The 57,671-nt window shown below is 30.6% G+C and carries 44 protein-coding genes (1 of these 44 running past the window's edge); 5 read left to right on the forward strand and 39 right to left on the reverse strand.

Annotated features, from left to right (window positions below; all coding sequences use genetic code 11):
* The 3 genes from KQI38_RS13435 to KQI38_RS13445 form a co-directional block, all read right to left on the reverse strand.
* The coding region (locus KQI38_RS13435; RefSeq protein WP_216560208.1) for a S8 family serine peptidase at window positions 1-3,947 on the reverse strand (3,947 nt) is incomplete at its 3' end.
* Between the two features lie 324 nt (window positions 3,948-4,271).
* Window positions 4,272-8,537, reverse strand: coding sequence for a S8 family serine peptidase (locus tag KQI38_RS13440; protein WP_246565858.1), 4,266 nt, complete (start codon window positions 8,535-8,537; stop codon window positions 4,272-4,274).
* 90 nt (window positions 8,538-8,627) lie between these two features.
* Window positions 8,628-11,624: an S-layer homology domain-containing protein gene (locus tag KQI38_RS13445; protein WP_216560214.1), complete on the reverse strand. Its 2,997-nt coding sequence runs from the start codon at window positions 11,622-11,624 to the stop codon at window positions 8,628-8,630.
* Between the two features lie 777 nt (window positions 11,625-12,401).
* Between KQI38_RS13445 and KQI38_RS13450 the strand changes: the two genes are divergently transcribed.
* From KQI38_RS13450 to KQI38_RS13460, 3 genes are all read left to right on the forward strand, one after another.
* Entirely contained in the window at window positions 12,402-12,623 is a 222-nt protein-coding gene (locus tag KQI38_RS13450) for a DUF1659 domain-containing protein (RefSeq protein WP_216560217.1), read from the forward strand.
* A gap of 47 nt (window positions 12,624-12,670) precedes the next feature.
* Window positions 12,671-12,889, forward strand: a complete 219-nt coding sequence (locus KQI38_RS13455; protein WP_094901172.1) for a DUF2922 domain-containing protein — start codon at window positions 12,671-12,673, stop codon at window positions 12,887-12,889.
* A gap of 98 nt (window positions 12,890-12,987) precedes the next feature.
* Entirely contained in the window at window positions 12,988-13,131 is a 144-nt protein-coding gene (locus tag KQI38_RS13460; protein ID WP_094901170.1) for a YvrJ family protein, read from the forward strand.
* 46 nt (window positions 13,132-13,177) lie between these two features.
* On the opposite strand, the gene KQI38_RS13465 is transcribed toward KQI38_RS13460, so the two are convergent.
* The gene (locus KQI38_RS13465; RefSeq protein WP_216560220.1) at window positions 13,178-14,932 is read right to left on the reverse strand and encodes a methyl-accepting chemotaxis protein; all 1,755 of its coding nucleotides are present in this window, start codon (window positions 14,930-14,932) and stop codon (window positions 13,178-13,180) included.
* A gap of 171 nt (window positions 14,933-15,103) precedes the next feature.
* On the opposite strand from KQI38_RS13465, the gene KQI38_RS13470 reads away from it, so the two are divergent.
* Entirely contained in the window at window positions 15,104-16,285 is a 1,182-nt protein-coding gene (locus tag KQI38_RS13470) for an alginate O-acetyltransferase AlgX-related protein (protein ID WP_216560222.1), read from the forward strand.
* A gap of 279 nt (window positions 16,286-16,564) precedes the next feature.
* Here KQI38_RS13470 and KQI38_RS13475 read toward each other — a convergent pair whose 3' ends face one another.
* From KQI38_RS13475 to KQI38_RS13630, 31 genes are all read right to left on the reverse strand, one after another.
* Window positions 16,565-17,512, reverse strand: coding sequence for an ROK family protein (locus KQI38_RS13475; RefSeq protein ID WP_216560224.1), 948 nt, complete (start codon window positions 17,510-17,512; stop codon window positions 16,565-16,567).
* A 199-nt stretch (window positions 17,513-17,711) separates the two neighbouring features.
* Complete coding sequence (locus KQI38_RS13480; RefSeq protein ID WP_201259814.1) at window positions 17,712-17,858, reverse strand: hypothetical protein; 147 nt, start codon at window positions 17,856-17,858, stop codon at window positions 17,712-17,714.
* Window positions 17,859-17,958: 100 nt separating this feature from the next.
* Complete coding sequence (locus tag KQI38_RS13485) at window positions 17,959-18,300, reverse strand: zinc ribbon domain-containing protein YjdM (RefSeq protein ID WP_216560226.1); 342 nt, start codon at window positions 18,298-18,300, stop codon at window positions 17,959-17,961.
* Between the two features lie 161 nt (window positions 18,301-18,461).
* Complete coding sequence (locus KQI38_RS13490) at window positions 18,462-18,641, reverse strand: hypothetical protein (protein WP_216560228.1); 180 nt, start codon at window positions 18,639-18,641, stop codon at window positions 18,462-18,464.
* A 149-nt stretch (window positions 18,642-18,790) separates the two neighbouring features.
* On the reverse strand, window positions 18,791-20,263 hold the full coding sequence (xylB, locus tag KQI38_RS13495; RefSeq protein ID WP_216560232.1) for a xylulokinase: 1,473 nt from the start codon (window positions 20,261-20,263) through the stop codon (window positions 18,791-18,793).
* 34 nt (window positions 20,264-20,297) lie between these two features.
* Window positions 20,298-20,855 carry a 6-phospho-3-hexuloisomerase gene (gene hxlB / locus KQI38_RS13500; RefSeq protein WP_216560235.1) on the reverse strand — a complete coding sequence of 186 codons (558 nt, stop codon included), beginning with the start codon at window positions 20,853-20,855 and terminating at the stop codon, window positions 20,298-20,300.
* 16 nt (window positions 20,856-20,871) lie between these two features.
* Window positions 20,872-21,906, reverse strand: a complete 1,035-nt coding sequence (locus KQI38_RS13505) for an ABC transporter permease (RefSeq protein ID WP_216560238.1) — start codon at window positions 21,904-21,906, stop codon at window positions 20,872-20,874.
* Between the two features lie 20 nt (window positions 21,907-21,926).
* Window positions 21,927-22,934, reverse strand: a complete 1,008-nt coding sequence (locus KQI38_RS13510) for an ABC transporter permease (protein ID WP_216560241.1) — start codon at window positions 22,932-22,934, stop codon at window positions 21,927-21,929.
* Entirely contained in the window at window positions 22,927-24,447 is a 1,521-nt protein-coding gene (locus tag KQI38_RS13515) for a sugar ABC transporter ATP-binding protein (RefSeq protein ID WP_216560245.1), read from the reverse strand. Before KQI38_RS13515 ends, KQI38_RS13510 begins: the two co-directional genes overlap by 8 nt.
* Before the next feature lie 73 nt (window positions 24,448-24,520).
* Entirely contained in the window at window positions 24,521-25,555 is a 1,035-nt protein-coding gene (locus tag KQI38_RS13520) for an autoinducer 2 ABC transporter substrate-binding protein (RefSeq protein ID WP_216560247.1), read from the reverse strand.
* Between the two features lie 67 nt (window positions 25,556-25,622).
* A complete protein-coding gene (locus KQI38_RS13525) occupies window positions 25,623-26,630 on the reverse strand; it encodes a LacI family DNA-binding transcriptional regulator (RefSeq protein WP_216560250.1) in 1,008 nt (335 codons plus the stop codon).
* Between the two features lie 250 nt (window positions 26,631-26,880).
* Complete coding sequence (locus tag KQI38_RS13530) at window positions 26,881-27,906, reverse strand: lysylphosphatidylglycerol synthase transmembrane domain-containing protein (protein WP_216560253.1); 1,026 nt, start codon at window positions 27,904-27,906, stop codon at window positions 26,881-26,883.
* Entirely contained in the window at window positions 27,903-28,445 is a 543-nt protein-coding gene (locus tag KQI38_RS13535; protein ID WP_216560256.1) for a YkoP family protein, read from the reverse strand. The genes KQI38_RS13530 and KQI38_RS13535 overlap by 4 nt, the downstream gene beginning before the upstream one ends.
* Entirely contained in the window at window positions 28,417-29,154 is a 738-nt protein-coding gene (locus tag KQI38_RS13540) for a polysaccharide deacetylase family protein (RefSeq protein WP_216560259.1), read from the reverse strand. Before KQI38_RS13540 ends, KQI38_RS13535 begins: the two co-directional genes overlap by 29 nt.
* A 22-nt stretch (window positions 29,155-29,176) precedes the next feature.
* Entirely contained in the window at window positions 29,177-30,283 is a 1,107-nt protein-coding gene (locus KQI38_RS13545) for an MGDG synthase family glycosyltransferase (protein ID WP_216560262.1), read from the reverse strand.
* The gene (locus tag KQI38_RS13550; protein WP_216560265.1) at window positions 30,273-31,403 is read right to left on the reverse strand and encodes an MGDG synthase family glycosyltransferase; all 1,131 of its coding nucleotides are present in this window, start codon (window positions 31,401-31,403) and stop codon (window positions 30,273-30,275) included. The genes KQI38_RS13545 and KQI38_RS13550 overlap by 11 nt, the downstream gene beginning before the upstream one ends.
* A 299-nt stretch (window positions 31,404-31,702) precedes the next feature.
* Window positions 31,703-32,308, reverse strand: coding sequence for a pyroglutamyl-peptidase I (gene pcp, locus KQI38_RS13555; protein WP_216560268.1), 606 nt, complete (start codon window positions 32,306-32,308; stop codon window positions 31,703-31,705).
* A gap of 15 nt (window positions 32,309-32,323) precedes the next feature.
* A complete protein-coding gene (locus tag KQI38_RS13560; protein ID WP_216560271.1) occupies window positions 32,324-33,352 on the reverse strand; it encodes a 5-oxoprolinase subunit C family protein in 1,029 nt (342 codons plus the stop codon).
* Window positions 33,339-34,088 carry a 5-oxoprolinase subunit PxpB gene (gene pxpB / locus KQI38_RS13565; RefSeq protein ID WP_216560274.1) on the reverse strand — a complete coding sequence of 250 codons (750 nt, stop codon included), beginning with the start codon at window positions 34,086-34,088 and terminating at the stop codon, window positions 33,339-33,341. The genes KQI38_RS13560 and pxpB overlap by 14 nt, the downstream gene beginning before the upstream one ends.
* Before the next feature lie 15 nt (window positions 34,089-34,103).
* Window positions 34,104-34,874, reverse strand: a complete 771-nt coding sequence (locus KQI38_RS13570) for a LamB/YcsF family protein (RefSeq protein WP_216560277.1) — start codon at window positions 34,872-34,874, stop codon at window positions 34,104-34,106.
* Between the two features lie 169 nt (window positions 34,875-35,043).
* Window positions 35,044-35,970: a DUF4179 domain-containing protein gene (locus KQI38_RS13575; protein ID WP_216560280.1), complete on the reverse strand. Its 927-nt coding sequence runs from the start codon at window positions 35,968-35,970 to the stop codon at window positions 35,044-35,046.
* Complete coding sequence (locus tag KQI38_RS13580; RefSeq protein WP_216560283.1) at window positions 35,960-36,517, reverse strand: sigma-70 family RNA polymerase sigma factor; 558 nt, start codon at window positions 36,515-36,517, stop codon at window positions 35,960-35,962. Before KQI38_RS13580 ends, KQI38_RS13575 begins: the two co-directional genes overlap by 11 nt.
* Window positions 36,518-36,652: 135 nt before the next feature.
* On the reverse strand, window positions 36,653-37,624 hold the full coding sequence (locus tag KQI38_RS13585) for a dipeptidase (protein WP_216560286.1): 972 nt from the start codon (window positions 37,622-37,624) through the stop codon (window positions 36,653-36,655).
* 1,184 nt (window positions 37,625-38,808) lie between these two features.
* Window positions 38,809-39,066, reverse strand: a complete 258-nt coding sequence (locus KQI38_RS13595) for a hypothetical protein (protein ID WP_216560288.1) — start codon at window positions 39,064-39,066, stop codon at window positions 38,809-38,811.
* A gap of 937 nt (window positions 39,067-40,003) precedes the next feature.
* Complete coding sequence (locus KQI38_RS13600; protein WP_216560290.1) at window positions 40,004-41,281, reverse strand: radical SAM/SPASM domain-containing protein; 1,278 nt, start codon at window positions 41,279-41,281, stop codon at window positions 40,004-40,006.
* 328 nt (window positions 41,282-41,609) lie between these two features.
* Window positions 41,610-43,379: an ABC transporter ATP-binding protein gene (locus KQI38_RS13605; RefSeq protein WP_216560293.1), complete on the reverse strand. Its 1,770-nt coding sequence runs from the start codon at window positions 43,377-43,379 to the stop codon at window positions 41,610-41,612.
* A 1,492-nt stretch (window positions 43,380-44,871) separates the two neighbouring features.
* On the reverse strand, window positions 44,872-45,912 hold the full coding sequence (locus KQI38_RS13610; protein WP_216560296.1) for a copper amine oxidase N-terminal domain-containing protein: 1,041 nt from the start codon (window positions 45,910-45,912) through the stop codon (window positions 44,872-44,874).
* Window positions 45,913-46,126: 214 nt separating this feature from the next.
* The gene (locus KQI38_RS13615; RefSeq protein ID WP_216560299.1) at window positions 46,127-46,948 is read right to left on the reverse strand and encodes a phosphoenolpyruvate hydrolase family protein; all 822 of its coding nucleotides are present in this window, start codon (window positions 46,946-46,948) and stop codon (window positions 46,127-46,129) included.
* A gap of 26 nt (window positions 46,949-46,974) precedes the next feature.
* Complete coding sequence (locus KQI38_RS13620) at window positions 46,975-48,189, reverse strand: Tm-1-like ATP-binding domain-containing protein (RefSeq protein WP_216560303.1); 1,215 nt, start codon at window positions 48,187-48,189, stop codon at window positions 46,975-46,977.
* A gap of 345 nt (window positions 48,190-48,534) precedes the next feature.
* Window positions 48,535-49,818, reverse strand: a complete 1,284-nt coding sequence (locus tag KQI38_RS13625; RefSeq protein WP_216560306.1) for a purine-cytosine permease family protein — start codon at window positions 49,816-49,818, stop codon at window positions 48,535-48,537.
* Between the two features lie 98 nt (window positions 49,819-49,916).
* The gene (locus KQI38_RS13630) at window positions 49,917-51,047 is read right to left on the reverse strand and encodes a DUF917 domain-containing protein (protein ID WP_216560309.1); all 1,131 of its coding nucleotides are present in this window, start codon (window positions 51,045-51,047) and stop codon (window positions 49,917-49,919) included.
* 270 nt (window positions 51,048-51,317) lie between these two features.
* Here KQI38_RS13630 and KQI38_RS13635 point away from each other — a divergent pair, with 270 nt between their 5' ends.
* Window positions 51,318-52,961, forward strand: coding sequence for a PucR family transcriptional regulator (locus KQI38_RS13635; RefSeq protein WP_216560312.1), 1,644 nt, complete (start codon window positions 51,318-51,320; stop codon window positions 52,959-52,961).
* A 268-nt stretch (window positions 52,962-53,229) separates the two neighbouring features.
* Here the strand turns inward: KQI38_RS13635 and KQI38_RS13640 are convergent, their stop codons facing one another.
* From KQI38_RS13640 to KQI38_RS13655, 4 genes are all read right to left on the reverse strand, one after another.
* The gene (locus KQI38_RS13640; RefSeq protein WP_216560315.1) at window positions 53,230-54,519 is read right to left on the reverse strand and encodes an ABC transporter permease; all 1,290 of its coding nucleotides are present in this window, start codon (window positions 54,517-54,519) and stop codon (window positions 53,230-53,232) included.
* Window positions 54,516-55,226: an ABC transporter ATP-binding protein gene (locus tag KQI38_RS13645; RefSeq protein ID WP_216560318.1), complete on the reverse strand. Its 711-nt coding sequence runs from the start codon at window positions 55,224-55,226 to the stop codon at window positions 54,516-54,518. The genes KQI38_RS13640 and KQI38_RS13645 overlap by 4 nt, the downstream gene beginning before the upstream one ends.
* On the reverse strand, window positions 55,227-57,308 hold the full coding sequence (locus KQI38_RS13650) for an efflux RND transporter periplasmic adaptor subunit (protein ID WP_216560321.1): 2,082 nt from the start codon (window positions 57,306-57,308) through the stop codon (window positions 55,227-55,229).
* A 166-nt stretch (window positions 57,309-57,474) separates the two neighbouring features.
* Window positions 57,475-57,671 carry the final stretch of a response regulator gene (locus KQI38_RS13655; RefSeq protein WP_338114478.1) on the reverse strand. Its footprint extends 487 nt past the window's final position, so only the last 197 of its 684 coding nucleotides appear in the window; its start codon lies beyond the right edge, outside the window — the gene reads right to left on this strand; the stop codon is at window positions 57,475-57,477.

Here is a 57,671-nt window from a genome sequence, read left to right on the forward strand (position 1 = left end):
CTGTTTCCTCCCGGACTTGGCCATGAAGTATCCCAGAAGTAAATATTTGTACCTTTTACTTTACCAAATTGATCTGGTGTAAATCTTACTGCCAATCCATTAGGTGCTGCATTTAGTACCAATGCATTTTCAGCTGTTCCATCATCATAGATTATATTATCTTCATAACCTACAAATCTCTTTAATCCTATATTTACATCTACTGTTTCATTTCCAGCTACATCTACTGTAGTTTCTCCTGGCTCAAATCCATCTGCTACTACCTTAAGTGTATATGTTCCCTCTAGAACATTAGGAATTACGAAATATCCCTCTGCATCAGCTGTAACTGGTCCTACTCTTGGATCTTCTACTACTCTTACTACAGCATAAGCTGCCGGAGTTTCATAATATCTGTCAAATACTCTGCCTGTAATAGTTCCTTGTGGTTTAGGTTCTAATATGAAGTTTGATTTTGCAGTTTGGTCTTCAACTACATTTACTCTGGCTTCCTTAGAATAATATCCATAAGCTTCTGCTACTAGAGTATATTCACCAATTGAAGACCTCATAAAGAATTTACCTGTAACAGGGTCAACTTTAACACTTCTTCCCGTTTCCAATACTGTTACTACAGCATCAGATATTGGGATTCCTGCAAATACCATTGGCATATTTTGAACTTCTATATCTTCTATTGTTTCAAAGTTATTTGTTCCTGTTCTATTTAATTTATAATTAGGTGCTGATGGTTCTATATAATCTGCTTTCTTAGAATCTCTTCTTATCAACTCTGTTTCTTGTACTGGTCCTGGTTTTGATGCTGATTCTGTAGTACCTACCATAACAAATACATCATCTATATACCAGCCCGTATATGCAACTGAGCCATCTGAATGGAAGAAGAATCTAATCTTTACTGTATTCCCAGCGTAAGCAGCTAAGGATATCTCTTCATTAGCCCATGCTTGAACTCTTCTACCATATTTTCCACCTTCTGCAGGAGTTATATTGGTCCAAGTAGCTCCATCATCTGTAGAGATTTGTACTTGCCCATAATCATATAAAGTAGTTGTTCCTTCCATATCAACCCAATGATTGAATGTCAATACCGAATTGCTTCCTTCTGGAAGTACTATAACTGGACTAACTATATAGCTGTCACTGCTCATAGGATAGTTGCCCCCTAAGTTCGTTGCCCATAGTTTTGTTCCTGAAGCAGCTCCATCAGGTCCTGATGTTGGTACTCCCCACGCCCATGGGTTAGCAGTTCCCCCAGTAGTAAATCCTCCATCATTATTTTCAAAATCCGTACCAAATATAGTAGTAAATGCTAAAGCTGTAGCAAATACTTCCTCTGTATTTTCACTGATATTACCTGATAAATCTTCTGCATTTATTACATAGTAGTACATTGTGTTAGGATTTGTTTCTGAATCTATAAAGCTATTATTATTGATTTCTCCTATCTTAACATATCCTTCACCTGATGTTTCTGAGCGATAAATATTATAATGTGATAAATCAGCATCTGGCGAATGATTCCAGCTTAATTTAATTCCTCTCATATTAGCTTCTGCTGTTAGATTAGTAGGTATTGCTGGTGCATCATTATCTTGAGCCATTAGTCTTACATTGTCTATATACCATCCTGCTCTCTGACCTGATGAATCAGATGTAAATCTAAATGCTACAAATACTGGTTCTTGAGATCCTATATAATTTCCAAGATTCACAAGTGATTCCTTCCAATTCATGGCATTGCCTGTTATGATTCCCCTTGCTTCAGTCCAAGTTTCACCATAATCATTTGTGATTAGAACATATCCTTTATCATAATTATTTTCCATCTCATACCACTCATAGAATCTTAGTGAAGCAGTTTCTAAATTTCCATCTCTTAAATCTATTGGAGGGGTAATCATCCAGCTATCAGCACTATTTGGATAGTTTCCATCTAATGTAGTTGCTGCTAATTTTTCTCCTTCAAATGGATTCGGACCAACATTTGATGGTACTCCCCATTCCCATGCTCCATCGAATATCCAGCCATTAGCATTATTCTCGAAGCCTTGAGTATATTCTCCTGGAATTACACCAAATTCTATATCTATTTTATAATCTGATGTAACTACTACATCTCCTGCATAGTCTCTTACTTTTATCTTATATACAATACTGTCTCCCATTAACATATCATGGGTTATAGTTCCTTTATACATTCCATTCTTGTGATCTCCTGAAATCCTATTCATTGGAGCTACCATCCAATAGGATTTTCCTTGTTGTTTAACTAGAAGCTCTGCTTCTGTTATTGCAACATCATCTGATATTTCTGCAAGGATTTCTATGTCTGAACCCATATAGGTTTCAAATATTTCTTGTTCATGAGTTATAGTTGCTTCTGATGTATCTTCTCCAGGAACCAATACTCTACCTGAAATATATCCTGTTCCTGTGGCTATGGATGATACTGCTTCAAATGCATCTACCATACCATATCCATAACCCATATTTGGTGCTGTTGGGTATGTGGAGTCAGTTAGTGGTGTAGCTGTATTTTGAAGAATTTCTTCAACATCTGCTACTGATAGAGAAGCATTAGCTGATAATACCAGTGCAACTACTCCTGCTACTGCTGGAGTTGCCATTGATGTACCTGAATTATTTCCATATCCATTATTAGGTATAGATGATCTTACATTTACACCTGGTGCTGATATATTTGGTTTAATTAAGGATTCATCATATGGTGATGGTCCAAGTTTTGAGAAATATGCTCTTATATCATTTCTATCAGTTGCAGCTACTGCAAAGGATTCGGGATAGTTAGCTGGGCATGATATAGATCCTGGCCAAGGCGCCGGTTCCCCTAATCTTTGGTTTCCTGCTGCAAATGCTGGAAATATCTCTGCTGCTCTCCAGTTTCTAACAGCCTCTCTGTACCAATCATCTATTCCAGCCCCTCCACCCCATGAGTTATTAACCACATCTGGAGCATTATCTGGATTTCCACCTGGTGCTAACATCCATTGTGCTGCTGATAATAATATAGCATCTGTTGTAGAACCAGCAGTATTAAATACTCTTGCTGCTATCCATTTTGCCCCTGGTGCCATACCTATTTTATTAGATCCATCTGGTTCTTGCCCAACCATTGTTCCCATTACGTGAGTTCCATGGTCGTCTGAATCTGCTGGTAATGCTGCGTTGTATACAGGGTCAAACCAGTTTCCATTAGCACTTGTAGCTCCTGTAGTTGGGTCATAGCCTCTCCATTTATTCTTAAGTGCTGGATGAGTCCAATCTACTCCTGAGTCTATATTTGCTACTACTACTCCTGTTCCATCGTATCCTAGATCCCATGCTTGATCCGCCTTTACTTTTTCAACATTCCACTCTACTCCATTAGCTGTAGGTTCTATTTCATTACTCATCTCTGGGTTTTCTAATGTATGGGTTTTATTTTTGTAGATTTTATCTACTTCTGGCATATAGGAAAGATTTTCTATTACTTCCTTTGTAGCTTTTACATATACCATATTAACTATATGATAAGGTGTAAATTCTACTACATTTCCGTTTTCCATCTCTTGTTCTAAATATTTTAGAACATTAGCTTGAGTCATTTCTGCAGTATCTTTTAGAGATTCCACTACGGCACTTCTTACTTCCAGCTTAGTTTGATATGGCGTCATAGCTGATGATACAGCTGATCTTGTAGCATGGGCTACTCTTTCTGTATCCACTTGTTCCGCCATATATATGAGTATTTCCACTAGATGTTCATTATCTATGTCTTCCTTTACCTCAGCTGAAATCTTATTTGCAGCTAATTCATATAAATCTTCTTTTGCTGAACTAAGTTGGTTGTTCTCTGCATAAACAAAGGATGTAAAATATCCCATTACCATAATAAGGCTTATTATTAGGGATAATACTTTTCTTACTTGTTTGTTCTTTGACATTCAACAATTCCCCCCTTTAGTTTTTTGCAAAATATTTAATCTCTTTTACACCTCCTTTTTTTAATTATGTAAAAGTAAAACTTTAGCAAACTATTTTAATTTCTATATATATGTCATAAGGAGTAATTTATCACCGCCCCTTAATTATTCCATTCATTGTCATGATTTACTTAATATTCTGAGATATTGTTAATATTTATCAAAGTATGGCAAGTGCTTATAGTTTCTTGACTTTTTTATATTATTTTCCAATAATTTGTCAATATCTAGTTAAATAAGAAAGTTACCCCTAAACATCTTTTAGGGGTAACATTTCTATTTACTTTAATATCTCTCAAATATCCTTATGGTTCCAAATGCATCTTTATGAATCAATCTATTTGGTAAAATATCTAAATCTACTAGATTACCATCTTCATCCACTATAGTATTGGATCCAAGCTTGATATAAGCTGGCTTTCCAGCATTATACCATTCAGTTAACTTTCTCTGTGCACTTGCATCATTATCTAAAAAGTCCATATCAAATGCCTCATCCCCTAATATAATGGAGTTTGCAGGGATATTCTTCATAGCCCCTTTCACAGTTACTTTTCCTTCTGCTGTTTCAAATATTTCAGTGCCATCTTCAGCAACATATACTACTTCTATTGCTAAATTTGATGCTATAAATCCATCTGGAGCTGTCCAAGTAGCTGTATATAGTCCGGATGATTCTTCAGTCATTGGAGTTCCATAGCTGCTTCTGCTTACTTCAAGTGGAAGCAGTATTCTATAATATGCAGATCCGCCAGTTGGAGCATTGAAGCTTATATTTAAAGAGCCGCCAGCTTCAAGTTCAACATCTCTTGATGGTTTAATATTTCTAATAGATGGCTCTTGTGGTCCTTCTCCTGATTCTAGATTAACAATTATAGATTTAACTGTACTATGCCCTGCTCCGTCCTTTAAAGTAAATAGGAAATAATTCTCTCCTTCTACAAGATTTATGGTGTGGTTTATTGTTTCATTAGCAGGCTCAACTATAACAAGAGGATAGTCATAAACATATATCTGACTGTCACCTAGGAATAACTCTAGATATCCCAAATTATCCATCATTGTAATTTCTAGTTCTGCTGTTTTTGATTCTTCATCGATATTTAATATATCTATATTTAGCTCTGGATCAGTAGTGTCTACATAAAATCTTCTCACTAAACTACTGGATGCTCCAGTCTTGGATACAGCCTCTATCTTAGCTTCTTGATAGCCATCTTCCATGGCTAAAGTTTTTGTAAACTTAAATGCCGGTCCTGAGTAAATGCGTGTACTTGGATCATCTGGGTGATATAAATCCACATGGTCTTTAAACTCAATATCAGCTTCAACATTATTCACGAGTACCTTATCTAATAATGAGAAATTTGCAACATAGCCTTCAAATAATATATCATTCGTAGTATACATTTCAAGTAGTTTAGGCTCGTAGATATATATATATGGATGAGTGTTATCTATATTAAAAGTAAGTTCAGCAAGATTCGTGTTATATAATTTATCCACGGATATTACTTCTATATTATATTCTTTTGCATCAGTTATATATGATTTCATATCTAATTCATATGAAGTCTTTCCTTCTTCTCCAAGAACAACTGCTTCTATTTCCTGTCCATTTATATTAAACATGAATCCTAATATACCTGTGCCTTTGTCCACTGAATTCCAAGTAAGCTTATTTGTCTGTGGATTATATAATAAATTGCTTATTTCTGGTCCAATTGTATCAATAGTTATTGGAATCTTCTTAGATTGTACTTCTGCTCCGCCATAATGGATTTTAGCAGCGATTTCATAGAAATAGTTTCCATCTGGTACAACTTCACCATTTACTATTCCATCCCACTGTGCAGCAGTAATCATTCCAACAGGTTGATTTATGCCTCCATTAATATAATTCTTTCTCTTGTATTGCTGCATCAAGATAGTTCTCAATAGATTACCTTCACTATCTAATATATTATAATTAACTGATTCCGCATTTCTCATAAATGATAAATACGGCATTATATTGCCAGTACCTCTCTCACGTCCAGCTACTGTTCCCGGATTCATGAATATATGTGGTGTAGTATAGAAATATCCATTATCTTTAGCATCCCAATATAACATACCTGATGCATTGAAATAAGAGCTTCCTGTAGGATCAATAAATCTCATACCATCAAGAATAGCAGGTTCTCCCCAGTCGCCATAAAATCCTACATATGGAACTGAAAGTGTTGGTTTTTCATCGGTAGGGTCAACCAAAGTAACAAAACCTTCGACAAACATATTTCTATAAACTGTAGAATCTGTTCCTATATCTACAGTCACTTCAAATACATATTCTCCATTTGCTGGAATAGTAACTGAATCTGGTTTATCTATATCTGCATCGTAGATATAATCAGATAGCAATAGATTCAAACCTGACGGATGAATATAATCTGCTAAAACTGTAACATCTACATTGTATGTTACATCTGTATTTGAATCATTTATAGCTTTAAATCTCATAGTAAACTCTGTATCTTCAAAATCCTTTAATTCTACCTTTGCTTCATTAGTTCTGTCATCTACTACTCTCACTGGAGTAGATACTGCACCATAAAGGTCCATTATACCTGCCCCTTGTCTTCTAGGTGAATATTCAGTTTCATATTGATCCAATGCTGGTATAGCTGTATTCATCAATAGTACCTTAGCAAGTCTAGTTTGCTCTGATAAATCTAATTCACCATAGATTTCATGTTCTTTAATGTACTCCATAACAAGAGCAGAGCCGCCTGCCACATGAGGCGCTGCCATTGAAGTACCACTCATTGTTCCATATTCATTATCATTTAATGTAGAATATATCTGTGCACCTGGTGCTGTTATTTCAGGCTTAAAATCTAATGAGGGAGTAACTCCCCATGATGTAGATTCTGCCATTTTTCCTGCATTAATATTGGGTATAGTCATTATTTCATCTGTAAACAATACTTCCTTATTTTCTAATTCTAATAAAGCTATCCCACCGTTATAACCTATAAATACTGCTGGTATGGTGTGAGAATCTGGTATAGCCATATTTACTAAGTCTTCTCCACCAGTTTCATGGTTACGTACTATAATACCTACTGCACCTGCATTCTGAGCATTCTCTATTTTTTCAGTAAAGTTAGGTGTTAATCCACCACGAACCACTAGGGCTATTTTACCAGCTACATTAGTAAGTTCTGACGGATGACCTGAACCACCATCTATAAACTCTTGAGTCCCAGAGAGTACTGTTGCTGGATTAATATTCCCTGCTATTGCCATTGGAACCTTGTATTCCTCATCATCTTTTATATAAGTCAATCCATTTACTTTTCGATGAGTATTTTCAATTGATGCTACCTGTATAGTATCTTTATTGAGTCCTGGGGCACCTACTACACCTATGTCAGGATTTTGTTTCCATGGATATCCGCTGTTTCCCGTCCATCCATAGGTCATTGAACCAGAATTTCCTGCCGAAACTGAGCATACTATTCCATTATTTGTAGCATTGGTTATTGCAACATCTTCTGCCGATTCTGGAACATAGAAAGATGCTGTTGAACCTAGACTCATATTTAAAACATCAGCACCAAGTCTTATGGCCTCATCTATGGCTACTAGATATATATCACTGAATGTAGTTGAATAAATTGGATCATTGGAAAATACCTTCATAGCAAGTAATTGACATTCTGGAGCTACTCCTTTGATTCCTCCATTATCGATATCACCATTTGCTCCTGCTGTACCAGCTACATGCATGCCATGCATTGATGCATCTGGACCTAAATCTAATATTTCGCTATTTAAGTCATAATAGTTATATCCATAAGGAACCTTCTCAGTATAATATTTACCAAGCAAATTCTTTCCTTCCAATGTTTCTCTAGTGATCTTTGGATTAGTTCCTTCACTAAGTACCATATCTCTATGGCTTGGATCAATACCAGAGTCTATAATAGCCACAACAGTACCTTCACCCTTATATCCTATGTCCCAAGTTGGAAGTGTTCCAATCATATCCTTGGATGTATCCATATCAGGTTTTATTTCTGGTCTTTCATATTCATTAGATATATATACTTTGTTGACTTGAGGCAAACCTTCAATAACCTTAATATCTCCAAATTTGACCATACCACTGAATCCATTAAATGTTGTATTGAAGCTATTTATAAACTTCATATCCACTCTGCTGGATTCAATGTTTTTCTTGACCTGCGTTTGTTCATCATCTATTCTTCTTTCGATTTCTTTGATTGAAGATTTTGACATTTCTTCATATCTTAAATTTCTTTCTGTAGCGTAAACTATTGATGGATCAGATTTTAATTCCACAATAATCCTGACCTCATCCTCATCTTCAAAAAATTCTCCTAATTCGTCCTCTAGTTTAATCTTTTCAGCGTTTTCATCAGCCTTAAACTTTTCTATTGCTCTTGTTAATGTTTCCCCCTGAGTTGAATTTTCACTTTCTGCAAAGGTGAACCCTGGTATTATCAGAGTTAGTACAAGTAATAATGCTAAAATCCTATTCATCCTCTTCAAATCGCTTCCCCCTTTAAATTTTATTTAATCATTCATTTAAAAAATGATTGATCCAAGGTAATTTTGAATTACTGTGGATGATTATTTTGGAATCATTGGATTTACTAACACTACATCTGCAAATGTGTATAATAAATTCTTCTCAACATCATAAATTCTAATAGTTACCTTATCCGTTATAGTTTTTGGATTGAAGAAAAATGATTCTGTAGACCATGTACCTAAATCAAATATAGAAGTATTCGAATTTTCTCCTCCAGATAACTGATATTCTACATCATACTTTCCAGCATTAGCTATATTTTCAACCGCTACCTTTATCTGAATTAAGGCTGGGAAAAAATTAGGTGATGAATTACGAACCTCTACCATTATTCTTGGTTCTTCCACTGGATCTACAGGACCTTCTTTCTCTACCAATTCACTCATACAAGTATTTAATCTAGTTAATACCATATTAACTTCTTCCTGAGTAGCTTCATCATTTTCATTTATCTCTATAGCCTCTTGTAAAGCTTCTGCAAAGTCTCTCCAAGATTCTTCCGTATAATCATCTTCTTTCTTTGCCATAGCTTCTGCTATTGCTTCTTCCAATGCTCTTTTATCTACTTCCGGCTCTGGATCTTCCATTGTTATATTTACTCTTCCTTCTGCTATCTCTCTTATTCTATCTCCTTCAGCACTTACAAAGTTTACTTCAACTTCCAGATTCAATGCGTTTATCTCTTCTCCTACCACCCAAGTTCCTAAATAATATCCCGGCTTTGTTTCTATCATTTCCATTTCATATTCATTAGCCTTTTCATCAGCCATTCTATTTCTATGCGTATCAGATGGAAGAAGTAATCTGAAGTAAGCTCTACCACCTTCTGGTGCATTAAAGCTGACCTCTAATGCATCACCAGCTTTAAGGGATATATCTTGATCTGGTAGGATGTTTGTAATGGATGGTTCTACTGGATTTTCTTTCATTTTTAAGCCTTCTATTGCTGCATTTAAATTTTCTAATGCTCGATCTACCTCACTTTGAGTAGCTTCTAAATCTTCTATAACTTCTATAGCTGCTTCCAGTGCTATTTCAAGGTCCTCCCATGTTTCTATTGTATAATCTTCTTTATTCATTCTTTCTGCTCTATCTATTGCAGCTATTAATTCTGATTTATTTACTACTGGTTCTGGATTTGATGGCTCTTCTTCTACTAATGCATCCCTTTTGTCATTTAATTCATATAGTGCATCATTAACTTCCCTTTGAGTAGCTTCTGGATTATCTCTTACTATTATTGCTGCTTCTAGAGCCTCAATAAATGGTTCCCATGTTTCTGGAGTATAATCCTCTTCATTTTTTTCTTCTGCTCTATTTATAGCAGCTATTAATGCAGTTTTATCTACTTCTATAGGCTCTGGATCTGGATTTTCTCCTTCTCTTTTTACCAATCCATTCATTCTGGCATTTAGTTCTGATAATGCTTGATTAATTTCTCTTTGTGTAGCCTCATTATCTTCATTTACCTCTATAGCTATATCTAAAGCTACTTCAAATGGTTTCCAAGATTCCTCTGTATAATCTTCTTCATCCTTTCTTCTAGCTTCAGCTATTGCTTCTGCCAATTTTCTTTTATTTACTTCTGGTTTTATTGGATCATTTGCTTGAATCTTTATTGTATAAGTAGCAGTTCTCCCCCCAACTTTTATAGTCAAAACTTGTCTTTCTGCTGGCTGTCTACTATCAAACCCTGTTATACTAGATTTTGTTACTCTCTCTATTTCTCTACTACCATCACTATATATTCCTTCTATAACTAAACCTGTAATATCCAACTCATCATCTACTGTATAAACCAACTTATCAGGTAATGATTTAATCGAAATTCTGTTTAATGTTACTGGGTCTGGTCTTGTAGATGGCTTTGTAGTGGTTGACTTTTTGGTCGATGCTACAGTTGGATTAGATTCTTCTAACTTTCCATTTACTACCTTATACTCTACATTAGCTTTTAATGTTGATCCGTTAACTTTAATTTGATTTCCTGATTTAAGAGACTTTATTGTACCTTTTGAATCTATAACTATATCTCCTCCAATTACATTAAGGTCATCTATTGATGTGCCATTTGCTAATATAATATCTGCCTTATCCCTTAGTTCAGCTTTCTTTATATAGCTTCCTTGAGTAAGCTCTAATCTCATTTGTTTTACAATTTTAACTTCTCCCACTGTTGTGTTAGAAAGAACTACATTTGCTAACCCTTGCTTTTTATCGACAGATACTGAATTTAATTGGGAATTTATAATACTTAAACTATTTAATCCTCCTCCATTAACAATTACTTTACCCTTTACTACTACATTATCAAGAATTGTATTGCCTTCCCCTATACCTTCTGTTAAGTATAAATTTCCTCCGATTACTATATCCTTCAGCATTACATCTTTTGTATTTACTATAAGATTTGTATTTGTATTTTTATTTATAGTTCCCGATACATTAACTATTTCACCTGAAATGTTATATAGCATCTTAACTACTTCAGCTCTTGTAATCTCTGCATTTGCTCTAAAAGTTCCATCTGGATAACCATTTATATATCCATTTTTCTTTAACCCACCGACAACACCTTTAAGTTCCTCAGGTAAAGTTAAACTATCTGTAAATTTAGACGCTTCAGCTTTGTCCTCTTCTATTCCAAAAATAATGCCAATTATTCTGGCAACTTCTCCCCTAGTAATGTTCTCATTAGCATTTAATGATGTTCCTGGAAGTATATAATTAGCCCCCACTCCCTTTTGTACCTCATCATAGTACCAATCTGTAGGACTTACATCATTAAAGTTAACCTCAGATCTTTGAGTAAAACCCATTATACCATTAACAACTTTGTAAAATTCTGATTTACTCATGTTGTTAGTAGGTCTAAATGTTCCATCTGGATAACCTGAAAGAATTCCCTTATCTTTCATGTAGTTGATTTCACTCTTCGCCCAATTGTCTTCATAATCACTCCCTTGCCCCAATACAATTATGCCTGTAGACATAAGGATGATTAAAGAAAGAATCAGCGATAACAGTCTTTTCATACAAATACCCCTCCTTTAATAGTTATACTTGTCTCTTTTATATGATAATACTTAATTTAAAACAAAGTCTAGGAGCAAGTTATGACACACTTTAATAGATGTAAATTATTGTCAATACCCTTTTATTCCTTTAAAAAAGGGGCTTTTATGTATACCACTTTAAATCATTATCAGATTAAAAAATATACAATAACATTAATAATTGTTACTCTATAAATATATCTGTCATATTTAATAAGAAAATTTTTTATTACATACAAAATATCTCTTTATCTACTTCTTTCTGCTAATCATAAAATACATTCTTATGTCTATAAACAGAAATATATCTATTGCTAACGTCTTATTCTCCTAATTAGCTGATAAACAATCTACTAATATTATTTTGCTTTATTTAGAATTTTGTGGCTATTTTTTGAAAATTTTGTAAATTCTGCACTATATTTATAAAGAAATATAAATCAAAATACCAATAGAGACATTTAACTCATCTCCGGCTTCAAATCCTCTGCTTTCCTTATTTCATAGATTTATATCTAGTGTTTCCGCTATATATTATTTAAAAATTTAATTTCCCATAGTAAATTATCTTTTCTATTTCTATTTAATAGTTGTAAGACATAATTCACTGTTGACTATCCAAATAAAGCTAGGTTTTATGAAGGATAAATTGAATTGGTATTGGTATCGCTATCTTTATCTTTTCAATTGTTAATTGTGAACTGTGAATTGCGTAAGTGGCCTTTGGCTATGAATTGATTAGAGGGAGGTGAAAATATGGCAATTGATGTTTTAAAGGAAAAATTAACATTAAGACTTGAGTTTGATGATGGAGTAGTAAATGGAAAACAAAAAGTCCATCCTAAGACCTTTGCACAAATAAAGACTACAGCTGATGATTTAAATCTACATGCTGCTGCTAAGGCTATAGCTAGTCTACAGAATAGACCTTTATTGAAAGTGCAAAGAATTGAAACCACTAGTTTAATTGAAGAGTAGTAGAAAAGCAGTCAATAGTGAAAAGTTTTAGGAAAGGTGGTGATTTAATGGAAAAGACTAAATTAGAAATGGAGTTTCTTGATGAAACAAACAAAAAGTTTATGATTAGTATCGATCAGCCAAGGCTAGATATAACCCCTGAAGAAGTATCTCAGGCTATGGATACCATAATAACTTGCAATATATTTGATTCTAAAATGTTCAATCTAGTAGAAGCAAAAGAAGCTAGAATAGTAACTACAACAGTAAATAAGCTAAGTATCTAAAATAAGGGGACAACATGTCCCCTTATTTTAATCTCTTAATCTTTTATTCTTTCAATTGTAAATTGTACATTGTCAATTGTTAAAGGGGTGGTGATTAAATGAGTGAAATATATTCTGGAATAGCTAACCTTGGTTTTCCAATAGTCTTATCTATATATCTATTAGTTAGGATAGAGGGAAAACTAAATCAACTGTCAGAAAGCATCATTGAGCTATCTAAGACTATAGCATCAACAAAGTAATTTATAAAATGGATAAGGAAATTTCCTTATCCGTTTATATTATCTCTTAATATTTAAATTTAGATAAACTCTCCTGCATACTAAATGCTAACTCTCCTAAAATTTGACTAGCATTAGCAATTTGGGTCATAGTTGCTGTCTGTTCTTCCACAGAAGCTGAAGCCTCCTCAGTTCCTGCTGCATTTTCCTCTGATATAGCTGATAAGGTCTGAATTATTTCAACAATAATATCCTTCTTGTCCATAATCTCTTTTCCAGATTTATTGATAAAACTAATTACATCATTGGACTTTTCAATAGCATTTGCAATTCCAATAAATTTATTATTAGTTTCCCTTACACTTTCACTTTGCAGCTCTGCAATTTTAGCTACTTCATCCATAGTAGCTACAGCTTCTTGAGTTTTACTGCTTAGATCATTGACAATCGCTGTGATATCTTCAGTAAATCCATTAGACTCTTCTGCTAATTTCCTTATCTCCTCTGCTACAACTGCAAATCCTCTGCCTGCTTCTCCAGCCCTCGCTGCCTCTATGGCTGCATTTAAAGCCAATAGATTAGTTTGTTCAGCAATACTTCTTATCATATTGCTAGCCTTTTCTATTTTCTCTGCACTCTCATTTGTGCTATAGATTACATCTTGAATATTCATTGTTGCTCTATTATTAGATTCAGTATTTTTTATTAATTCCCTAAGAATTTCAAATCCTTCATCCTTTAATTTATCTATCTCCCCAGTAGAAATATTTAACTCTCTCAAAAACTCTTCGTTATTTTCCACTAACTCTCCTAAATCGTTTATATGCTTTGCTCCATTTTCCGTATCCATGGCCTGATGGGTAGCTCCTTGGGCGATATCTTCAATAGCTCTGGCTACCTCATTTGCTGATACTGCTGATTGTTCACTTGAAATAGTAAGCTCTTTTGACGATATTGCAAGGTGCTCTGATGTATCAGATATCTGCTTCACAAAGCCTCTAAGATTGTCAATAATCCTCTGGAAAGAATTAGCCAACATTCCAATCTCATCATTTCGATTAATTAAAGCTTCCGATATATTTTCACTTACATCTAGGCTAGCAATATTCTCTGCGCGGATTGTAACTGTCTCCAATGCCTTACCCATTTTATGAGAAAAGTTATACATAATTACAGTTACTAAAACAAGGAAAATCACTACTCCAATACTTGTATATTTAAGGACATTTAATGCTCCTTTATTAAAATCCATTTCATAGCTTCCCGCTGTTACAACCCATCCCCAATTAGGATCTAGTTTATTATATACAATCTTTCTTCCTATGTTTTCACTATGAGGTAAAAACCAGTCATAGTATGTAAAACCTCCGCCACTTTTAGCCTTAGCTATACTATCTTGCGCAAGTAAAACTTCTTCCTTAGACTTATCCTTTACGTCCCAGACATTTTTACCTTCTAAGCTAGGATGTGCAATCTCATCTCCCTCTTGACTATATACAACAAAGTATCCATTTTCTCCTAAATCCAAGGGGGAATCTATAGGTCGAGTACCTTCAGCTGTTATTTTACCAAGTAATTTCTCTTTTATCATTTCCTGAGCCTGTGGAAGAGTATATAAACCTTTCTCTACACCTTGTTGTGCCAGATCAATCATTTGAATGGCCGCTTCTACAGCATTTTCTAGAATTATTTCCCCTTTTCCATTTAATTGCCTCTTTGAAATAGTGTATCCCAATAACCCAATGGCAATATTGGAAACAATTAGAACCAAAATTGACATGGTAAGTATTTTACCCTTAATAGAATTCCTTTTTTTAAGCAATAAACTCACCCCTTTTCATTTGTATTTTGGAAATATACCCACTTTTCGACATATTAAACCTAACTAAAAGTCCTATTAGCATTGGCCTTTCATTAATAAATATCTCTAATATTGAAAACAGTGACACAATAATATATAATTAAAATGACTTCAACCTAAGGAGAAAAGCTAATGAAAAAATTTCTAAGATATAAAATAATATTAATATTTCTGCTAGTAATATTTGCCATTCCCATACTAACAGCTATGAGATATAATGTCAATGTCTCTAATATAGAGAATAGAACTCTAGCACCATTGCCACAGTATAGCAATGAAAGACTCTTGAATGGACAATACTTCAGTGAATGGGAAAACTATATATCAGATCATATAATAGGCAGAGATTATCTAATAAAATCATATACTCTGCTTAATATGAAAGTCTTAGGTAAACACAAAATAAATAATATAATTATAGGAAAAGAGGATACTTTACTTCCTTTTTATACAGAGGAACTGTCTAATAATTTGGAGTATTACTTAAACAACTTAAATGCAATGACAGAAAATATGAAGAATCTACAGAATCATATTAAAGCTAATGGCGGAGAATTTTATTTTGTAGGATTGCCTGGTCAATCATCCTTTTTCAAATCAAGATACCAAAACTATTTTGAAAATAAAGAAGGATATTTTGTAGAAAATGAAAATAAGATGTTTAATAATCTAGAAAAAAATAATATAAACTATATTAATATGAATGAAGTATTCAAAAAAGACCAAAATAATGAAAATTATTTAAAGACTGATCATCATTTTAGTTTTAAAGGTTCCTATAGAACATATGTAGAGATTATAGATAGGTTAAGAAATGACCTTGGCTTAGATATTGGAAAACCTCTAGACATAGAAGAATTAGATATAGTTACTTTAGATAAACCAATACTTGGTAGTCGAAATAGACAACTTTATTTCCTTCATCCAACAGATGAAAAAGTATCTATTGCATATCCGAGGACCCCTATAGACTATGAGAAATATACCAACGGAGTATTAGATCCTAAATTATATTATATTAATAATGATGAAAACCCCTCCTATAATATATATATGGGGGGAGACCAAAAGGAGATAATTATAGACACCAATAGAGAGGATTTGCCAAATTTACTTATATTCGGCGATTCATTCACCAATGCATTGGAGCCACTCCTATATTATCATTTTAATGAAACAAGAATCTTAGATCTAAGACATTATAAGGAAATGAATTTATATGAATATATAGGTTTACACAAGCCTACAGTAGTACTCATGATAAGAGATGATTTAAACTACGGAAATCCAGAAGGCAACGGTAAATTCCAATAGACAAGTTTTGACACTTGTCTATTTTTTATATATTTTTTGTATTTTTCCCGGGAAATATATGTTTTTTTGTATGTATGTGGAAGATTTTTGGAAATATGAAAGGGGACTTAAGCCCTCTTTTATAGATTAGTAATTAACTTAGATAAAACTATCGGAACTGAAATATAACAATCGTAAATACCCTATTATGTCTATACTCACCTGTAATTTTGCATAATGAAAATGGATAAAGACTACATTATTCAATATCATACTACAAAAGCATACATTTTAGTCCTACTATTTATATTCTTTTAACATAGCTGCACCTATAATTCCTGCATCATTACCTAATTTGGCAAGTTTAATTTCTCCAAAGTCTAATTCTTTAAATAGAATATATCTAGGCAGTAGATCCTTTACTCTATCTAAAAAGAAATCTCCTGCCTTTGCTACCCCTCCACCTATGGCTATAATATCTGGATCTATAATATTGATAATATTTGCTATTCCTATAGCAAGGTATTTAGCCATCCTATTCACTGCCTTGTTAGATAATTCATCACCTAATTCTGCACATTCAAATATTAACTTAGTATCTATTTCTTCAATACTATTGACATTTTTCAATATGCTGGTATTTATAAAACCATGCTCTATTTCATTTATGACATATCTCCGTACTGCTGTTGAAGATATAAAGGTTTCTAGACATCCATTATTCCCGCAATTACAATCGTAAAAGTTTTCTCCCACTATCATATGACCTATTTCAGAGCCTAAACCATGACTTCCTGTATATACCTTATGATTGATAATAATTCCTCCACCTACTCCAGTTCCGAGAGTAATAAAAACTGAATTAGAATAGCCCTTCATAACCCCCAATGCAGATTCTGCGATTCCAGCAATGGTAGCATCATTTTCTATATCTATTGGAATATCAAATCTATGTCTTAGATTTTTTCCAAGAGGAACATTGTTCCAATTAAGATTAGCATTATATATAACATTATTACCCTCTATATCTACAATCCCAGGTAAACCAATACCAATAGAATCTATTTTATGATTTAATTTAGAGGCTTTGGATATCATATCTTCTATAATTGATATGATTTGAGACTTGACAAAATCATAACCCCTATCTTTACTAGTAGGAATTTCTATTCTATAAATTATATTTAAATCTTCATCCAAAAGCCCAGCCCCTATATTAGTTCCTCCTATATCAATACCAATATTCAAGTTCATTACCCCCTTTGCCATGATTATACCAAATTTTATAAATACGGCAAATAAAAAATTTGTCTTAAAGCAATTATAAAGTAATTTCTTGAAACTCATATAAATTAAACTCTATTTAAAAAATCAAAATATGCTAGAAATTTAATATGAGTTATAAAAAATACCTTCTAGTAGCATAATACTAGAAGGTATTTCCTAATTAAGAAAATGTTTCATTTTCCGTTTTCTTAAATGCAAGAATATAATATTTATCATCAAGTTTTTGTTCAAGGTTTTGTATTTCTTTTAACTCTTCATTATCTATATTAGCTAAAGTTACTTGAGAAAGCTTATTTTTATCTTCCATCACACCACCTCCCATATATTTTATTATAGGTTAGTGATGATTTTTTTATTCAGACTGGAACGTAAGATATCCTTAAGATACTTATATAGTTTTATATATTCTATAGTTTTTTAACGAATTCAGATTTCAGCTTCATAGCTCCAAATCCATCAATTTTACAATCAATATCATGATCTCCATCAACTAAACGTATATTTTTGACTTTAGTACCTATTTTTACAACTGATGAACTTCCCTTTACTTTAAGGTCTTTGATTACTGTTATAGTATCTCCATCATTTAAGATATTTCCATTTGCGTCTTTTACAATCTTTTGATTTTCATTATTTTCATCCTCTGATTCTTGATTCCACTCATAAGCACACTCTGGACAAACAAAAAGATCTCTATCTTCATAAGTGTATTCGGAATTACATTTAGGACAATTTGGTAAATTACTCATAGTTTTATTTCCTCCGTATTTTAATTATTGTAAATCCTACATCTCCCTATAAATAAATTTGATTAACTAATACCACAATTATAGCAAATATCCCAGTATTGTCCAGTTTAGGGTAAATCAATAAAAAAACTCCAGAAGCTTTCTGGAGTAATGACTTAATTTTATTCCCATTTAGGTTCATTAAAATTACTAGGATCCTTAATTCTTCTGGCTTCTTCTTCAGATACAATATAGCCAGTTATACCTTTTTGGTCATATGCTTTTACTGCTTTTATAGCATCTTCTCTTGCCATAGGTTGAGAAAATTTATTTTCAGCTATTACAATATATTTTTGTTCCATAAATGCCTTCCTTTCATCTTTAGATATATTTAGTATATACTAAAAGATAAAAGAAATTCATATTCATATCCTTTGCTTTTACTTAATATATAATTTTAAGGGATTTAATAAGGTTTAAAAACAGAGCTCTTTTTTGAGCTCTGTTAGTTTTATATAGCTAATTCTTTAAATAAATCCTTTACATTAGGATAAATTTTCCTGAATTTATTATATTTTTCATCATAGAACAATACACTGTCTTCTCTTGGATGAATTGTATCAGTTATTTTTATAAAAGTGTTACAAGCTTCATCTACAGATTTAAATAATCCATATCCTACAGTAGCTAAAATTGCAGCTCCATATGCAGGGCCGTCATCTGAATTTACTTTGTTAACCTTTACATTTAATACATCTGCCATGATTTGGCACCACAAATCAGACCTTCCTCCACCGCCATTGATGGTGATCTCAGCAATATTCATTCCCATATCCCTCATAATTTCAAAGGTATCACGAAGGGAAAATGCTACACCCTCTAGAATGGCTCTAGTCATATCTTTTCTTTTAGTTGTCATATTCATCCCTATAAAGGTACCTCTAGCATTTGGATCATTATGAGGAGTTCTTTCACCTATTAAATAGGGTAAGAAGAAAATATTATTATCTATTTTTACATTCTTTGCTTCATCCAATAAACTATCAAAATCAGATTCATTTACATTTTCAACCCACCACTTTAGAGAAGCTGCCGCTGCCAAGGTAACTCCCATGACATGATATTTACCATTTGCATTACAGAATGAATGAAGTCTGTTATTATTATCTACTACAAAATCCTCCGAATTTGCGAAAACCACGCCAGATGTTCCTAAAGATACTGAGCATGCATTTTCTCCTACTATTCCACCACCAACGGCTGCAACTGCCTGATCTCCACCACCAATTACTATCTTTACATCCTTTGGTAATTCTAGTCTTTCAGCTAAATCTTCCTTTATATTTCCAATAACCTCAAAGGACTCATAAAGTCTAGGCAATTGTTCTATTGAGATTCCTAAAACACTTAACATCTCATTAGACCATTTTCTATTTTTAACATCTAAGTATAGAGTTCCTGATGCATCGGACATATCAGTTGCACATTCACCACTGATTTTATATGCCAAATAATCCTTTGGCAGCATAATTTTTTTAATCCTATTAAAATTATCTGGTTCATTTTCTCTTACCCATAATATCTTAGGAGCAGTAAAGCCTGTTAATGCAATATTGCCAGTCCAATCTGAAATCTTTGCTTTACCAACGATATTATTTAGATAATAACATTCCTTTTCAGTTCTTTGGTCATTCCAAAGTATGGCTGGTCTAATGACTTCATCTTCCTCACCAAGGATAACTAGCCCGTGCATTTGACCACTTAATCCTATGCCCTTAACTTCCGCCTTGTTAATTCCCCTAAATAATTCATCTAAACCCTTTAAAGTCTGCTGCCACCAGTCCTCTGGATTTTGTTCAGACCACATTGGTTGAGGGAAGTAAATAGGATATTCCTTGGTAACGGTTTTTATAATTTTACCTAATTCATCTATAGCAAGTATTTTTACCGATGTAGTTCCAACATCAACTCCAATAAAGTACATCTATATCCCTTCTCTCAATATCTATTTTAAATGATTATTCAAAATTTCTATGACGATTTGACATTTCCTCAAAAGTAGTCTCACTATTATCTACAAGACTCATAATAATCATATCAAATAGTATAAACAAGGATTGTTCAAATAAATTTCCCATAGGTTGAATGGATGGTACTACATTATCTTTTCCTTTATAAACACTTGCAGGTACCCATAGAACAAAATCTGCTAGTTCTGCTGTCTTCCTATCAGGAACTCCTGTTATAAGAGCTATATTGGCTCCAACCTTTTTAATTTCATTTACTACATAATGGATATGCCCTATTTCCCCAGACCCTGACGTGAAAATAAAAAGATCATCTTTTCTGACAGCAGGAGTTGTATCATCCCAACACCAATGCACTTCTTTTCCATAATGCATTAATCTCATGGCAAAGGCACGAGTTGCAAGTCCTTCTCTTCCTACTCCCATCAAAAATATTCTATCGGATTTATTTATCATATCCATAAAATGTTCTATGTCTTTGTAGTCAATTCTTTCAAATACTTGATCCAATTCTTCTAAAATAATTTTGTATACTAAATTAAATTTCATATTAGACTCCTCCAATTTAATTAGCTTTTATTTTTCTTGATAATTTCAATGATTTTCCATTGTCAATGAAAAAGTTTGTAATCATTACAGCTAATAACAATATCCCCCATATCAGCTTTTTGGAATATGGCGTAAATTGAAATATTGTAAATGCACTTTGAAGAAATTGTAAAACTGTTATTCCTAAGGCAACGCCAAATAATTTCCCTTTACCTCCATCTGGATCAATACCTCCTAATACAGCTACTAAAATTGTTTGTAATTGATAAGTATCTCCAAATCCCATTCTAGCAGAGTTAACTCTAGAAATTATAATTAAAGACGAGATACCTACTAAAAATCCAATCATAGCATAGGTTTTTATTAGCACCTTTTCAGCATCAACTCCTGAAAATCTTAAAGCTACTGAGTTTTGACCCACCATATATATTTCACTTCCAAACTTTGTCTTAGATAATATAAATGACACTATAATAAAGGTAATAACCAGTAAAATAAATATATATGGAATATCAAATAATGTCTTTGAACTAAGCTTCGAAAATTCTCTTATGCCAACTCTAACACTTTCACCATTAGTTAGGGCCATACCTATTCCTGTATATAATATCATAGTCCCAAGGGTAGCTAATATTGGTGGAATAGATAGTTTTGATATTAATATTCCGTTGAATAATCCACATAAAGTTGAGCATGCTAATGCAGCTAAAACTGCAATTAATATAGTAACTCCACTACTAACACTTTCTATATTAAAAAATTTACCTGATAGTACAAAAGCTGCTATTATACCTGAAAGCCCTGCATTTGCTACTATCGAAAGATCAATTCCTCCAGTTAACATAGCTAGTGACATAGCAATAGCTAAAAATCCAAATTCACTGATTTGAAAAGCCATAGATTGAAAATTATTTATAGAAAAAAACTTACCCTTCAATGTAATACCAAGAAATAAAGTTACTGTAGTGAATACTCCCAATAAAACAAGCATATTTGTATCATTTTTTAGGATACCATTAAACTTATGATACTTTTCATGTGTCGGTTTCAAATTAATCACCTCTTACTTAATCATTTAGTAAATATTAACTGTTTTCTATTATTCTTTCGTTCTTGATAAGATATAATAGAAACACTTGCTATAAGAATTATTCCAATGAATAAATCATTCCATGAAGTTGATAATCCCAAAAATACAAGAGTAGATTTAAATATTTGAATAATTCCTACTCCAAAAATTGCACCTAAAATAGTACCTTCACCACCAGTTAATCGTATTCCACCTATAACTACAGCAGCTATAACCATCAATTCACTTCCAACTAAGGATACAGGATTTATTAAATCTATTTCAGAAAAATAAACTATACCCATAATACCTGATAGTAATCCCATATAGGTATAAACAAATAATTTTGTTTTAAGTATATTTATTCCTGCCCTAAGAGCTGATTCCTCTGAATTTCCAATTGCAAAAATACTACGTCCCAATATAGTTCTATATAAAATAAACCAAGTAACAGTAAGAATAACTACAGCTATTACAAAGAATAATGGAATTCCATAAGATCCAGAACCATTGGTAATTGTAAATAATCGAGCCTTCCCGAAATTAAACAAAGACTGTGGTTTATCAGCCACAGAAATACTGCTTGTACCTATAAAGGTAGTCATAAATCCATAGAAAACACTAGATGTCCCTAAGGTAACAATAAATGTAGATAATTTGAAAAAATGAATTATTAAAGCATTTATAATTCCTAGACAACATCCTATAAAAGCAGAGAACAATAATGCAAAATAAATATTATCAATTCCCAGACTAAGCATCAATCGTATAGATGAATATCCACTTACTACTGCAATGGCAGTAAAAGAAACATCAATTCCTCCAGATATTAAAACTACCAAAGCACCAGCAGCTAATATTAATGTTCCTGAAGATGTCCTGAGCAGGTCAAATAACGTATTCATAGACAAAAAGTTTTTACTTACGGTACTAACAATTAATATATATACTGCCAATATACTTATTAAATATTTCTCCATTGGTTTTAGTTTTCTAAACCTTTTATTCATCTTCTAGCCCCCCTAATGGATTGTTAATAATTTCAAAAATCTTGTCCTGAACATTATCATTATCAAGATCATCTTCATCTAAATATTTAATAATCTTACCTTCATGCATTATTATCACTTTATTACAGTTTGCTAATATTTCTTCTATTTCATCTGAAATAAGTATAATTCCCATGCCTTTATTTGCATTTTCTTGAATCTTATCATATATTTCAGATTTTGACCCTATATCAACTCCTACAGTAGGTGTATCTAATATAAATACCTTGGGATCAGTAACCATCCATTTTCCAAGAACAATTTTCTGTTGATTTCCTCCAGATAACTTCTTTACATGTAATTCTATATCCTTATTATTTACATTCATATTATTTACAACTTCTGTAGAGATTTTTTCTTGCTTATTCTTATCTATTACTCCAAAATTATTTCTAAGCTCATTCAGTATGGTAGCACCTATATTAAACTTAGCACTACTTTCAAGAAATAAACCCTGAGTTAACCTATCTTCAGGTAAAAGAGCTATACCATGCTCCATAGCCTTAGTTGGCGAATCTATATCCACAGGCTTATTATCAATTATAACATTACCACTATCAATAGGATTTAATCCAAATAATGATAGTGCAATTTCCGTCCTACCAGAACCTAACAAACCTGTAATCCCCAAAATATCTCCCTTTTTAAGGGTGAAATTAATATCTTCAAACATACCTTTTTTAGTAAGGCTTTTTACTTCTAAAATTTTATCATCTTTTGAATATGTCTTTTTGTATCTTGAATACCCAATCTCTCTTCCAGTCATATAATAAGATAAGCTTTTAGGATTGAGCTCATTAGCAGTAAAATCTCCTACCTTTTCACCATCTCTAATAACAGTTATACTATCTGATACTTCAAAAATCTCATTTAATTTATGACTTATAAAAACAACAGAAATACCCTTTTGTTTTAATCCTAAAACAATAGATAATAATCTATCTACTTCTTTTTTTGTCAAGGCAGTAGTTGGTTCATCCATGAATAAAACCTTTGCATCTAAACTTAAAGCCCTACAAATTGCTACTAATTGTCTATTAGCTATAGATAAATTTCTAATTGGGGCATTTAAATCTAAAGACGCACCTATTTTATCTAATTGTTCCCCAGCAATTCTATATATTTCTTTCCAATTTATAAATTTACTTTTGCTGTAAATCATTTTATTCATAGCAATATTTTCGGCAACACTCATATGCAAAAATAAAGATAAATCTTGGTAAATAACCTGAATGCCTTCTTCTATTGCAGTTATTGGAGTTAGACAACTATAACTTCTATCTTCAATATTTATTGACCCTTTATCAGGTGTATAGACACCAGACAGGATCTTAACAAGGGTTGACTTACCACAACCATTTTCACCTGCAAGGCATTTAATATTGCCCTTTTCAATTTCTACATTAATGTTTTTAAGAGCATGAACTCCATCAAAACTCTTGGAAATATTCTTTGCTGATAATATGTTTCCCATTAAATTCTCTCCCATCTTATGATAATAAAGACAAAGGAAAAGTTTTTATTCCTTTGTCTTTATGTTGCACAAATTAGAATGGATATTTTCCAGGTTCAAATGTTCCTTTTTTTAATTCCAAAGGAGCATTACCATATACAACTTTATCTGTGATTTTAATACTTTCATATCCAGGTCTACCTAAATCTATTCCATCTTTAATTTCTTCTCCAGCAAGAATTTTGTACGCAAGATTCACACTTGCATAACCAGCATCTGCTGGTCTCCAAGTTTGAGCATGTGCCATAAAACCATCCTCAAGATAAGGACCTGATACAGAAGGAATACCTAAACTAACAACTTTAACATCAGTATTGTTTCTTTCCTTTAGAACAGAAGCCATATTGCTTCCTGCTGAAACTGAAGTTCCTACAAATCCTTGTAAATCAGGATGTGCATTTAATATTTCAAGGGCTTTATCTCTAGCAATTTTATCATCATTCTTGTCTTCATATGGTTGCTCAGATATAGGTGTCATATCAGGATAATTGGCTTTAATATGTTCCATTCCAGCATTATACCACTCCATATGAGTTTCCATGGTTAATCCACCAACCATGGCAGCAAATTTACCTTTACCACCCATAGCCTTTGCCAACTCATCAAACATAAGTACTCCGAAGGATTTATTGTCAAAAGCTTCAACATCATAATCTATTACATCTGCTAAACCAGCAGCTTCATGACTAATGATTATTATTCCTTTTTCTTTAGCTCTTTCTAAAACTGGTCTCATAGCATCTGGATCATTTGGAACAACAGCTATAGCATCTACACCTTGTGCTATTAAGTCTTCAACCATTTGTACTTGTTTAGCAGGGTCTCCACCTTCAGGAGCAATCTGCCAAGCTTTTACTTTTCCTTTATATTCATTATTAAACTCTTCTACTCCCTTTCTCATATCATCAAACCATGGAATACCTTCATGTTTTGCTACCATTACTATTTCAAATACATCTTCTCCATCACTAGCTGATTGATTATTTCCTTTTGGACTACATGCTGCTACTAATGATAAAATCATTAATAGTGAGATAAATGCTAATATTTTTCTTGAGTATCTCTTCATTAAATTTTCCTCCTAATAATATTTATTTGTAAAATTCAGCATTATTCTGAATGATTTACCACATTAACTAGTCTACCAATGATTGAGACATTACTTCTGATGATAAAAAAGTTGATTCTCTTTGGATTAATTTTGTTTCTACTAAATAATTTTTAATGACTATGTCTTCACCATTAATTAAATCAATTAGAAATTCTACTGCCAATGCACCTAAATCCTTAATAGGTTGCTCTATAGTCGTCAAGGAAGGATGCACTAACTCACATATAAAGCTATTATCAAATCCAATTATTTGTATATCATCTGGAATTCTTATACCTTTTTCCTTTAAATACTTCATCACTGTAGCTGCAGCAATATCATTAAAAACAAATATTCCATCATACTTTTCAATATTTATAATGTTATTTAAATTTTCTTCAAGCATTTTAACTTGGAAGTCACTTTCAAATCCTATAACATGGACTTCAAGATTTTTTTCCTTTGCACCATCTATGAATCCCTGATATCTCATTTCAGTAGCATCAAAAGTCTTAGGCCCCTTTATATGTAAGATATTTCTGCATCCTCTTTCATATAAATGGTTAAAAGCCATTTTACCTCCTTTATAGTTATCAGAAGATATAGTAAGAATAGACGGTGATATATGATTTTCAAAAGAAATAACTGGAATCTGAATATTCAGATATTCGTCCTTACACATACTCCTAGAAGCTATGATACCTGCTACCCTATGACTTTTTAGTACCTCTAAATATTCCTTTTCTTTTTCCTCATTGTCTTCTGTATTACATAAAAACAGTGTATATCCAAATCTATTAGCATGTTCTTCTATTACAGTAGCCATTTGATTAAAAAATGGGTTTGTAATATTAGGAATCATCAAACCTAATGTTTTAGAGTTTTTAGTAAAGATTGCTCTTGCCAATGCATTAGGTGTATATCCAGATTCATCGATCTCCTTTTGAATCTTCAACTTTACCTCTTCACTTACATATCCTGTATTATTTATGTATCTCGATACTGTGGCTATTCCTACTCCCGCCCTTTTGGCGATTTCTCTAATATTTGGCATAATCTTTCAACCTCATATTCTTTATATAATTGTATGAAACATGTTCCATATGATTGATTATAATTATATCATTATAAAATACTATCGTCAATAGCGGGACATAGTCATATAGCGATGTCCAATATTTGTCCCACTATTCAAATAAATAAGGTGCCCCTCTTTCTATATATAAAGGGACACCTTATTTATCTATATTCTCATGCACTTCACAAATAGATAAAGTGAATGGATACTCAGAAAAATCTCTCAATTAATTGCTTGGCTTCAGTTTTTTCCTTTTTTGGTAAATGTAATCTATTAATGTCACTACTCCGCTTATTAAAAGTCTAAGATAATAATCTATTATACGCCATAATAGAGTTGCATAGGATAAAATTTTATTAGGAAATAATGTCTTAAACAGGATATAGAATCCACCTTCTGAGGCACCTGCTGTACCTGGAGTTGGCATAAAGGAAATTGCCATATAATGAAGTGATTGAATAGCAATAATATCCAAATAAGAAATCCTTTTCAGACCTATTGCTAAATATACAAAATAGGTAATGGAAAAATAAAATGTTAATTGTAAAGTAGTAATTAAGATTAAATACATAGTACTTATTTTATTTTGTTTAATAATTTTTATACTGTCCATATAATCTGCTAAGCTATTATTCAACTTTTCAATTGCCTTATCTATATCACTTACTAATTTTAATTTATGCCCTAGTTCAAACAATTTAATTAAAAGATTTTTAATAAGTTTTTCATTTAAAAAAAGTCCTATTACTATTACAATTCCAAGAAAGTTTATAAAGCATCCTAATATTATAAATGACAATGCGACTCTTGATTTATCATATAAAAATTTAAATTTAAAAACAAACATGATTATAGCGTAAAATGTAACTACCAATTGGTAAATTAAAAATTTATTTATCAGTAAAGAAGTGGCTACCCCTAGGGGGATTCCATCATTCACTAGAGAATATATCTGTGCAGGCTGTCCTCCAGTAGCAAAGGGTGTAATAGAACTATAATATTGTCCAATCATACTAAGTTTCATTGAAGATATAAAATTAGTATCTACACTTAATATTTTTTTCATTTTATAAATTATATAGCCATCACAAATCCAAAATAATAATAATGATAAAAAAGATATAATTAGAAATATTTTATTTGTATTTTTAATTATGGATGGTAAATCTGATAAATCATTGCTATCAATTAATATCCATAATGTAGTTCCTATAAGTAATATTAAAATTACATAATTTATTGCTTTTTTCATAAATTAGTCCTGCTTCTCATTCTATCTACTAATTGATCATTTGTTATCCAGAATTCCTTCATTTTTCTTTTCTTCCTCCTCTTGTTGCTATATTTTCTGCTATATACTGTCTCTAATATCCGTTCCCATAATTCTACAAAAAATGAATTCAATATAGAATTTATATCTATAATCATAAATCCTTCCCTTTTCAATAAAGGATAAAGTAAAGTTTTTCCATGAAAAGCCTTTATATCTATGAATTTACTATCTTTTCCGACAGCATAGGCCAAAGAGTCTAGCTCATCTTTAAAGATTGTAACTATATCTTTAAAACTTAGATCCATATTCCTTATTTTTTGATTATCTATATGAATTTCAGCTAGAAAATCTCCTCTTTTAATAATAGTTCCATCAGGAAGACCTTTTTCCTTACCTCTATAGATATGAGGAGCAACATATAGTACTTGTTCTTTAGCATGTGGAATATATAGCCAATTACTATGTCTTACTATTTTCTTATCTATTAATTCAACTATCTTTAGAAACAATTTTCTCATACTTATTACCCCTCTTACTCTCATCTATTGTTTTAAATTTAAATCCTTTTTCTATTAATTTGGGAATAATTATTTCTAAAGCCTTAATAGTATTTTCAGGTGCATTCTCTGCCCCATTGCTATCATGTAATACTATTATATCTCCTGACTTTGTATTATCGACAATTTTATTAATTATATGTTCCACAGTAGTTTTCTTACTCCAATCTTGGGCATTTAGACTCCATAGTATTGTCTCTAGTTTATTCTTTCTTGAAAAATATGAAGTAAATAGATTGAACGTACCCCAAGGTGGTCTAAAGTACTCTAATGAATAATTAAGATCATTAAAAATTTCCATGGATTTTTCAAAATCCCTTTTAGTTTTCCAGAAAAGAGATAGCCAAAAGCTCCTATGACTATAAGAATGCAGACCTAATCCATGTCCATCTTCAATCATCTTATTAATTATATCTGGATGTTTTTTTGCCTTATTAGCCACTACAAAAAATGTTGCTTTTATTTCGTATCTTTCCAAAATTTTTAGTATCCTTAATGTATATCTAGGATCTGGACCATCATCAAAGGTTAAAAAAATACTATCCTCATTATCAATTTTTTTAATTATATATCTGCATTTGTTTCTAAAATATATATTAGGTAAAATATTATAGACAGTGAATCCAAGCCCTAAAGCTTTTACTGCAATGAAAAGATTTATTTGAATCACCTTCTTTACTTTAAGGATACAGCTATTTATGAAGTAATTTTATAGCCTCTTCTCCTAAAACTCTCATATTAATCTTTTGTTTTAAAGCCGCCATATTTTTCTTATATATACCAATTTCTCCTGTATTATCGGCTAAATCTTTTATAATAGAATATAAGCTATCCATATCTAAAGCAATAATACCAATAGAGTTTTGGGCTATAAATTTAGCATTCTCTAGCTCCTGCCCTAACTTAGGATTGTAAACAACTAGTGGAAGTTCTGAAGCAATAGCCTCAAACACAGTGATTCCACCAGGTTTAGTTACTAATATATCTGATTGAGCCATTAAAGAAGCTACTTCATCAGTATAGCCAATAGGTATAACTCTTTCCATGTCCATTTCTACTAGTTTTGCCAATAATTCTCTATTTTTTCCCGTTAATACTATAGTGGTTACTTTACCAAGTTCATTGAATCTACGATAAAATTCTTGATCTTCTGGTAATAGCCCCACCCCTCCACCCATGACCATAATAATTAAATGATCCTTAGGCAGGTTTAATGATGATATACCTTTTTCCTTTATTAAAAACTCTTTTCTAAGGGGTATACCCGTTACAATTATCTTTTGTTTCTCAATACCTTTTTCTATCATCTTATTTTTTACATATTCTGTAGCTACAAAATATTTAGAACAGTTAGGTGCAATCCATTCCCATCCATGAACTACATCTGTAATACATGTAATTAATGGCATAGAAAAAAAACCTTTTTCTTTTAAATTTGAAATATAGTGTGAAGCCGTAGGAAAAGTTGAAATTATCATTTTAGGCTTAACATCTAATAAATATTTTTTTAATCTATTTAAATTATACTTATAAAAAAATTTATCTGTATATAAATGTTCATTTTGACTTTTTTTATAGTAAAAACGATTATATATCTCAGGACTTTTCTTTACTAAATCTATATAGAATTTATACATATTCTTAGATAGCTTAGGCATCAAAATTTGAAAAACATCTACAATTTCTATGTTTATGGAAGAATCCATATCTAATATATGTTCTTTAATTCCTTTGGCTACACTTATGTGACCTAGTCCAAATTTTGACGTCAAGATTAATATATCTATATTACCCGCCATAGACAGTACCTAATCTATAGTTGTAGTCTTGTATTAGTTTTTCTCCCAGTTTAAAAACCTTATCTAGGGAAAATTGTTGAGATAATTTTTCCATTCTTTTTCTCATCGCCTTTAAAATCTCAGGATTATCCATAACGGTCTCTATAGTTGCCTTTATATTATTTTCCTCTACATAGATTGCCAAGCCTTCTTTTACTAAGAAGTTTAAATTTTCTTTTTCCTGCCCTGGTATATAATATGGTGATATTATGGGAAGCCTTTTTGCTATAGCTTCAGATATTGTTAACCCTCCAGGTTTAGTTATAATAACATCAGAAGTTTCCATTAAGTAAGGAATTTCATTTGTAAATCCATATAACTCAATCCTTCCAGCATTAATTAAATCAAGATAATGATTTTCTATTGAGTTTCTTAATTGATTATTATTTCCACAAACCACTACAATATGAAAATTTCTTTCTAAAGATACGATATTTTGTAATACTGTTTTCATATTTTTTAGTCCCAAACTGCCTGCCATTAATAAAACTTGAAAACTTTCTTTTTTAATTTTCTCATACCTAGAATCTTTAAAGAATTCCCTTTTAATAGGTATGCCATAAGAATAAATTTTATCTCTCGACATCCCCCGTCTTTCTAAAGTTTTATTTGTATAGGCACTTCCAGTAATGTAGGCATCTACATTTGAATTTATATAAATATAGTGTGCTTCATAATCTGTAACTACAGAAATAAAAGGAATATTAATCATTTTATTGTCTTTCAAATGTCCTATAACACTTACTACAAAAGCATGAGTTCCTATAATTAAATCTGGATCTTCTTGCAAAATAGTATGGTAGATTTTTTGTGCCGCTATTTTAGTAAAAGATTTTGTGACAAACTTATTGATAATTTCATTATTACTAATCTCATAAATACTACCGTAAAAATTAGGAAATTTATTAATAAGAATTTTATAAAAATCCATAAAAATAGTCTCTGATACTTTATTTATCTCCTTTAATATATCTACTTTTTTTACTTTATAACCTCTCTTTGTAAATTCCCCCTCTAAAGATGATGCAGCTTCATTATGACCGCCGCCTGTAGCAGCAGTAAATATTAAAACCTTATCCATAATTAATCCCCCTATTTAGATGTTTTAAGTCACTTTTCGAGATATTTTTAAATCATCATTTAATTTTACAATATCACGCCTATATTAATATAACGTTAATTATAGATTAAAACTTCCTAATTCTTTATATATTTTTATTTTTTATGTATTAGTGTGCTATCCTCATAGTACACCAGCACTGCAATGTTTGTCAACTATTAAAATATATTGTAGATATTTAATAAATTCTCAAATAATTTTTATCAATGAAAAAACAGGAGAAACTCCTATTCTCTAAGGGGGCCTCTCCTGTTTTTTCTTTAATTTCCAATACTAACTTCAATTGCAATAGTAAGTGCCTTTACAATATAATCCAATGACATACTAGGTGCCATCCTCTTATCTATAACCTGTTCTGGTATATATGGTATATGAATAAATCCACCTTTTATATTTTTGTATTTCTTGTCTATATTATAGAGTAAGCTATACATAATATGATTACATACATAAGTACCTGCTGAATTAGATATTTCTGCTGGGATTTTATTTTCTTTTAGTTTATTCACTATTTCCTTTATTGGTAATGTTGAAAAATAAGCTGCATCACTACCTTCAAATATAGGTTTATCTATAGGCTGATTTCCTTCATTATCTGGTATACCAGCATCATCAATATTTATAGCTACCCTCTCAACACTTATCTTATCTCTTCCACCTGCTTGACCAACGCAAATAACTATATCTGGTTTCTCTTCTTCCAACGCCATTTCTAGTATTTCTTTAGATTTCATAAATACAGTAGGTAGTTCTAATTTAACTATTTCAGCACCTAATATCTTATCTTTTAGCATCTTAACTCCTTCAAGAGCTGGATTTATTGTTTCTCCTCCAAATGGTTCAAATCCTGTAACTAGCACTTTCAAAATATCTCCCGCCTTTCATTTTATCTCCCTAATACTAATATTATAACTTTTTCTATCTATTTTTAGGTTAAATTTTCTTATCTTATTAAATTCAAATCTATTACTATCTATTATATCTTTGATTTTATTAAATGTATTTTCATATTCTTTATAGATCTGATGAGCTTCTTCAAGAGATACTTTTTTAAATCTAATTAAATTCCCTGTTCCCATCTGACCCAGTTTTGATAGGTCTGGAGTTATTACTGTTGCTATCTTAGTATATCCTCCAGTAGTAGCCCTATCAGCCATCATAATTATTGGAGATCCATGACCTGGGACCTGAATAGAGCCGAAGACTATGCCATCAGAAATAATATCCGCATCCTTTTTATGAATGATCTTAGGTCCATCTAATCTATAACCCATCCTATCAGCTTCAGAAGTAATAGTATATTTTGAATTAAGGAAAGTTCCTATAGCATCATCAGTGAAATAATTATCCTGTGGCCCCATAATCACTCTAATGGTTTCTTCTTTTTTATATATAGGAAGAAATTTTTGAGGTAGATAACTTCCTGAATTATGTAAATCTCTAGAGCCTAGTTTTATCTCATCTCCAGTAACTAGCTTTCTTCCTTTATATCCTCCCAATCCACCTCTAGTAAAAGTAGATTTACTCCCCATTATATCTGGAACATTAATTCCTCTACTAAAAGCAATATAAGTTCTTACACCACTGACTAATCCAGAAAAACTAAGAATATCTCCAGCCTTAATTAAAAGACTAGTCCACATAGGTACACTTTCTCCATTAATCTTTGGATTCATATCTGCACCAGTAATACTAATTATTTCATCACAATAAAAAATAATCTCCGGTCCTGAGAAAGTAGTTTCTAGAGTTTCCGAATACTGATGATTTCCCACCAAGATATTAGCAGCTCTAGCAGCAAAATCATCCATAACTCCAGCTACAGGTATGCCAAATCTTTCGTATCCCCATCTTCCTTTATCCTGAATTGTAGTGAAAATCCCTGGTTTTATAATCTTAATTTTTTCCATGATTACTACCTTCTTTAACGATAATATTCACCTTATACTGATTTTTGTTAATCAAATCTTGTATTCTTAAATATTCTTTTTCTCCGATAGGGACAAATCTTAAATAATCTCCCGCATTTAATAATACAGGAGGACTTTCTAGTGGATCATAGAGTTTTATAGGGGTACGTCCTATGAGCTGCCATCCTCCAGGACTATCTATAGGATAAATTCCCGTTTGTTTGCCTGCTATGCCAGTGGAACCAGCGGGTATTTTAGTCCTTGGGACCTGAAGCCTTGGAGTCTCTATTCTTTCATCCATCCCCCCTAGATATCCAAATCCAGGGGTAAATCCCAACATATATACAAGATAATCTGTAGAACTGTGTATTTTAATAACTTCCTCTACAGTAAGATTATTATGATTTGCTACGAATTCAATATCTGGACCATATTCTCCACCATAAGCAGTAGGAATTTCAATAATTCTAACTTCTTCCGAATCAATATTATTTAAAGACTTTTCTATTTCCTTTAAGCTATCGATCAAATCCTTATAATCTATCACCATAGGATCATATATTATCTGTATTGATCTATAGGTAGGAACTATATCAATAATTCCTATTATATTTGACTCATCAATAGCCTTAACCATACTACGAACCTTAGCATTAATCTCTGGGCTGATACTGTTCCCAAATTCGACTATTATAGCCCTATCTCCTGCAATAATATACCTTACCTTTTCATACATAAGCTCCACCAACTTTTATATAAATTCACTTAGACTTTTAATTTGAATTCCATCTTTAATTAAACTCTCTCTAATATATTTCACAAAGTCAACAGCCATTGGATTATCACCATGAACACATATGGAATCTGCAACTATAGATATTTTCTTGCCGCTTATTGTAGTCACCTTTCCTTCTAAAACCATATCTTTTATTCTTCTAAAAGCCTCTTCCTTATCATGGATAAAAGCACCAGGTAATTTTCTATTAACTAAGGTACCATCATCATTATAACCCCTATCGGCAAACACTTCTTGAGCAACCCTTAGGCCCTTTTCTTCAGCAAGTTTAGCTATATAACTACCACTTAGAGCAAGAAGTATAATATCCTTGTCCACATCTAGAATACCCTCTATTATTGCCTCCGCTATTTCTCCCTTGACGGATGCTGTATTATAAAATGCCCCATGAAGCTTCATATGTTGAATCTTACCTCCATTTGCCCTAGCAAAAGCACTTAATGCCCCTAACTGATAAATCACATAAGCTCTAGCTTCCTTTGGGCTAATATCCATATTTCTCCTGCCAAAGCCCATTAAATCAGGATAACCCGGATGTGCTCCTATGGCTACATTATTATTTATGGCCCCCCTTACAGTATGTTCCATAATCAATGGATCACCTGCATGCCATCCGCAGGCAATATTAACAGAAGTCACATATTTAATTACCTCTTCATCCATACCTAAATTGTAAGAACCAAAACTTTCACCAATATCAGAGTTTAAATCTACAATACCATTCACACTAACATCTCCTCGTCAACCTAATGATTAAAAGATAACATATATTATTAATTAGTACAATAATTAAAAAAGTAGAATTAACAGTATTACACCTTATATACAAAAAATAGTTGCCTCATTATCTGAGACAACTATTTTAAGCTTCTTTTTTAATGTAACTATTATTTTTCTATTTCATACTTTGTGGAACTTCATCCATAGTTCTTTCTTCAACGTATAAACTTAAACTGTCTTTAAAAATCTCTTTGTACTCTTCTAACTTTTCTTGTGCTTCTTTATCTGAGCTGTATTGACCTAGTTCATATAAATATGTTCCATTGCTATCCTTCAATACTCTAAGGTCTTCTATTTCAAATAATATTTCTTCAATAATAGCAAACTCCTCTCCTCTTTCATAGGAACCAGTTCTTATTGAATATGTTTTTTGTTCTGAAACCTTTTCTGTATCCCTTGAAATTTGTACTTTCAAATAAGCAGGATTTTTATATTCCTCTACTTTGAAATCAACTGGTTGATTAAATACTATGTTAAATCTTTGTGCGGAATCATCTAAAGTCATCAATTCATAAACATCTTGGATATATTTACTCTTTTTTAGCTCTTCAAAATATTCACTAGCAGAAAGGCCCCTTGCACCAGATATAGAGAATGTCATTGTATAAGGCGATTCCTTATAGTCTATATTGAAAGATGGGGCTATTTCTTGGTTTTCTTCACCAAATCCACTAAAATTTATTATGATAACATCAGAATCTTTTTCTTGGTCTAGAGATATAAAATCAACATCAATTCCATCAGTTATCTCGCCACCTTGAGAACTTCCATTATTAAATTGAAGGATATTAACTAATGTTCCCAAAACAGGAATCCCTTCAAGGCTATTTGCAAAGGATGGGGAAATATTTACGCTTAAAGTAAATATTCCAACTGCTGCAGCTACTGATATAAAACTATTAATTATTCTTTTCTTATTTCTATTATTTTTTTTCATATAATTCTTCCCCCTTAATATTGAATTGCTGATTGTATCATCTAAAGCATTAGGTATTTTTATATCTGAATAAACCTTTTTTAAATCATCTGTGTTATTCTTCAAAATTTTCACCCTCCTCAAGTTCTATCTTTAAAAGTTCAATTGCCTTATAAAGTCGAGTTTTTACTGTGCTTAAAGGAATATCTAGAATTTCGGCTATCTCCTTCAGTTTCAAGTCTTGAGAATATCTTAGTACTATCACAGCCTTATGGTTATAGTCCAACTTTTCTAGAGCTTCTTTTAAGTCTATATTTTCCAAAGCATCATTTTTATTATGATAAATATTTTCCATAGTATCATTATCCAGATATAAAATTTTCTTAGATTTCTTTATAAAGTTTATTGAACAATTTATAACTATACGAGTAAGCCATGTATTAAAATATTCTGGTTGTTTTAACTTACCTATTGATATATAAGCTTTATATACTGACTCTCCTACTATATCAAGTGCATCCTGTTCATTGTGCACATAACTATATGCCATTCTATATAAATCTTCTTTTTTGCTATTTATAAGGAGACCGAAGCTTTCATCATCTCCCTTTATTGCTTTAAGAACTAATTTTTCCAGTGAAACCTCCTCCTTGCAAATAAAATATGAGCTCATTTTTATTATCTACTTATTAGACAACTATATATCCGAAAAAGTTTTATTAAATTATATTTTCCATATTATTACTCTTATATATGTATAGGTGATTCTTGTAAAGCAAAAAATAAAACAGACAGGAAAACCTGTCTGTTATAATACCTTATCCATTAAATTCAAGAAGTTTTTATATCCTATCTTTTCTATATCTTCTTTTGAAAAACCTCTTTCTTGAAGCTTGAGTACTAAATTATTACCTTTAGAAATATCTTCTATGCCTACAGTACCTACATAAGGGTCTTCAATAAAGGTATCTGAAGTATCATTTCCAATATACTCAAAGAAATCAAAACCCAAAGCAATGTGATCAATTCCTATGAGATTTGCAATATGCTCTATATGATTTATTAAATAATCAACTGTTCTCTTCTCACGATCTGGATGTACAAACTCATTGAAGGCATTGATACCTACAATACCGCCTTTTTCTCCAATAGCTTTTATCTGATCGTCAGTGAGATTTCTTGGAACATTACACAATGCTCTTGAGTTAGAATGTGATGCAATAAAAGGCTTTGTTGTCACATTGTAAATACCCCAAAAGGTCTTATCATTAGCATGAGATACATCTAAAATGATTCCTAATGACTCCATTATCTTAATAGCATCTTTGCCCAAGATTGTAAGTCCTCTATCTATATCTCCTCTAGCACCTGTTGCTAAAGCATTTTGTTCATTCCATGTTAAACTGGCATGTCTAAAACCTAATTGATATAGAGTATAAATAAATTCTATATCCTCACCAATAGCATTTAAACCTTCTAATCCTAATAATATTGCAAGTTTATTTTCATTAACAGCTTGATAAAAATCGTCACTATAATATATGACTTTCAATATATCTTGGTTTTCCCATATCTCACTACTCATAGCTTTGATGCTTTCTAAAAGTCTTTCCTCTGGTCTTTCATCATGGGGAGGATCGATCCATATAACAAAGATACCTCCAGCCATGTTCCCTTTTCTAAATCTTTCTAAATGATAATCTCTAATAATATTTTTTAAACCCATTTGTCTTTTTACAGTTACATCAGTCCATATGTCTCCGTGTATGTCAAATAACATAAGCTTCCTCCTAAGATAGTACACAGGAAGTCCCGTGCACTAGTTTATAAATATTGTAATAAATTGCCCATGAATATTCCTAAATAATTTCCTATAATATATCCAAATACACCTGCTAACATAATAGAGCTTATACAGCAAAGTTTACATCACAGCCAATAATTATTTTTATTCTTTTCGTTATCCAATTTTAGATTTATTCAAAATAAATACTAATACTTTCCATATTAATTAATATTGTTCTCAATTTCCAAGTATCCTCTGTACTAACTAATATATCTTTATTGTTGATCCTTATTCTATATTTGAAATTGTCTATTTATCATATAATACCATATATTTAGACGATCTCAATATATCCAATATTTTAAATATATTGAATATTGGTTTTGTACCATAAAATCTTAAGTACAGCACTCAAGTAGAAAAAATCCAATATCATCAATCGAAAGTAGAGCAAATCTAAGCTAGATGCTTTAGTAAATAATCCAAGTGAATCCATAAACATATTTACTGATAAAATGCTAGAAAGTTTTGAAAGTAAAGTACTCAATAAATTACCTAAAGATTTTCATTTCTTGAATTCCACTTAAGATATTAATATGATTTCTAAATATATTTCCAATAGATTTCGCAAAGAGTACTCCCCCAAATAGATTAATCAAATACTGATAAAAATAGGTTTCTTATACAAATATGACAGTATATTCCTACAAAAAGAAATCCAATAATTCAAGAATTTTTTAAAAAAGTTGCTAATCTATAATATATTATTGAAAGTACTTTAGATACAGTACTGTATGTGCAATATAAAACTGAAATCATAGTAGATTAAGTAGTTCATTAGATAACATGAATATGAAATATTTATATTACACCTTCCTCTATATTCAATACCATTGAATCCACAAGAAAATATACGAAGTAATCTGAAACTAAATCTCTTATTAAGAGTACCCCTTATTATAAATAATTTAATTTTGACCCTGTTTATCTACAGGAAATAATTAATTTTTATCTAATAAGAAAAATATATCTTACTCACTAAATAAAAATGCTCCTTTCTGATTTCAATCTTATTTCAATTCTCACAGAAAAGAGCATTTTTTCACTTAAGTATAAATTTAGTTATATTCCATATCTTATAGCACCAAATTCTTATGTTTACAATGTTATAACTAATATTAAGTATTGCATATAACGCCAACAGGAACATCACAGCCTGATTTAAGAGGAAATTCACAATTGAAATTCGTATTACAGTTTACGTCATTACATCGAGTGCTCTTACATAGAATATCTACCCCATCACAAAAAGCATTTAAGGAACCACATAAAATACCATTTGGACACCATACATTTGGGCATACTCCATTCACTGATGATGGCTGCACCATTCCTTTGTTATTAATATTAGGTTCTCTTACTATCTCAAATCCCATACTAACACCTCCCTCTTAAGTTAAGTACTTCAAAATTTAACAACTTTACTTTATTTTAAGAGCTAGCTTCAAAGTTTCGCTCTTAATTTTAAAATCATTCTGATGTCAATATTACCAAAACCGTCTTCAAATACTTACCTAATTCACGATTCTATGAATTAATTTCAAATGATTTCCCGCCAAAATAATATTACCTAAGATAATTATATTTTGGGGATTTTCTTATATTAGATAATTGGCTATTATCTACAACAAGATACTCTTTTCAATAAATTGATTATATATAAATTAAATACTAAGGCACTATATATGCTTTTTAGTATGATATGATAGAAGTTAGCGTTTATTAGTAAAATCTAATTATTCAAATCTTGTTTAAGAGTATCCAATTTATTACTTTATCATTAATATCCACAGAAACATTTCTGTCTATATTTATTACAAATTACTCTAACAAAATTGTCTTTAAAGTTTTTTATTAATACCCTAGATAATAGATGTTTCTTTTTTATATTTTAAAAAGATATTATCTAATAGCTAATAATATTTCTATTTAGAATAATATAAAAAGAAGCTGAATTTGTATTACTATTTTCTATAATATTTATATTGATCGAAGCTCAGAGAAAATTTTTAATTAATATACTAATTTATTATACTTTATTTTAAATCCTTATATCTTCTTACATTTACTAATTCAGCAAAATATTATTTATCTCTAGGCTCTCTATATTTTAGTGCATATCTCCTTTTTTACCTAGTCTATTCAACTACAGCTTTTGTTAATAAAGCTATCAATTTTCTTGATACATTATAAACATTATTCATATTAAGTGCTAATATATAATATATTTCATTTATCTTTGTAATTAAGATCCTGTAAATTAACTATTCAACAACATAAAAGAGTACTCGTATTTACATCTCATAAATATTATTATAAATATTTTTGTTTTATGTTAAGTATATATGACTGTCTCACTTCTTCACAATGAGTAGGGTTAAGATATGTATTTGGACACATCTTTCCATAACATATTGGAAAAATATTGCAATTAAAACATTCTCTTTCTAAATTATAGGACGTCCAATTAGATATTTTAACCTCATCCAATTCAAAGTCATTATCCTCTAATCTTCCTACCTCATTACTTGGTTCGTCGATAATTACAGAACATTTTCTTAATGTTCCATCATAATCAACAAAGAATGAATTAAATGAAGCAGCGTAACAACACATGCTAAATAGTGTTGTAAATATTTCAACGTTAGAATTATTTTTTAATTTATACTTATTCAATATTCCAAACAAATATTTATCGACATCATTTTGTGTGTCAATTAATTCAAGTTGATTAACTCGATCACCGCCCAAGTTACGTACATTTTCATAATGAATATAAAATCTCGAATCATTACCAAATTCCTTAGAGATATATTTATAGAATTCTTCAGCCGTTTCTAGAGATTTAGGCGTAAAGTTAGTACGGATGGTGACCATAAAAGAATGTTCACTATTTTTCATAACCTTGAGATTATTTATTATTTTATCCCACGTTCCTAATCCTCCTTCTAAAAAGCGTGTTTTGTTATGGTTTTCTCTAGTTCCATCAACAGTTATTTGGTAATTTGTTATTCCTCTTTCTATAAAACTTTTAAACATTTCAAAATTAAGTAAATAACCATTTGTAGTCATATTAGATTTTATAATAATATCTTCTGGTAATTCATTTTTAAGTTCGTCTAAAAATTTTAATACACTCCTAGATTCTAATGTAGGCTCTCCTCCAAAGAAAGATATTATAACTTCATTATATCCTTTTTCTAAGACCATTTGTTTTATAAAGCTTATTGTTCTTTTATAAACATCTTGACTCATAGTCTGAGAAGTATGATCCTCATAACAGTAAGTACAGCGGAAATTACATTGTCTAGTTATCATCATAATTACGTGAAAATAATTCTTCTTTGCATTTATGTAATTATAATTTACAATTCTTGACTCAATAATATCATCCTCTATAATCATCCTCATATCTTTAAGAGCTTTCTGTAGCTCTACATTAGGATTATATTCAAAAGAATTCCGTTTTGAAATAGAATCAAGAAAAGCTTTCTCTTCATCTCCATAAATTTTAATTACTGAATTATAAAGCGTATTATGTATCAAATAAATGTCCTCTTTAATTATAGTTGAATAATCTGATAATCTCATATTTTCACCTCATATAATATATTTAGATTATTTTATTAGGGCTCTCCTTAAACTAGTTAATTATCTCTTAAAATGAAAGATACTTAACTTATTAAAGCCAAAGAATAATTTCAACTTAAGTCTTCGAACTTAGCAAAGAATTTAAAATGGAACCTAGTAACTCTTTCACTATTACTTTTTGAAATATAGCTTTTTCTTTCAATTAAAATCTCTTATTAATAAAATAGAAATTTAACAAATTATGAATTTTCTTGATTTTATTATTATCACTATACTAGAATTAGCTCCATAATTGAAGCCAAAATTCTTGGAACAAGATATCTTGATATCAACTTGAATATTTAGAAAAGTTTAGATTATAGAGCTTTCTATAGTATTCATTCTTATTTATTAAATCCTCATGAGTTCCTTCTGCAATTATTTCTCCCTTACTCATACATATAATTCGACTCATCTTATAAGTAAATGTCATTCTATGCGAAATTATTATCATCGTGGCTTCATTCTCATCTTTAAGCAAGTCATCATACAATTTACTTTCAATATAAGGGTCTAGATTACTTGTAGGCTCGTCTAAAATTAATATATTAGACTTTCTAGCATAGCTACGAGCAATAGCCAGTCGTTGCCTTTCCCCTCCTGAAAATTCAACTCCGTTTTCCATTAACTGGCTGGTTATAGGAGTGTCTAATTTAAATGGAAGATTATTAATTTTATCTAATAGACCAACTTTTTCTAAATACTCATTAATATCATAATCTGATAAGTTTTTATTTAGTGCAATATTATCCCTAATACTAAAAGCATAAATAGAGTAATCTTGAAATAATACAGTAATAGCATTACGTAATGAATTAATACTATAGTCTCGAATATCAATATTATTTATATAAATATTTCCTTCATCAGGATCATAGAGCCTAAGTAGTAGTTTTATAATAGTAGTTTTGCCAGCACCATTTTCACCAACAATTGCTATTTTTTGATTCTTTTTAATCGTTAAATTTATATTTCTTAATGCACTGTTCTTTGAATTCATATATGTAAAGCTAACCGACTTAAATTCTATACATTCAATATCATCCACTCCCAGAGCTATATCTCCTGATTTCACGATATTTATATTGTTATTCATGAAATTTAAATAATCCTTAATATACAAATCATTTTTATATATCTCCGTATATACTGATAATAATTGTGTAATTGAATTTTTCAACTGTTTATAAGAGTTTATTCCAACAATGAAATCATCATACCATATAATTTTAGCTAACACATTATATGCAAAATAAGCAATAATAAATAAGTCTTCTGCTAGATTAATTATAGCTCGCATCGTAGATATTTTTGTTACTTGTACTGAATTAATTTTAGTATCATCTAGTATTTTATCTACTGTCTTATACTTTTTCTTAAATATAAAATCTTTCAATGTATTAACTCTAATATCCCTCATAAATTCAGGAATATGAAATAATCGATAAAGATAATTAATTTGACGATTATGATGAACCATCTTTTTTTGATATTCATATATCTTTTTACTAGTTTTATTATTTAGAATCACTTGAAAAATTGAGATAAAAAATAAAAGAAAAAGCATTTTTTTATTCATCCAAGATAGTATGGATGTGATAAAAAATATTTGAATTAAAGATGAAAAAATGTAAATAAAATTATTAATTGTATTCTGAACAATTGCACAACATTGATCAAACACAAGTAAATACTTGTCATAAGTTTCTGGTTGATCAAAGTATCTCAGTTCCATATTTATACTTTTATTAAGGAACATATCAATAATTTTAGAGTTCATTTCTTCGTTCTTAATAGTAGATATAGGGGTCAGCTTATAATCTATAAATATAATAATTAAATTAATACAAAAATACGCTATTAATATATACAATATACTAGTAAGTGATTCTCTTCGAATCATTTCCATCAATACTTTAGGAAGAATAAGACCAATATATATCATTATATTATTAAGCAATATATTTAAAACCTTAATAAAAAACAAGGATTTATCTAACAAAATACCTTCCTTTAATATAAGAAAAAAACGTTTTAGTACAAATATAAATTTCTTCATAAAACTCTCTCCACATATTCTACATCTAAGAATATTCCATAATTATTTTCTAGGTATTGCATATCCATAAGTAATAGGGAAGAAATATAGAAGAAATACCAAAATTACAAAATTAATTTTTTACTATATTTATATGTAATAATGATATCAGTGTTAAGGGATCATATAAATCTCCTAAATATTAAGAAAAACTTAAAATAAATCTTATTTAAATTTATCTATATCTTAAGGATTTTTGATAAAATACTATTGGAGAAATATATACTAAGAACTAATCTACTTTTGTTACATAATTTTATATACCATTACATTGCTTTCTATACTTCTATGCATGTCCGAAATTCATATTCTAATAAACCATTCATCTTCTAATAATCTAGCAAAAGATTCTATATGAGTATTGTTATTTAGGATTCTAAGTTGTATTCTTTAATATTCTACTTTTAGTCCTATATGTGTCTTCAAGCTTATGGTTAATAAATTATGAATCATTGGCTAGCATTGCTATTAAATCTGTTTCTTTATCCTTAGAGACATCTATTCATCAATGTTCTCTTGAGAATTATGACTATATATCCTAACATACATAATAACCCATATGGTATTCTTTTATATCATATACATCTATAAAATAAACTCCATAGAAGAATCTGTTTTTGCCATAAGTATAGCCATAATTTACATCTACTTCCTAAAAATCATTTGGTTCCGTAATTTTTCTATCTATTACTATTTTTATTTGATATTATAATATTTAATTCTTTATATAAACTATATATTTTTTATAATTAATTTGAATTTTCTTACTTTAACAATAGTTATATAATAACCAAATGCAAATGTCAATATGGAAATGACTATTTCCACAATTAGTTGGATTTAAATAACTTAACTTTCTTTCTTAAATAATCTAGAACTATATTCTCCATACTCTATTCTATTGACTAACTTCATTTATTAATCATTTCTCTATCTAAATCATTGTTCTATTAACAGTAAACCACTTGATTTTTTACTACATCTCTATCTATTTCTATTCTAAACGTAATTTTATTTACCTAATCGTATATTTATTTTTAATTAACAATTCTTATAAGTTTAAATTTCTTTACTAAAGATAACTTCTTTAAAATCTTTTAATATCCAACAAATTACTTTAAGGTCTGAACACATTTCTATTAACTTTTCTAATTATTCTTTTGATATTGACTTTGTATTTTATATGTTTTTATAAAGTAATTCTCTACTTATAGCTTTAATACTTTCAAGCAGCCTCTACTTTAATCTCTCATCATAAAAATGGTCAATCTATATAATAAATATACTTCTACTATATTACCTTTTTAAAATTTTCTAAATAGTCATCTCCAATAATGTTTTTAATCATTTTTGCTTTTTTAGCGATACCAGTCCATATCTCTCCATATATATCAAATAATATAGTTATCTTTAAAAACGGACAAGATTTTATCTTGTCCGTCCTTGATTAACTTTATTCCTGGGAATCATCTTCTTTTATATCTTCTGCATTCTCAGTATCTTCTACATTATTTTTACCATCATCACCATCTTCTACTTTATCAACATCATCATCGTTGTCTTTATCATCAATATCTTTATCATCTTTATCGTCTATTTCTATTAATCCTGTATCTTCATCATAATCAATTTCTAGCCCTAGATTTTCTATAATAAATCTTAGAGGTACATAAGTACGATTATTATACGCTGTTGAAGGAACTTCTAATTCAACTTTCTCTCCATTTACTGTGGCAGTTTTATTATCAAGATATAATACTATCTCCTTATCTCCCTTTGTAATAGTTACTTTCTTTTCTTCGGAGTTCCAATCTACTTCAGCTCCAAATCCCTGAGTTAATGCTCTGACAGGAATTAAAGTTCTTCCTTCTTTTACTACTGGTGGCGTATCGAATTTAATATCTTTATTGGTACTGATATTTTCTACTGGTATAACTATGATATCTCCATTTTGTTCTTTTAGCTCATCACTAATTTTTCTAAGTTCCTCAAGTTCTTCAATGCTATATCTATTTTTGACTACTTCTTTCATTAAATTTATAGTGTTTTTCATTTCTGACTTAATCTCTAATCTTTGTTTTTCTATTTCACTAATTTGAGTTTTAAGCTGCTCTGCAAGCTCTTTATTCCCATTGGTTTCAGCTTCCTCAAGTTGTTTTTCAAGCTCATCTTTTTGAGTTTCAAGTTCATCCTTTTTAACTTCTAAAGCATCTTTTTCTGCTTCTACTAAATCCTTTGCCTCTTTCCAAGACTTATCTTGTCCTTTCCCTGGATTGGATTTGTCATTATCCCCATTGTTACCATTATTATTTTTTTCTTTTTCCTCTTTTATCTTTTCTTCTTTTACCTTTTCCTCTTTTACTTTTTCTTCTTTTACAGGTTGCTTCCCATTATTAGAATTGTTTTTCCCATTATTTGCTTGTCCAAACACTGGTGTGGCAGCGATAAGGGCTGATAGAACAACTATTGATAGGATTGGTTTTAATTTTTTCATTTCAATTCCTCCCTTTATTTTTATGCACTAATGTAAATTAGTACTTATGTTTAATATAGATAATATCAAATATATTATTTCTATGATATAGTACTAAAGTGGGAAATTTAATCACAACACTTTATACAATTATAAAGCTATTTCCAAAAAATAAAGAAAATGGAGTAGAACGCAATTAAAATTAACAATTACCTTCTACTCCATTTTCTTTTCGCTATTTCTTAATTTCCTTAAACATCTCTGCCTGTTTCTTGATTCCTACTTCAGTAGCAAAACGCTCAATACTAGATGCACCAAAGAAACCGTCTACACCTTTAGTCCTTTGAAGCACATAAGCTGCATCCTCTGGCTCAGCAATAGGTCCACCATGACAAAGTATCATAATATCAGGGTTTATAGATTTACCAGCATCGCAAATCTCTTGAACCTTCTTTACCGAATCATCTAAAGTTAAAGCTGTCTTTGCTCCAATAGTTCCCTTTGTAGTAAGTCCCATATGGGCAACTAAAATATCTGCGCCAGCTTCTGCCATTTTCTTAGCCTGTTCAGTGTCAAATACATATGGAGTAGTAAGCATATCTAATTCGTGAGCCTTTCTTATCATATCCACTTCAAGATCATAACCCATACCGGTTTCCTCTAGATTCTGTCTAAATACTCCATCTATTAATCCTACAGTTGGAAAATTTTGTACTCCTGCAAAACCCTGCTCCTTTAACTGTTTCAAAAAAACATCCATAATTCGGAATGGATCAGTACCGCAAACTCCAGCAAGTACAGGAGTGTGCTTAACTACAGGTAAAACCTCATTTCCCATATCTACTACAATTTGATTTGCATCACCATATGAAAGAAGTCCTGCTAATGATCCACGTCCTGCCATTCTATATCTACCAGAATTGTAGATAATAATTAAATCTACGCCACCTGCTTCCCCGCTTTTTGCCGATATACCTGTTCCAGCACCTGCCCCTAAGATAATATTTCCTTTTGCTACTTCATCTCTTAACCTTTTAAGTACTTCAGCTCTAGCCATTATCTTATTCCTCCTATCTTATATAATTAATTATTAGCCTTCATAAACTCAACTAGTTTTTTCGCAGCTGTTACTGCAAATTCTTTATCATTAATGTCTAAATCTATCTCAATTAACTCTACTTTATTTTGATCAATATTTTTTCTAATAGTATCAAACAATATCTTATCTTCCTCTGGCCCATAGAATGGTTGCCCTTCTACATCAATCATAGAAACACCTCTAAGTGGAACTATTAAAGCAGTTGAACCCTTTGCACTATTTAGCTTTTCAGAAATTATTTCACCTAATTTTTTATTTTCTTCTACAGTAGTACGCATCAAGGTTACAGTAGGATTATGTTTATATAATTTTCTTCCAGCAAATTCTTTAGGAACAGTATCTATAGGACCAAAGTTTACCATATCCAAAGCTCCAAGAGATACGACCTGTGGAACTTTATGTTTTCCCGCTGCTTCTAATCTATGAGTCCCTGCAGCTAGAACTCCTCCAACCAATTCATCACACCACTCAGTTGTAGTTAAATCAAGTACACCATCAAAGAATCCGTCCTCTATAAGTCTCTCCATAGTCTTTCCGCCTGTACCAGTTGCATGGAATACCAATACCTCATAACCTTGCTCTTCCAGATATTCCCTAGCCTTATCTACACAAGGGGTGGTTACACCAAACATAGTTGCAGCAACCAAAGGTTTTTTCCCTATCTTTTCCTCATGTTCAAACTTTACCATTCCTGCAATTGCAAAGGCAGCATTTGTAAAAATCTTAGTGGAAATTGAGTTTAGACCAGATACATCAACAATCGACGGATACATCATAATATCACTAGTGCCCACATATTGCTGGGTATTCCCTGAAGCAACTGTAGATACCATAACCTTAGGTACTCCTATTGGCAAAGCCCTCATACCAGGCGTAACTAAAGAAGTCCCTCCACTTCCTCCAAAAGAAATTATTCCATGGAATTTACCCTCTGCATATAACCTTGGTATTAACTTTTCCATTCCCTTTGATAATATTTCAGTCCCTAATGCCCTATCCCTTTTGGCTGCAATTTCTTTAATATCAGCACCTACCTCTCTTGCAACCTCTTCATTTGATACATCTGTTTCGAACATAGGCTCAAATACGCCACAGTGTATTGTAAGAGTCTTTAAACCTAATCCTTCTAAAATATTCTTTACATAGGAAAATTCCTTTCCTTTAGAATCAAAGGTTCCTGCAATAGCAATGGTTTTCATCTAAAAAACCCCTTTCTTATTTAGATTCAGTATAATAAATTATACCCTAAATACATATTTTTTTGCATTATTCTGAAAATCTCCCTATAAAATAGATGGCTAGATCTTATGAAGTACCCCTCAAAAGTTAAACAATAAATTCGACTTTTGGATTGGACTGAACTCCTTTTAATATATGTATAAATTAGTAGATGGACCATTTGTCAATTCTACTTAATCCGGTTCAGTCCAAAATAGCTTAATTTAATGTATACAACTTTTTAGGGTCAAGATCATTAGCGGGTGGTGTTCATAAGCAAAAAATCCTACAAGAAAATTTCTTGTAGGATTTTTTGCTTATGATATTTAATTATTAATATCAGACTTCTTAATCATAGTTGATAAAATTATATATACAACCATAGATATTAATATTGAATTTATGGCCGTAGAGCCGAATTTAAATATATATGAAAATAATCCGCCTACAATTACTGAAATGAAAGCAATTGGCTTTATTTTTTCATATTCATGTTCTCCATCAAACTTATATTTTTCTTGCTCCTTTAATATATAATAATCAGCTATTAATACACCACCAAAAGGAGGTAAAAATGTACCTAATAACTCTAAGAAATAAATAAAATAATTTTGTATACCAAACGTGGCAACTAAAGTGAAAATAATTCCACAAACTGCAGTAATCTTATGCTTATTAATTCCAGGCTTTATATTGATAATTCCTAAAGCAGCAGAATATAAGTTATTATCGTTACTTGTCCACTGCCCAAGTATTACTATCATCAAAGCCATGGTTCCTAAACCTAAAATGATTAAGCCATCCATAATAGTTGATGCCATAGTAGCTTTTGCTATTACTAAACCACCCCAGTTAGCAACTGCAAATATTATCATAGCAATAACAATACCAATTCCGTTATGCTTTGGTGATTTAGCATATCTAGAAATATCTGGCTGTAAAATAGCTCCAGTAATCCATCCACCTACAACTATAGTTATACCTATTCCTAAAGATGCTGGATTATCAATACTAGATTGAATAATAGCACTATACCCATATTGGTTGATGGCATGAATACCAGAATATAGACACATACCCAACAGCAAAGGAGATGCAATCATACTCAAAGCTGTCATACCTTTAAAACCAACAATAGCTGTGGACATCATCAGTATGCCACCCCATAAAGTAGCTATTTTAGGATCTGCCCACTTTGCATTAGGTACTAATAGGTGAATAGTTTCCCCAAAATATCCACATTGATAAGAAAACCAGCCTAACATTGAAATGGCAAATACTAAGCCTACAATCTTTGACCCTTCTCTTCCAAAGGGTTTTCTAGCTAACATTGAAAAAGAAACACCTTTGCTGGCACCAATGCCTCCAGTAAAAGTTGCTATAATTCCAAGAATAATACAACCTATAACTATCGATAAGACTGCATCTCTATAAGACAATGTTTGAGCTAAAGATGCCCCTGTATAAAGTGTAGACATAGCTACCGCCATTCCAGTAGTAACTACCGCAATATTTATCTGTGAGCGTCTTTTATTACTAGGTACTGGTCTGTCAGGATAATCATAAAATTGGTCTTCCTTCTCCTCATTGTATCTTAACTTATCATCCACTTAGTTACCCTCCTATTTTAAAGTTTATAGTCAGCATAAGTAAACTTAAATTCTGATATAGGTTATCTCAATATATTCCATCAAGATAACCTTATCAATTAAAGACGTTCTTCTATAGGCATATAATCTATATCATATCCAAAGTATCTTGGTCCTAGTACTCCAATTCCCTTTTCTGATTTAAATATTTCTCTTGCTTTTAAACCAATGACACAAACTTCATCACCAATCTTTAGTACTGGATTAGCATATGGTTCACCAGTTTTAGAATCTACTACAACAATTATATCAGGACTTGTTATAATAGGTTTATCGTTTTCCCACATTATATGATTTTCGTTTTTAAACCAGATTTTATATATATTATCCTTAAACCCTTCCTTACCAGTAATGGTATGAGTTCCCCAGTAATATCCTAGTTTGTCTTCAGTATCCTTTCCAGTTACTGTACCTTTTGCTAATAGGTATCCATCTAATTTTTTAATTATTTCATCAATAGGGTTAAGATCTTTTTCTCTGGATTCTCTTATCATCTTTCCTAATTCATAACATTCAGTAAGAGTACCAGGGATAATAATTTCTTTCATCTCTTTACCTGTCATTAGAAATCCAGCTTGGCCAGCTAATCCATATGCTCCTGAAGCTATTAGTTTTCCTATTCTCTCTACCATTCTATAGTTAATAGCCTTATCAATTATACAAATGTTATCAAATTCATCTACAGATGCTACTGGCCATAAAACCTTTCCATTTATATAAGGTGTTGTCTGCAAAATTTCTGGTATAGCTCTTCCAGTATAGTCTCCATCTACACAAGGGATTCCATTTAATATACCAGCAGCCAAAGGTCCTGGCGTATTAGCTCCACCTAATTCAATAGGTACCACAGCTCCTATTTTCTTCCCTGTATACTTTGAAAGTTCAGCCACTGCTTTACCTAATCTCTCTTTTTCCTTATTAACAGAATCAGTTAATCCAAATCCTTCCATTTCCTTTTTTACTTCATCTGTATGAGGAGCAATAGAGCCCATTAAAAATGGACATACTGTTATAGCATCATCATCTATTTGATTTACATCAATCCATCCAACTTTATTTCCCTTTTCGATTTCCGACATCAATGAGTCTATTCCATTACTTGGTAATCCTCCACCACCAGTTCCATAAAATGTACAACCTCTTACGAAATCTTCTACTTCTACCCTGTTTGTTAGACTTTTTGTTGCCATTATTTAAGCCTCCTTTTAATCACTTATCTTATGAATTTACCTTATTTATTTTTCTATGGTATAATCATACTATAGTTTAAAATGTGTATGTGCACATAAATTTTGATATTGTCTGTGCTACATATACATTCATGTATTATCTAACTGAAGTAATCTTTCCATGTGATTCGTACTGAAAAAGATATAGTAGTATGATAATGATATACTTATACAAATAAACTATATTAAAGATTAATTCTTTGGCTAATCTAAATCATTAGGAGTGATCTTATGCTTGAGTTAAATGAAATAATGAAACTAGATATTATGAAAGGAGCAAAAATTTTATCTGGCCAAAAAAATCTAAATAATAAAATACGAAGTGTAAGTGTATTAGAAATTCCCGAAGCAACACCATTTATAAAAGATTCTGAATTATTGATATCTGCCTTTTACTCCATACGTACAGATACAAAAAAGCAGATAGAAGTTATCAAGATGTTAAAAAACGTCGGGGCAAGTGGTCTTATTTTATCTCATGTAGGATTAATACTAAATAGAGTTTCCCAAGAACTTATAGATATTTGCAGCGAACTGGATTTTCCTCTTATTTTAGCCCCAGCTGATTTAGCCTATATTGATATTATTTCACCTATTATGGATACTCTCTTATATAACCATAATAAAGAATTAAAACAGACATTGAGAATATATGATGTCATGTCAGAGACAATAATAGATAAGCAAGATCCTACAAATATTTTAGAGACACTTTATGACCTAATAAATAGACCTATACTCTATTTTGATTGCAATCAGGATTGTGTCTTTCAGAAAAGCATTGATAAAGAAAGCAAAGAAGTAAAATCCTTTATTATAGAACAAATAAATAATAATTTTAATACCTTTCTAGATAAAAAAGATGTATATATCAATCATAAAGATGGAGCAATTCAATGGCTACTAACACCTATAATAAGTAATTTTAGATATTATGGTATATTGGCAATCTTCCTTACTAAAAAATTAAATGATTTAGATTGGATAGCAATTAATCAAACTAAAAACTTCATCTCAATGGTAACCTTAAACAATATAAATAGAAGGGATTATAAAATATCCGTAAAAAAGGAATTTATTATTGACTTAATAAGCAAAGAGCCAGTTAATGAAGAAATGACTATAAAAAGAGGCTTAGGACTAGGCTATAATATTGACCTATTAAAATTAGCCATTGTAATAGATATATATGACTTTAACTCGTTATCAGAAAATAGATCTGAATCCTATTTGATTCAACTTAAAAAAGATATTTTCCAAACTGTTGAAAATAATATCTCTATGAAAGTTGATGAGTACATTATTATAGACTATAGTGATAAGATTATTTTATTATTATATAAGGATATAGATGAGAAAACCACAAAGGAAAAAGCCCTTAAAATAAGCAATTATCTTATAGAAAAAATAAAAACTACAAATAAGATTGATGTTTCTATTGGTATAGGTAAATACTATGAAAAATTTAAGTATATCTGTAAAAGTTATAATGAAGCACAGACTGCAATAAAAATCTCTAATAAATTATTTTCAGTACCTCAATGTACTTCCTATAATGAAATTGAAATATATCATTCTATCTTTGAAAATGCAGACCTTCACTGGGTAAATAAAATCATCAAGGAACTATTTGGTAAGCTTATAGAATATGATAATCTAAATGACTCAGAACTTTTATATACGCTAACCAAACTTCTAGAAAATAATCTTAACACACAAATGACAGCGAGAGAATTATTCATCCATAAAAATACAATAGCACAACGAAAGAATAAGATCATAGAGATTCTAGAGGTAGATCCATTTACTTATCCTAATATAACAAAATACACTTTAGCAGCCTTGTTGTATAAATATTTTCATAATAATTCCTAAGCAGCAACTAACTATAAATTCATAATTTAAAATTTGATGTGGATTAATCAATAAGTTTGACAAATCTTATTAAATAACCTTAGTTCTGCAAAAATAAAATTGTGATTGAAAATGATATAGAACAATGAATATGGCATAAATTCCTAGTCTGCATTAAATAAAAATTACCATATGAATATATAATGAAGGACCAAGAACTATGCCATATCCAACTACAAATAACTTGCTTCTTTCAATAATTTAATTTGAAGAAAATTAGTTTCTGTGCTTACTCATATCTTAAGGCTTCTATTGGATCTAACTTAGCTGCTTTTTTAGCAGGGTATGATCCAAAGAATATACCAATAAATAATGAGAAGCTAATACTTATAATCGCTACCCATGGCGAGAATATAAATGGAACGGAAAATACTAATGAAATAATTAATCCGATTGCTGTTCCTAGAAGCAGACCGATTGTACCGCCTATAAATGAAATGATTATAGCTTCTATTACAAATTGAAGCTGTATATGCTTTCTTTTCGCTCCTAATGCTTTTTTTGTTCCTATTTCTCTTGTTCTTTCTGTAACTGAAACAAGCATTATATTCATTACACCTATACCTCCTACTAAAAGAGATATACCTGCAATTGCTGATATAGCCATTGATATTTTCTTTAAAGTCTGAGTTACCATTCCTATCATAGATGACATATTACTTACTGCTACCTTCCAATCTTCATTATATTCATATAATGAGTCAAAGTGTTTTTGTAGTGCTGCTGTAAAGTTTTCTATATTCTTTGCATCTTTACCTATTACAGTTATAGATGAGTGATTTTTTTCGATCATATCTTCTTTTGCCGTTGATAGAGGAATATAAAATGTTGTTCTCGTATCCTTTTCAGCCCCCATACCTTCCATAGATTCAGAATTATCCTGCTTATAAATCCCTATAATTTGAAATAATTCTATAGAATCTTTCGAATATACTTTTACATCTCGTCCCAGAATGTTTTCTTCATTAGGAAATAAACTTTTTGCGAACAAATCTGATACAACAGCAACATTGTTATAGTTCTTAATATCCTGATTTGAAATAAAATTTCCTGAAATCATCTTAATTGAATTTGCTTTAAAATAATCTTGATTTACACCTAAAATAGATATATTAGCATATTCATCTCCGTCTCTAGCCTGTGCTTGATTTTTTTGCTGACTTATAGATATTCCTTCTATATCATTTGGAAATTTATTTATAATTTCTGATATCATACTGTTACTAATTAAATCATCCGATTTTGGTTTAACTGTATTATTTTGTGCCTCATTAGAATCTCCTATGCTTAAATCTTCATAAAATATCATGTCTGAATCTTTTTTTTGAATATTAATAAATATATTTCTACTACCAAAACTAGATAATTCTTTTGCTACTGATGATGTCATTGCTTTACCTATAAATACTATTGAAGTTATAGACATAATACCAATTATTATTCCTAGCATGGTGAGTATTGATCTTAATTTATTAGCTCTTAAGGATGCCAGAGCTAGTTTAATGTTTTCTTCAATCATAGTATCACCTTTTGTAATTTATCTTTATTATTTAAATAGTCTGAAACTACTAGGCCATCTCTAATTGTAATTATTCTATCTGTTTCTAAAGCTAATTCTTCACTATGTGTTATTATTATTACTGTTTTCTTTTCTATTCTATTTATTCTTTTAAATATATCCATTACTAAGTTTCCTGTTTTTACATCTAATGCACCTGTAGGTTCATCTGCTAATAGTATAGGTGGATCATTTGCTAAGGATCTTGCTATTGCTATTCTTTGTTTTTGACCTCCAGATAATTCATTTGGTAGATGATCTAATCTATCATCCATCTCTACAGTTCTTAATAACTCTATGGCTCTTTTATTCCTAGTTTCTTTGTCTATTCCTCTATATAACATTGGTAACTCTACATTTGATAAAGCAGTAGATCTAGGAATTAAATTGAAGTTCTGAAAAACAAATCCAATCTGTTCATTTCTAACTTCTGATAATTCATCATCTGTTAGAGATGCTATAGGTATATTATTTAATAGATACTCTCCTTCTGTTGGTTTATCTAAGGCACCTATAATATTCATAAGAGTACTTTTACCTGAACCTGATTGCCCTACTATTGAAACAAATTCTCCTTTTTTTATCGAAAGATCAATTCCTTTTAATACAATTAATTCATTAGGCTGACCACAAAAGAATTTTTTCACTATATTAGTTAGTTCTATCATTTAAAATATACCTCCTGTAGCCGTATTTTTTATGCTTTTTTCACTATCTTCATTTATATTCATTTTTATCTTCATACCTTCTAATAATTTATCACCTATTATTTCTACCTCAGTCTTAGTTGATATTCCAATTTCAACAGGTATTTTTTCATCTTCAATTGTATAGATATAGTTTCCGTCATCTTCTTTACTTATAGCAGTGACTGGAACAGAAAAAGCATTTTCTTTAGAATTAACTACAATATTTAAAAATGCATTCATGCCTGGCTTAATTTTAGAACTAATACTATTTGGCTTAGCATTTATCTCAAATTCTACAACTGGTGATCCAATTGGACTCACAGCTCTAGGTGATATAAATGTGACACTACCTTCAAATGTTTCATCTCCTGATGCTAATGTTGTTATAATAACCTTTTGTCCAAAATTTACTGATGAAAGATTGTGTTCTTTAATATTTGCTTTTACATGAACATTATCTAGATCTTCAACAACAAATAAAATATCATTTGACATTGTGCCTACTTCTGCTTTAACCTGTGTGATAATTCCATCTCCAGTTGCTATTACACTACCTTTTTCTAGCTGTGACTCTAGTTTTTCTAAACTTAATTTATTTACATCTCTAGATACTGTAGATATAGTTTTATCTTTTGCTTGTTTTACTGTATTTTTTGCATTTTTTAAATTATTGTTTAGGCTTTCTAATTGCTTTTGATTTCCCATAAGAGTTCTTTTTGCATTTTCTAAGTCATTTTCATTTGTTTTTATATATTCTCTAATTGCGTTTTCTTTATCTAATAAAGCTTTTTGAAAGTTATTTTTTGCAATAACCAGCTCATGCTCAGCATCTTTAATTGTATTTTGCAATTTTACATATTCTGCTGATGCTGATTTTAAAGCTTCTTGTTTTGCTTTATTCATTCCTGATATAGCCTTTCTATATTCTCTTTCTAAATCATCAATCTCATTTCTTACCTGATCATAAGTTTTTTCTATAGTTTTTATATTAGATAATATTGTTTCGTTAGAACTTTTATCAAATTCATTCTTTGCTCTTTTTAAGTTTTCTTTTGCTCTCTCTAGTGTTATACTTAATTCATCTAATTCTTGTTTTGCTTTATCCTGAGCTTCTTTTATATCATTTAATTTTAATGTTATATTATCTATCTCTTCTTGAGTACTCTCTGGATTAGATAATATAGATTGATACTCATTATAAATATCATTATAAGTTTTCTGTATATTTAAATATTCATCCATCTTTTTATTATAACTACGATTAGCATCATCAATAGCAATTTTATTATTATATTCATCAAATACTGGTCTTTCTCTATTTTGTGAACGAATATCTTTTCTAAGATTAGAAAGCTCTGTTTTTTTTCTTTCTAGTAATATGGCTTTCTCTGAAATATCATTTCTATAAGAAGAATCATCAAACCTATCTAAATTAGCCCTAAGATCTTTTTCTTCTTCTTGCATTCTTTTTATATTTCTTCCTTGATTCTCTACTGCTATTTTAGCTTCTTCTATAGCAAAATCATATGAGTATGCGTTAAATGGTTCTTTTACTTTTTCTTCTATCTTTTTTAAATCCTTTTCTGCATTATCTGTTTGAATTTGTTGTTGTTGTATTGAAATTTCAGTAGACTCTAGCGATGTATTAGCATTAGCTATACTATTTTCATTTTCTTTTTTACTTTCCTTTAATGACTCTAATGAAGATTTATAGTTTAGTTTAGCTTGTTGTATCTCTGTTTCTATTGCACTTGTATCTAAAACTGCTAATACATCTCCTTTTTTTACAGTATCTCCTACTGATACAAGTATTTCTTTTACTGGTGCATTTAGAGTTGAAAAAATATTAGTCTTATTATCACTAATAACAACACCTGAAGTTGATATTCCATTAACTAAACTCTTTCTCTCTAATGTAATACTCTCTGTATTATTTACTATCTGATTTTTTGTGTTTTTCTTTAAAAATATCATAGTTACTGTACTTATAATTATTAGAAGTGAAACTATAAATATAACTTTTTTCTTGTTTTTTTGTACATAGACTTCAATATTTTGCATGATATCCCCCTATTTATTTTACTTTTATTTTCTAGTTTAATTATAAAAAATTAAAATTAATATCTTCTAACTAAAATATAAACAAAATATAAACATTAAAATAAATAAAAAACGCTGATAATCAGCGTTTTAACTTGTTAATATTTAATTTATTCCGACTATTATATCAATAATTTTTAAACCTATATCCTGCCCCCCATAATGTTTCTATATATTTGGGATTTAATGAATCATCTTCTATCTTATCTCTTATTCTATTTATATGAACAACTACTGTTGCTTCATCTACATATGAATTTTCTCCCCATATTTTGTCTAATAATTGTTGTTTATTAAATACAATATTTAGATTACTGGCTAAGA

The sequence above is a fragment of the Tissierella carlieri genome, from assembly GCF_018917285.1.
In the GTDB taxonomy this organism is placed as follows: Bacteria; Bacillota; Clostridia; order Tissierellales; family Tissierellaceae; genus Tissierella; species Tissierella carlieri.

Bases quoted from the DNA above. Each gene is read 5' to 3' on its own strand.
- KQI38_RS13440 (WP_246565858.1), bottom strand. From the start codon at position 8,537: ATGAATAGGATTTTAGCATTATTACTTGTACTAACTCTGATAATACCA.
- KQI38_RS13445 (WP_216560214.1), bottom strand. From the start codon at position 11,624: ATGAAAAGACTGTTATCGCTGATTCTTTCTTTAATCATCCTTATGTCT.
- KQI38_RS13450 (WP_216560217.1), top strand. From the start codon at position 12,402: ATGGCAATTGATGTTTTAAAGGAAAAATTAACATTAAGACTTGAGTTT.
- KQI38_RS13455 (WP_094901172.1), top strand. From the start codon at position 12,671: ATGGAAAAGACTAAATTAGAAATGGAGTTTCTTGATGAAACAAACAAA.
- KQI38_RS13460 (WP_094901170.1), top strand. From the start codon at position 12,988: ATGAGTGAAATATATTCTGGAATAGCTAACCTTGGTTTTCCAATAGTC.
- KQI38_RS13470 (WP_216560222.1), top strand. From the start codon at position 15,104: ATGAAAAAATTTCTAAGATATAAAATAATATTAATATTTCTGCTAGTA.
- KQI38_RS13480 (WP_201259814.1), bottom strand. From the start codon at position 17,858: ATGGAAGATAAAAATAAGCTTTCTCAAGTAACTTTAGCTAATATAGAT.
- KQI38_RS13485 (WP_216560226.1), bottom strand. From the start codon at position 18,300: ATGAGTAATTTACCAAATTGTCCTAAATGTAATTCCGAATACACTTAT.
- KQI38_RS13490 (WP_216560228.1), bottom strand. From the start codon at position 18,641: ATGGAACAAAAATATATTGTAATAGCTGAAAATAAATTTTCTCAACCT.
- xylB (WP_216560232.1), bottom strand. From the start codon at position 20,263: ATGTACTTTATTGGAGTTGATGTTGGAACTACATCGGTAAAAATACTT.
- hxlB (WP_216560235.1), bottom strand. From the start codon at position 20,855: ATGAAATTTAATTTAGTATACAAAATTATTTTAGAAGAATTGGATCAA.
- KQI38_RS13510 (WP_216560241.1), bottom strand. From the start codon at position 22,934: ATGAATAAAAGGTTTAGAAAACTAAAACCAATGGAGAAATATTTAATA.
- KQI38_RS13515 (WP_216560245.1), bottom strand. From the start codon at position 24,447: ATGGGAAACATATTATCAGCAAAGAATATTTCCAAGAGTTTTGATGGA.
- KQI38_RS13520 (WP_216560247.1), bottom strand. From the start codon at position 25,555: ATGAAGAGATACTCAAGAAAAATATTAGCATTTATCTCACTATTAATG.
- KQI38_RS13525 (WP_216560250.1), bottom strand. From the start codon at position 26,630: ATGCCAAATATTAGAGAAATCGCCAAAAGGGCGGGAGTAGGAATAGCC.
- KQI38_RS13530 (WP_216560253.1), bottom strand. From the start codon at position 27,906: ATGAAAAAAGCAATAAATTATGTAATTTTAATATTACTTATAGGAACT.
- KQI38_RS13535 (WP_216560256.1), bottom strand. From the start codon at position 28,445: ATGAGAAAATTGTTTCTAAAGATAGTTGAATTAATAGATAAGAAAATA.
- KQI38_RS13545 (WP_216560262.1), bottom strand. From the start codon at position 30,283: ATGGCGGGTAATATAGATATATTAATCTTGACGTCAAAATTTGGACTA.
- KQI38_RS13550 (WP_216560265.1), bottom strand. From the start codon at position 31,403: ATGGATAAGGTTTTAATATTTACTGCTGCTACAGGCGGCGGTCATAAT.
- KQI38_RS13560 (WP_216560271.1), bottom strand. From the start codon at position 33,352: ATGGAAAAAATTAAGATTATAAAACCAGGGATTTTCACTACAATTCAG.
- pxpB (WP_216560274.1), bottom strand. From the start codon at position 34,088: ATGTATGAAAAGGTAAGGTATATTATTGCAGGAGATAGGGCTATAATA.
- KQI38_RS13580 (WP_216560283.1), bottom strand. From the start codon at position 36,517: ATGAGCTCATATTTTATTTGCAAGGAGGAGGTTTCACTGGAAAAATTA.
- KQI38_RS13585 (WP_216560286.1), bottom strand. From the start codon at position 37,624: ATGTTATTTGACATACACGGAGACATATGGACTGATGTAACTGTAAAA.
- KQI38_RS13595 (WP_216560288.1), bottom strand. From the start codon at position 39,066: ATGGGATTTGAGATAGTAAGAGAACCTAATATTAATAACAAAGGAATG.
- KQI38_RS13600 (WP_216560290.1), bottom strand. From the start codon at position 41,281: ATGAGATTATCAGATTATTCAACTATAATTAAAGAGGACATTTATTTG.
- KQI38_RS13605 (WP_216560293.1), bottom strand. From the start codon at position 43,379: ATGAAGAAATTTATATTTGTACTAAAACGTTTTTTTCTTATATTAAAG.
- KQI38_RS13610 (WP_216560296.1), bottom strand. From the start codon at position 45,912: ATGAAAAAATTAAAACCAATCCTATCAATAGTTGTTCTATCAGCCCTT.
- KQI38_RS13615 (WP_216560299.1), bottom strand. From the start codon at position 46,948: ATGGCTAGAGCTGAAGTACTTAAAAGGTTAAGAGATGAAGTAGCAAAA.
- KQI38_RS13620 (WP_216560303.1), bottom strand. From the start codon at position 48,189: ATGAAAACCATTGCTATTGCAGGAACCTTTGATTCTAAAGGAAAGGAA.
- KQI38_RS13630 (WP_216560309.1), bottom strand. From the start codon at position 51,047: ATGGCAACAAAAAGTCTAACAAACAGGGTAGAAGTAGAAGATTTCGTA.
- KQI38_RS13635 (WP_216560312.1), top strand. From the start codon at position 51,318: ATGCTTGAGTTAAATGAAATAATGAAACTAGATATTATGAAAGGAGCA.
- KQI38_RS13640 (WP_216560315.1), bottom strand. From the start codon at position 54,519: ATGATTGAAGAAAACATTAAACTAGCTCTGGCATCCTTAAGAGCTAAT.
- KQI38_RS13645 (WP_216560318.1), bottom strand. From the start codon at position 55,226: ATGATAGAACTAACTAATATAGTGAAAAAATTCTTTTGTGGTCAGCCT.
- KQI38_RS13650 (WP_216560321.1), bottom strand. From the start codon at position 57,308: ATGCAAAATATTGAAGTCTATGTACAAAAAAACAAGAAAAAAGTTATA.